This window comes from Dongia deserti, assembly GCF_003574735.1.
In the GTDB taxonomy this organism is placed as follows: Bacteria; Pseudomonadota; Alphaproteobacteria; order Dongiales; family Dongiaceae; genus Dongia_A; species Dongia_A deserti.
This window is the reverse complement of the sequence record NZ_QORW01000013.1, coordinates 1-56,891: the sequence shown is the minus strand read 5'-3', so window position 1 is coordinate 56,891 and position 56,891 is coordinate 1. Positions and strand designations below refer to the sequence as shown.

Annotated in this window: 51 protein-coding genes, 1 tRNA gene and 1 pseudogene (1 of these 53 running past the window's edge); 31 read left to right on the top strand and 22 right to left on the bottom strand. The window is 63.9% G+C overall.

Annotated elements, in window-relative coordinates; genetic code table 11:
• Positions 1-746, bottom strand: partial view of a bifunctional 2-C-methyl-D-erythritol 4-phosphate cytidylyltransferase/2-C-methyl-D-erythritol 2,4-cyclodiphosphate synthase gene (locus DTX69_RS20015; protein WP_119303327.1) — the 5' portion only. It extends 424 nt beyond the left edge of the window; the window shows 746 of its 1,170 coding nt (coding positions 1-746); it begins with the start codon at positions 744-746; its stop codon lies beyond the left edge, outside the window.
• 59 nt (positions 747-805) lie between these two features.
• Here DTX69_RS20015 and ccsA point away from each other — a divergent pair, with 59 nt between their 5' ends.
• The 18 genes from ccsA to DTX69_RS19925 all read left to right on the top strand — a co-directional run bounded on the left by ccsA (position 806) and on the right by DTX69_RS19925 (position 18,503).
• Positions 806-1,612: a cytochrome c biogenesis protein CcsA gene (ccsA, locus tag DTX69_RS20010; RefSeq protein WP_162917385.1), complete on the top strand. Its 807-nt coding sequence runs from the start codon at positions 806-808 to the stop codon at positions 1,610-1,612.
• 97 nt (positions 1,613-1,709) lie between these two features.
• A complete protein-coding gene (dusB, locus tag DTX69_RS20005; protein WP_162917384.1) occupies positions 1,710-2,696 on the top strand; it encodes a tRNA dihydrouridine synthase DusB in 987 nt (328 codons plus the stop codon).
• A 7-nt stretch (positions 2,697-2,703) separates the two neighbouring features.
• Entirely contained in the window at positions 2,704-3,852 is a 1,149-nt protein-coding gene (locus tag DTX69_RS20000; RefSeq protein WP_119303324.1) for a two-component system sensor histidine kinase NtrB, read from the top strand.
• Entirely contained in the window at positions 3,849-5,297 is a 1,449-nt protein-coding gene (gene ntrC, locus DTX69_RS19995) for a nitrogen regulation protein NR(I) (RefSeq protein WP_119303323.1), read from the top strand. Before DTX69_RS20000 ends, ntrC begins: the two co-directional genes overlap by 4 nt.
• Positions 5,294-7,570: a sensor histidine kinase NtrY-like gene (locus DTX69_RS19990; RefSeq protein WP_119303322.1), complete on the top strand. Its 2,277-nt coding sequence runs from the start codon at positions 5,294-5,296 to the stop codon at positions 7,568-7,570. The genes ntrC and DTX69_RS19990 overlap by 4 nt, the downstream gene beginning before the upstream one ends.
• A gap of 25 nt (positions 7,571-7,595) precedes the next feature.
• Positions 7,596-8,999: a nitrogen assimilation response regulator NtrX gene (gene ntrX / locus DTX69_RS19985; RefSeq protein ID WP_119303321.1), complete on the top strand. Its 1,404-nt coding sequence runs from the start codon at positions 7,596-7,598 to the stop codon at positions 8,997-8,999.
• Positions 9,000-9,047: 48 nt separating this feature from the next.
• Positions 9,048-10,424, top strand: a complete 1,377-nt coding sequence (trkA, locus tag DTX69_RS19980; RefSeq protein ID WP_119303320.1) for a Trk system potassium transporter TrkA — start codon at positions 9,048-9,050, stop codon at positions 10,422-10,424.
• 6 nt (positions 10,425-10,430) lie between these two features.
• Positions 10,431-11,279 carry a D-amino-acid transaminase gene (locus tag DTX69_RS19975; protein ID WP_119303319.1) on the top strand — a complete coding sequence of 283 codons (849 nt, stop codon included), beginning with the start codon at positions 10,431-10,433 and terminating at the stop codon, positions 11,277-11,279.
• Complete coding sequence (locus tag DTX69_RS19970; protein WP_119303318.1) at positions 11,276-11,941, top strand: HAD family hydrolase; 666 nt, start codon at positions 11,276-11,278, stop codon at positions 11,939-11,941. Before DTX69_RS19975 ends, DTX69_RS19970 begins: the two co-directional genes overlap by 4 nt.
• A gap of 107 nt (positions 11,942-12,048) precedes the next feature.
• On the top strand, positions 12,049-12,300 hold the full coding sequence (gene hfq / locus DTX69_RS19965; protein ID WP_119303317.1) for an RNA chaperone Hfq: 252 nt from the start codon (positions 12,049-12,051) through the stop codon (positions 12,298-12,300).
• A 119-nt stretch (positions 12,301-12,419) separates the two neighbouring features.
• Positions 12,420-13,688, top strand: a complete 1,269-nt coding sequence (gene hflX / locus DTX69_RS19960) for a GTPase HflX (protein ID WP_119303425.1) — start codon at positions 12,420-12,422, stop codon at positions 13,686-13,688.
• Positions 13,685-14,524 (top strand): inositol monophosphatase family protein, encoded by an 840-nt coding sequence (locus DTX69_RS19955; RefSeq protein WP_119303316.1) that lies wholly within the window; start codon positions 13,685-13,687, stop codon positions 14,522-14,524. The genes hflX and DTX69_RS19955 overlap by 4 nt, the downstream gene beginning before the upstream one ends.
• On the top strand, positions 14,521-15,387 hold the full coding sequence (locus tag DTX69_RS19950) for an NAD(P)-dependent oxidoreductase (RefSeq protein ID WP_119303315.1): 867 nt from the start codon (positions 14,521-14,523) through the stop codon (positions 15,385-15,387). The genes DTX69_RS19955 and DTX69_RS19950 overlap by 4 nt, the downstream gene beginning before the upstream one ends.
• 116 nt (positions 15,388-15,503) lie before the next feature.
• On the top strand, positions 15,504-16,391 hold the full coding sequence (locus DTX69_RS19945; protein ID WP_162917383.1) for an arginase family protein: 888 nt from the start codon (positions 15,504-15,506) through the stop codon (positions 16,389-16,391).
• A complete protein-coding gene (locus tag DTX69_RS19940) occupies positions 16,388-16,894 on the top strand; it encodes a MarR family winged helix-turn-helix transcriptional regulator (protein ID WP_284735940.1) in 507 nt (168 codons plus the stop codon). The genes DTX69_RS19945 and DTX69_RS19940 overlap by 4 nt, the downstream gene beginning before the upstream one ends.
• Positions 16,887-17,477, top strand: coding sequence for an NUDIX hydrolase (locus DTX69_RS19935; protein ID WP_322090906.1), 591 nt, complete (start codon positions 16,887-16,889; stop codon positions 17,475-17,477). The genes DTX69_RS19940 and DTX69_RS19935 overlap by 8 nt, the downstream gene beginning before the upstream one ends.
• A gap of 51 nt (positions 17,478-17,528) precedes the next feature.
• Positions 17,529-17,960, top strand: coding sequence for a VOC family protein (locus tag DTX69_RS19930; RefSeq protein ID WP_119303313.1), 432 nt, complete (start codon positions 17,529-17,531; stop codon positions 17,958-17,960).
• 159 nt (positions 17,961-18,119) lie between these two features.
• The gene (locus DTX69_RS19925; RefSeq protein ID WP_162917382.1) at positions 18,120-18,503 is read left to right on the top strand and encodes a hypothetical protein; all 384 of its coding nucleotides are present in this window, start codon (positions 18,120-18,122) and stop codon (positions 18,501-18,503) included.
• Between the two features lie 22 nt (positions 18,504-18,525).
• On the opposite strand, the gene DTX69_RS19920 is transcribed toward DTX69_RS19925, so the two are convergent.
• From DTX69_RS19920 to mazG, 3 genes are read right to left on the bottom strand one after another with little or no spacing between them, the layout of a single operon-like run.
• The gene (locus DTX69_RS19920; protein ID WP_119303311.1) at positions 18,526-19,251 is read right to left on the bottom strand and encodes a haloacid dehalogenase type II; all 726 of its coding nucleotides are present in this window, start codon (positions 19,249-19,251) and stop codon (positions 18,526-18,528) included.
• Positions 19,248-20,066, bottom strand: coding sequence for a class I SAM-dependent methyltransferase (locus tag DTX69_RS19915; RefSeq protein WP_284735939.1), 819 nt, complete (start codon positions 20,064-20,066; stop codon positions 19,248-19,250). Before DTX69_RS19915 ends, DTX69_RS19920 begins: the two co-directional genes overlap by 4 nt.
• 11 nt (positions 20,067-20,077) lie before the next feature.
• A complete protein-coding gene (mazG, locus tag DTX69_RS19910) occupies positions 20,078-20,905 on the bottom strand; it encodes a nucleoside triphosphate pyrophosphohydrolase (RefSeq protein ID WP_162917381.1) in 828 nt (275 codons plus the stop codon).
• 179 nt (positions 20,906-21,084) lie between these two features.
• Between mazG and DTX69_RS19905 the strand changes: the two genes are divergently transcribed.
• Positions 21,085-21,588 (top strand): GNAT family N-acetyltransferase, encoded by a 504-nt coding sequence (locus DTX69_RS19905; protein ID WP_119303309.1) that lies wholly within the window; start codon positions 21,085-21,087, stop codon positions 21,586-21,588.
• Here DTX69_RS19905 and DTX69_RS19900 read toward each other — a convergent pair.
• From DTX69_RS19900 to DTX69_RS19860, 9 genes are all read right to left on the bottom strand, one after another.
• Entirely contained in the window at positions 21,583-22,662 is a 1,080-nt protein-coding gene (locus DTX69_RS19900) for a magnesium transporter CorA family protein (RefSeq protein ID WP_119303308.1), read from the bottom strand. The genes DTX69_RS19905 and DTX69_RS19900 overlap by 6 nt on opposite strands.
• Positions 22,663-22,938: 276 nt before the next feature.
• Complete coding sequence (locus DTX69_RS19895; protein ID WP_162917380.1) at positions 22,939-24,801, bottom strand: sugar-transfer associated ATP-grasp domain-containing protein; 1,863 nt, start codon at positions 24,799-24,801, stop codon at positions 22,939-22,941.
• Positions 24,802-24,883: 82 nt separating this feature from the next.
• Complete coding sequence (locus DTX69_RS19890; RefSeq protein ID WP_119303306.1) at positions 24,884-25,666, bottom strand: MBL fold metallo-hydrolase; 783 nt, start codon at positions 25,664-25,666, stop codon at positions 24,884-24,886.
• The gene (locus DTX69_RS19885; RefSeq protein ID WP_284735938.1) at positions 25,663-26,472 is read right to left on the bottom strand and encodes a TatD family hydrolase; all 810 of its coding nucleotides are present in this window, start codon (positions 26,470-26,472) and stop codon (positions 25,663-25,665) included. Before DTX69_RS19885 ends, DTX69_RS19890 begins: the two co-directional genes overlap by 4 nt.
• A 100-nt stretch (positions 26,473-26,572) precedes the next feature.
• The gene (gene metG / locus DTX69_RS19880; protein ID WP_119303305.1) at positions 26,573-28,123 is read right to left on the bottom strand and encodes a methionine--tRNA ligase; all 1,551 of its coding nucleotides are present in this window, start codon (positions 28,121-28,123) and stop codon (positions 26,573-26,575) included.
• A gap of 43 nt (positions 28,124-28,166) precedes the next feature.
• Entirely contained in the window at positions 28,167-29,288 is a 1,122-nt protein-coding gene (locus DTX69_RS19875) for a DNA polymerase III subunit delta' (protein WP_119303304.1), read from the bottom strand.
• Positions 29,288-29,926: a dTMP kinase gene (gene tmk, locus DTX69_RS19870; RefSeq protein WP_119303303.1), complete on the bottom strand. Its 639-nt coding sequence runs from the start codon at positions 29,924-29,926 to the stop codon at positions 29,288-29,290. The genes DTX69_RS19875 and tmk overlap by 1 nt, the downstream gene beginning before the upstream one ends.
• A gap of 10 nt (positions 29,927-29,936) precedes the next feature.
• Positions 29,937-31,082 (bottom strand): D-alanyl-D-alanine carboxypeptidase family protein, encoded by a 1,146-nt coding sequence (locus DTX69_RS19865; protein ID WP_119303420.1) that lies wholly within the window; start codon positions 31,080-31,082, stop codon positions 29,937-29,939.
• Between the two features lie 78 nt (positions 31,083-31,160).
• Positions 31,161-32,123, bottom strand: a complete 963-nt coding sequence (locus DTX69_RS19860; protein ID WP_284735937.1) for a septal ring lytic transglycosylase RlpA family protein — start codon at positions 32,121-32,123, stop codon at positions 31,161-31,163.
• A 381-nt stretch (positions 32,124-32,504) separates the two neighbouring features.
• Between DTX69_RS19860 and DTX69_RS19855 the strand changes: the two genes are divergently transcribed.
• A tRNA-Ser gene (locus DTX69_RS19855) sits at positions 32,505-32,594 on the top strand.
• 10 nt (positions 32,595-32,604) lie between these two features.
• Here DTX69_RS19855 and DTX69_RS31065 read toward each other — a convergent pair.
• Positions 32,605-32,697 (bottom strand): annotated as a pseudogene (locus tag DTX69_RS31065) (DUF4411 family protein); the annotation flags it as partial.
• 848 nt (positions 32,698-33,545) lie between these two features.
• On the opposite strand from DTX69_RS31065, the gene DTX69_RS30260 reads away from it, so the two are divergent.
• The 3 genes from DTX69_RS30260 (at position 33,546) to DTX69_RS19840 (ending at position 35,322) form a co-directional block, all read left to right on the top strand.
• Positions 33,546-33,752: a hypothetical protein gene (locus DTX69_RS30260; RefSeq protein ID WP_162917379.1), complete on the top strand. Its 207-nt coding sequence runs from the start codon at positions 33,546-33,548 to the stop codon at positions 33,750-33,752.
• A gap of 505 nt (positions 33,753-34,257) precedes the next feature.
• Positions 34,258-34,647 (top strand): hypothetical protein, encoded by a 390-nt coding sequence (locus DTX69_RS19845; protein WP_162917378.1) that lies wholly within the window; start codon positions 34,258-34,260, stop codon positions 34,645-34,647.
• 366 nt (positions 34,648-35,013) lie between these two features.
• Positions 35,014-35,322, top strand: coding sequence for a hypothetical protein (locus tag DTX69_RS19840; protein WP_119303300.1), 309 nt, complete (start codon positions 35,014-35,016; stop codon positions 35,320-35,322).
• Positions 35,323-35,689: 367 nt separating this feature from the next.
• On the opposite strand, the gene DTX69_RS19835 is transcribed toward DTX69_RS19840, so the two are convergent.
• Positions 35,690-36,463 (bottom strand): sulfite exporter TauE/SafE family protein, encoded by a 774-nt coding sequence (locus DTX69_RS19835; protein WP_119303419.1) that lies wholly within the window; start codon positions 36,461-36,463, stop codon positions 35,690-35,692.
• Positions 36,464-36,894: 431 nt separating this feature from the next.
• Between DTX69_RS19835 and DTX69_RS19830 the strand changes: the two genes are divergently transcribed.
• Positions 36,895-39,027, top strand: a complete 2,133-nt coding sequence (locus DTX69_RS19830) for an MASE4 domain-containing protein (protein WP_119303299.1) — start codon at positions 36,895-36,897, stop codon at positions 39,025-39,027.
• 13 nt (positions 39,028-39,040) lie between these two features.
• Here DTX69_RS19830 and DTX69_RS19825 read toward each other — a convergent pair whose 3' ends face one another.
• Positions 39,041-39,844: a hypothetical protein gene (locus tag DTX69_RS19825; protein ID WP_119303298.1), complete on the bottom strand. Its 804-nt coding sequence runs from the start codon at positions 39,842-39,844 to the stop codon at positions 39,041-39,043.
• Between the two features lie 131 nt (positions 39,845-39,975).
• Entirely contained in the window at positions 39,976-40,869 is an 894-nt protein-coding gene (ku, locus tag DTX69_RS19820) for a non-homologous end joining protein Ku (protein WP_119303297.1), read from the bottom strand.
• 222 nt (positions 40,870-41,091) lie between these two features.
• Between ku and DTX69_RS19815 the strand changes: the two genes are divergently transcribed.
• Genes DTX69_RS19815 through DTX69_RS19800 form a run of 4 tightly spaced genes read left to right on the top strand, consistent with a single transcriptional unit; the run spans position 41,092 to position 45,452 of the window.
• On the top strand, positions 41,092-42,771 hold the full coding sequence (locus tag DTX69_RS19815) for a cation:proton antiporter domain-containing protein (RefSeq protein WP_119303296.1): 1,680 nt from the start codon (positions 41,092-41,094) through the stop codon (positions 42,769-42,771).
• A 9-nt stretch (positions 42,772-42,780) separates the two neighbouring features.
• The gene (locus tag DTX69_RS19810) at positions 42,781-43,428 is read left to right on the top strand and encodes a DsbA family oxidoreductase (RefSeq protein WP_119303295.1); all 648 of its coding nucleotides are present in this window, start codon (positions 42,781-42,783) and stop codon (positions 43,426-43,428) included.
• 7 nt (positions 43,429-43,435) lie between these two features.
• Positions 43,436-44,257 carry a Stf0 family sulfotransferase gene (locus DTX69_RS19805; RefSeq protein WP_119303294.1) on the top strand — a complete coding sequence of 274 codons (822 nt, stop codon included), beginning with the start codon at positions 43,436-43,438 and terminating at the stop codon, positions 44,255-44,257.
• 22 nt (positions 44,258-44,279) lie between these two features.
• Positions 44,280-45,452, top strand: coding sequence for a hypothetical protein (locus tag DTX69_RS19800; protein ID WP_162917377.1), 1,173 nt, complete (start codon positions 44,280-44,282; stop codon positions 45,450-45,452).
• 33 nt (positions 45,453-45,485) lie between these two features.
• Here DTX69_RS19800 and mfd read toward each other — a convergent pair whose 3' ends face one another.
• Complete coding sequence (mfd, locus tag DTX69_RS19795) at positions 45,486-48,959, bottom strand: transcription-repair coupling factor (protein ID WP_284735936.1); 3,474 nt, start codon at positions 48,957-48,959, stop codon at positions 45,486-45,488.
• Positions 48,956-49,234 carry an FAD assembly factor SdhE gene (locus tag DTX69_RS19790; protein WP_119303292.1) on the bottom strand — a complete coding sequence of 93 codons (279 nt, stop codon included), beginning with the start codon at positions 49,232-49,234 and terminating at the stop codon, positions 48,956-48,958. The genes mfd and DTX69_RS19790 overlap by 4 nt, the downstream gene beginning before the upstream one ends.
• Before the next feature lie 441 nt (positions 49,235-49,675).
• Here DTX69_RS19790 and recG point away from each other — a divergent pair, with 441 nt between their 5' ends.
• Entirely contained in the window at positions 49,676-51,754 is a 2,079-nt protein-coding gene (recG, locus tag DTX69_RS19780) for an ATP-dependent DNA helicase RecG (protein ID WP_119303290.1), read from the top strand.
• Here the strand turns inward: recG and DTX69_RS19775 are convergent.
• Complete coding sequence (locus tag DTX69_RS19775) at positions 51,732-52,424, bottom strand: DUF502 domain-containing protein (RefSeq protein WP_119303289.1); 693 nt, start codon at positions 52,422-52,424, stop codon at positions 51,732-51,734. The two genes, recG and DTX69_RS19775, sit on opposite strands and share 23 nt — an antisense overlap.
• A gap of 93 nt (positions 52,425-52,517) precedes the next feature.
• Between DTX69_RS19775 and DTX69_RS19770 the strand changes: the two genes are divergently transcribed.
• Complete coding sequence (locus tag DTX69_RS19770; protein WP_119303288.1) at positions 52,518-53,030, top strand: PAS domain-containing protein; 513 nt, start codon at positions 52,518-52,520, stop codon at positions 53,028-53,030.
• Positions 53,031-53,042: 12 nt separating this feature from the next.
• Here the strand turns inward: DTX69_RS19770 and DTX69_RS19765 are convergent, their stop codons facing one another.
• Both DTX69_RS19765 and DTX69_RS19760 read right to left on the bottom strand, forming a co-directional pair.
• A complete protein-coding gene (locus DTX69_RS19765) occupies positions 53,043-53,663 on the bottom strand; it encodes a CC0125/CC1285 family lipoprotein (RefSeq protein WP_162917376.1) in 621 nt (206 codons plus the stop codon).
• Positions 53,664-53,738: 75 nt separating this feature from the next.
• Positions 53,739-54,977, bottom strand: coding sequence for a D-alanyl-D-alanine carboxypeptidase family protein (locus DTX69_RS19760; RefSeq protein ID WP_162917375.1), 1,239 nt, complete (start codon positions 54,975-54,977; stop codon positions 53,739-53,741).
• Positions 54,978-55,190: 213 nt separating this feature from the next.
• On the opposite strand from DTX69_RS19760, the gene DTX69_RS19755 reads away from it, so the two are divergent.
• A complete protein-coding gene (locus DTX69_RS19755; RefSeq protein WP_162917374.1) occupies positions 55,191-56,732 on the top strand; it encodes a tetratricopeptide repeat protein in 1,542 nt (513 codons plus the stop codon).
• The last annotated feature ends 159 nt before the right edge of the window (positions 56,733-56,891 follow it).

The window sequence follows — 56,891 nt, the reverse complement described above, 5'->3', positions numbered from 1 at the left end:
CACATCGTGACTCCGTCGCCGGCAGTAATCTTGTGGACGTCGAACCCGTTGCCGGTGCGGAATTCCATCTGGCTGCCGATCATGTGTTCCGCCCGTTCCATGTCATCTTGCGTCGTCACTTTGAAGTTGCGCTCCGACCCCATCACGAACGTGACGGGAATGCCCGCCGCTTCCGCCACCGCCGCGTCATCCGTCAGCTCGCCGCCTGCCACTTTGCGATGCGCCTCCAGGATAGCCTGGAAATGGAAGCCCTGCGGTGTCTGCGCGCGCCAGAGGTCGCGCCGATCGACGGTATCGCCCACGCGGTCGCCGGCGCCGCGCTTGATGGTGTCCACCACCGGCACTGCAACCAGGATTGCCGGATGATGGGCCAGCGCGTCGATTGTGCGGGTGATCGTCCCGGCATCGATCAAGGGTCGCGCGGCATCGTGGATCAGCACGTAATCCGGCCGGTCCGCCGCGAGCCGCTCCAGGCCGTTCAGCACCGAGCCCTGCCGCGTCGCGCCGCCTTGGACCGGCGCAAGCAGCTTCGCGATGCCGGAGGCCGCTGCATCGTAGAGATCGCGCTGCGCCGGATGGATCGCGACCAAGGTCCCGGCGATGCCGCGATGAGCGGCGAAGGTTTCCAGGCTGTGCCGCAGCATCGGTTTGCCGGCCAGCAATTGGTACTGCTTCGGGAGCTCGCCGCCAAAGCGCTGGCCGCTGCCGGCGGCGACGACAAGAACGAACGTGCGAGGTGAGGGCATTTCCAGAAAGAGGTGAGGCGTGTTTGCCAAGGCCCGGCAGTTTAACGATAATGCGCGCCATGTCGACCTTTCCGATTGCCGCCATCGCGGCCATTTTCGCCCTCCTTCCGATTTCCATCCTCGCCGGCCGTGGCAGCCTGGAGCGCAACGCGCTCGGCTGGTTGCTGCTCGCGGCCGCCTTGATCGGCGGCTCGCTGCCCGCAGTATTCGAGCTCCAATCGGGCTGGCGGGCCGGTCTTGCAGCCAGCCTGCATGTGACGACAGCAGCGACCCTCGTCGTGTTCACGGCCGCCGCGGTGCTGAACGCGCCCGCCTTGCGACTTGCGGCACTGGTCGGGCCCTATGCGATCCTGCTGGTCGTGCTCGGCTGGGTCGCTTCCGCCTTCCAGATCGAGGAGACTGTTGCCGTGGCGCCGGGGGCCTGGTTTGCAGGGCACGTGCTGCTGGCGATCGCAGCCTATGCGGCCCTCACCCTGTCGGCCCTGGCTGCCTGTGGCGTGTTGCTGGAGGAGCGGGCTTTCAAGGCGCGGACGGATAGCTGGTCGACCCGCGTGCTGCCCCCTCTGGCGGAGACCGAGGCGCTCCAGAATGCGCTGCTCAAGCTCGCGGCCATCCTGCTGCTTCTGGCTCTGGCGACCGGGGCCGCCAACGAGTTTTTCGTGGCCGGCCAGGCGCTCATCCTGACCCACAAGATTCTGTTATCTTTCCTGGGTTTTGCGGTCGTTCTGATCCTTCTCATCCTGCATCATCGGACGGGTCTGCGCGGGCGCAAGGCGGCGCGGTGGCTCTTGACCGGATACCTGTTGCTGACCCTGGCCTATCCGGGAGTCAAATTCGTCCGGGAAATCCTGATCGGACAGGGCTAGCCGTTGGTCGAAGGCGCCGATTTTTTGCTTTGCAGCATCTGTCTGTCGGCCTATAACTCTGCTCAGTTTTTGGGCAAGAGTGAAGAGTGACCAAAAAGTGAGCATTGTGATCGGTCCCGTGAAACTCGAGGATCCGGTGATCCTGGCACCGATGTCAGGCGTCACCGATCTGCCGTTCCGCCGCTTGGTGAAGCGCAGCGGGGCAGGGCTCGTAGTCTCGGAGATGATCGCGAGCGAGGCGATGATCCGCCAGAACCGCCAGTCGCTGCGCATGGCCGAGAACGTGCCCGAGGAAGCGCCGATGGCAGTCCAGCTTGCCGGCTGCGAGCCGCATGTCATGGCGGAAGCGGCCAAGCTCAATGAGGATCGCGGCGCCGCGATCATCGACATCAATTTCGGCTGCCCCGTGAAGAAGGTCGTCAATGGCGACGCCGGCTCCGCGCTCATGCGCGACGAGGTGAAGGCCGCCAAGATCCTGGAAGCGACGGTGAAGGCCGTGAGGCTCCCGGTCACGCTCAAGATGCGCAAGGGCTGGGACGATGCCAACCAGAACGCACCGCGCCTGGCCAAGATCGCGGAGGAGAGCGGGATCAAGATGATCACCGTGCATGGCCGGACCCGCTGCCAGTTCTATAACGGCAGCGCCGACTGGCAGTTCATCCGCCAGGTTAAGGAAACCGTGAAGCTGCCAGTCGTCGTCAATGGCGACATCAACAGCCTCGACGACGCGCGCACTGCCCTCGATCAATCGGGTGCCGACGGCGTGATGGTCGGACGCGGCGCCTATGGCAAGCCATGGTTCCTGAAGCAGGTCATGGCGTTCCTGCGCACCGGCGAGCGGCTGCCCAATCCGTCGCTGAAGGATCAGCTCCACACGGTCCTGGAGCACTATCAGGCCATGCTGAGCCACTACGGCGTCGAGGCGGGCCTCCGGATCGCGCGCAAGCATCTCGGCTGGTACTCGAAGGGTCTCCCAGGTTCGGCTGAATTCCGAACGCGTGTGAACCAGATCGACGAGCCGAACGCGGTCATGGCCCTGGTGCGCGAATTCTACCAGCCGCAGATCGACCAGCTGGCAGCGTGAGGCAACGATGACCGGCGCCGCGATCCCCCTCCGACCGACCGACGAAACGGCGGAGTCCGAGGTGTGGGAGGCGTTGGTCCTTCCCAACATGCTGATCGAGGCCTTGCCTTCGGCCATTGTCGTAGTCGATCGAGAGGGCGTCTGCTGTCTGCTCAACGCCGCCGCGGAAGACCTGCTGCATGTTGGCCGCAGGACCCTGCTGGGCCGTCGATTGTCGGAGGTGATCCCGGAGGATTCTCCGCTGTTCAGCCTGATCGAACAGTGCCGGCTCAGCCGCTCCGCAGTGAGTGACTCGGAGATGCTGATCGACGGCCCGCGGCTGCGACTGGAACATATATCCGTGGAGGTGGCGCCGCTGGGCGATCCCAGCAGCTCCGTCGTGCTGTCAATGCGCGATCGCAGCCTGGAGCATCGCATGGCGCGGCAGGGCGCAGCGGCGGAGGCCGCGCAGTCGGTGCGTTCCATGGCCGGCATGCTGGCGCACGAGATCAAGAATCCGCTCGCCGGCATTCGCGGTGCGGCGCAGCTGCTCGAATCCAAGGTGGGGCCTGGAGAAGCGGCACTCGCCGCGCTGATCCGCGAAGAGTCGGATCGCATTGTCGGCCTGGTGAATGGAGTCGAGATCTTTGCCGATGATCGCGCGCCGGTTCTTTCGAAGGTCAACGTGCATGAGGCGCTGGACCATGTGTGCAAGGTGGCACGGGTCTCATTCGCGCGTCACGTGACCTTGCGCGAGCACTATGATCCGTCGCTGCCGCCGTTGCGTGGCAACCGCGATCTGTTGATCCAGATCTTCCTCAATCTGGTGAAGAATGCGGCCGAGGCCTCTGACGGCAACAAGGGCGAGATCGTGGTGACGACTGCTTATCAAGCGGGGTTCCGCATCGGTGAGCGCAACAAGGCGCACCGCCAGCCGCGCCGCATTGCGGTTACGATCGCCGACAATGGGCCAGGTGTCCCCGAGGCGCTGCTGGGCAACTTGTTCGATCCCTTCGTCACCAGCAAGCCGGGCGGCCGCGGCCTCGGCCTTGCGCTCGTGGCGAAGCTGGTGCGCGCCCAGGATGGCGTGATCGAGTTCTCGAGCAAGCCGGGCGCGACACGCTTCACCGTGCTGCTGCCAATCTCCGATAGCCAGTCAGAAGAAGGCGGGTCATGAACGCAACCATCCTGGTCGCAGACGACGATCGCTCCATTCGTCTGGTCGTGAGCCAAGCGCTGGCGCAGCGCGGCCATGCGGTGCGGGCTGCCTCGGATGCCCGCACGCTCTGGCAATGGGTCGATGCGGGCGAAGGCGACCTGGTCGTGACCGATGTGCTGATGCCCGATGGCAATGGCCTCGATCTCGTCCCGCGCATCAAGGAGCGGCGGCCTGACTTGCCCATCATCGTGATGAGCGCGCAGAACACCATCCTGACCGCGATCCGCGCGAACGAGCGCGGTGCCTTCGAATATCTGCCGAAACCCTTCGACCTCGATGTCCTGGTGGCGGCGGTCGATCGGGCCCTGACCCAAACCCAGCCGGAGGCGCCGCCGCCCGGCAATGGCGCGGAAGAGGCGCTGCCCATCGTCGGCCGCTCGCCGGCGATGCAGGAGGTGTTCCGGGTCATCGGCCGCCTAGTCAACACCGACATGACGGCGCTGATCAACGGCGAGTCCGGCACCGGCAAAGAGCTGGTGGCGCGTGCCCTGCACGATTTCGGCCGGCGGAAAGACAGGCCCTTCGTCGCCGTCAACATGGCGGCGATTCCGCGCGAGCTCATCGAAAGCGAGCTGTTCGGCCACGAGAAGGGCGCCTTCACCGGCGCGATCGCGCGCGGCGTCGGCAAGTTCGAGCTGGCGCAAGGCGGCACCCTGTTCCTGGACGAGATCGGCGACATGCCGATGGAGGCGCAGACGCGGCTCCTGCGCGTGCTGCAGACCGGCGAATTCACTAGCGTGGGCGGCCGCACGGCGCAAAAAGCGGACGTACGCATCATCGCCGCGACCCACCGCGACCTGCGGCAGCTGATCGTGCAGGGGCGGTTCCGCGAGGACCTGTTCTATCGCCTCAACGTCGTGCCCATCCACCTGCCGGCCCTGCGCGAGCGGCGCGGCGATATTGCCGATCTGGCGCGCCACTTCCTCACCAAGGCGGCCCTGGATGGATTGGCGTCCAAGACGCTGTCGACGGCCGCGATTGAGGAGCTGCAGCGCTACGACTGGCCGGGCAATGTGCGCGAGCTTGAGAACCTGATGCGCCGCATCGCGGTGCTGTACAGCGAGGCCGTGATCGACGCGCGCATGGTCGCAGAATCGGTGGCCGCCGGTGCAACCGGCCGGGACGGCAAGGGCGGCGGGCGGCATGCGGATGAGACCCTGAGCCAGTCGGTCGACCGGCACTTGCGCGCCTATTTCGCGGCGCACCAGGGCAGGCTGCCGGCACATGGGCTGTACGACCGCATCCTGCAGGAGATCGAGCGGCCGCTGCTCAACATCTGCCTTGAGGCCACCCGCGGCAACCAGATCAAGGCGGCCGAGCTGCTCGGTCTCAACCGCAATACCTTGCGCAAGAAACTGCGCGAGCTCGACATCCGTGCGAGGCGACCCGGAACGGCTGAATGATCGAAGTCGCCCTCAATAACGGCAAGAAGCCCGGCTTGGGCCGTCGCATCTTCAATTGGTCGCGCCGGATCAACATGGAGCGCCGCATCGCCATCGCTTTCCTGATCGTGGGCGCCGCGTCGGGTTTGATGACCTATCTGGTCTTGACCGATACGTGGCAGACCCAGAATCCTGCGCGCGCGATCACCTGGCTGCTGCTCATCGACTTTATTGTCGTGCTGTCGCTCGGCACCATGATCGCGCGGCGGTTTGTCGTGCTGTGGATCGAGCGTCGCCGCGGCATGGTGGGAGCCAAGCTGCATTCCAGGCTGGTGCTGCTGTTCGGCCTGATCGCGCTCATCCCGGCGATCACGGTCTCCGTCTTCTCCACGACGTTCCTGAACTACGGTCTCGACATCTGGTTCGGCGACAAGATCAAGTCCGCGATCGAAAGCTCCTTCAACGTCTCGCAATCCTATCTGCAGGATCATCAGCAGCGGGTGGCCAACGATACGCTCTCCATTGCGAACGAGATCCGCGATCAGATCCGGGGCGGCTATGTCGACCTATCGCGCCTGGCTGCGTTCCTCGATCGCCAGGTCGATTTGCGCGATCTTTCGGAAGCAGTGGTGATCGATCGTCGTCGGCAGATCCTGGCCAGCGGCGGCTTCGCGCTCATGATGGAGTTCGACCTCGACCTGCCGGAGAACGCGCTCGTTCGAGCGGACGCCGGCGAGACGGTCGTTCTGGCCTCCGATACCGGCGACAGGATCCGGGCGCTGGTCGCGATTGACGCGCATGAAGGCGTCTATCTCTATGCCGGCCGTGTGATTGAGGATCAGGTGCTGACCGCCATCCGCGGGAACGAGAACGCGGTCAATCTTTACCGCCAGCTGGAAGGCGACCGGTCGCAATGGCAGATCACGGTCGGCCTGATCTTTGCCGTCCTTGCGCTGCTGCTCCTCATGGCGGCGATCTGGGTGGCGATCATTTCGGCGACCAACCTCGTGAAGCCGATTCTGCGCCTGGTAGAAGCGGCCCAACGACTGGGCGGCGGCGATCTTTCCACGCGCGTCAAGACCGGCAAACGCGACGACGAGCTGGGGGAACTCAGCCGCACCTTCAACACCATGGCGCTGCGGCTTCAGACCCAGCAGGTCGAACTGGTCGCGACCAACCAGCAGCTCGACGACCGGCGGCGCTTCACCGAGCTGGTGCTGGCCGGCGTATCGGCAGGCGTGATCGGCCTCAATGACAAGGGAGAGATCGAACTGCCCAACCGTTCGGCCTCCGAGCTGCTGGGGCGCAACATGATGCAGCATGTCGGCAAGCGTCTTGGCGATCTGCTGCCGGAGATGGGCGAGCTGGTCGCGCTGGCGCAGAGCCGTCAAAGCGGCAGCGCCGATGGCCAGATCAACCTGTCCCACGGCCCCGTGACGAGAACGCTGCATGTGCGTGTCGTGTCGGAACGGGCCGATGGAGACAACACCAGGATCGTGGTCACCTTCGACGACGTGACCGAGCTGCTCGCTGCACAGCGCAAGGCGGCCTGGTCCGACATCGCCCGACGCATCGCGCACGAGATCAAGAATCCCCTGACGCCCATCCAGCTGTCCGCCGAGCGGTTGAAGCGGAAGTACCTGAAGGAGATCATCAACGACCCCGAGACTTTCGCAGTCTGTACCGATACGATCGTGCGCCAGGTAGGCGACATCGGGCGATTGGTGGACGAATTCTCGTCCTTCGCTCGGATGCCGGCGCCGGTCCTCCGGGCGGAGGATCTCGTGGAGCTGGCACGCCAGGCAGCCTTCTTGCAGCAGAGCGCCAACTCCGCCATCGTCTATGATCTGGACCTGCCGGTGGAGCCGATTTGGGCCAATTGCGATTCATCGCAGGTGGCGCGTGCCCTGACGAATCTGCTGCAGAATGCCGCGGATGCCATTGAGGCGCGCCTGGAAATGGAACGGGCCGGGGCAGATGGCGAGGGACAGAATCGCTTGACGCCGGGTCGCATCCATCTATGGATTCGGCGCGACGGCGACGAGGTGGTCCTCGGAGTCGATGACAATGGCCGGGGATTGCCGCCGCAAGGGCGTGAAAGACTGACCGATCCCTATGTGACAACGCGCGTCAAGGGCACTGGACTGGGACTGGCGATCGTCAAGAAGATCATGGAAGATCACGGCGGAAAGCTACAATTGCTGGATGGGGAAATGGGCGGCGCGTCGGTACGCCTGATTTTCCCGGCGGAGATCGTCCTTGCCGACCCGGCATTGAAATCGGTACAGGCATGACTAGTCTGAGTGTTCGAGGCAAGGCATGGCGCGCGATATCCTGATCGTCGATGACGAAGCCGACATCCGGATGCTGATTGCCGGCGTGCTGGGCGACGAGGGGTTCACGACGCGTGAGGCAGCCAACAGCGACGAGGCGCTGAACCTGCTGCGCCACCGCTGCCCCAGCCTGATCATCCTGGATATCTGGCTGCAGAACAGCACGCTCGACGGTATGCAGCTTCTGGACGTGATCCAGGAGACCTGGCCGGACGTGCCGGTCGTCATGATCAGCGGTCACGGCAATATCGAGACCGCGGTCAATGCCATCAAGCGCGGCGCGTTCGACTTCATCGAGAAGCCGTTCAAGGCCGACCGCCTGCTGGTGACGATCGAGCGCGCGCTGGAGAATGCGCGCCTCAGGCGCGAGAACGAGGAGTTGCGCTTGCGGGCCGGCACTCCCGCGGACCTGATCGGCCGTTCCGCCGCCATGACCCAGCTCCGCCAGGCGATCGAGCGGGTAGCGCCGACCGGCAGCCGCGTGCTGTTCTCCGGCGCGCCAGGCAGCGGCAAGGAGGTGGCCGCGCGCCTGCTGCATCGCAGGTCCAAGCGGGCAGACCTGCCCTTTGTCGTGCTCAACTGCGCGACCATGCATCCCGACCGGCTGGAGATCGAGCTGTTCGGCACGGAACGCAATGGCGACGGGCGCGAGGGCGTTTCCAAGGTCGGCTTCCTGGAACAGGCCCACAGCGGCACGCTGCTGCTGGACGAGGTCGCCGACATGCCGCTGGAGACCCAGGGCAAGATCGTGCGCGTCCTACAGGAGCAGACCTTCGAGCGCGTCGGGGGCAAGACCAAGGTCGATGTCGACGTGCGCGTCATAGCCGCCACCAGCCGGGATCTGCAGTCAGAGATGGCGGCTGGCCGCTTCCGGCAGGATCTGTTCTATCGCCTGAACGTGGTGCCGATGCGCGTGCCGGCCCTGCGCGAGCGGCGCGACGACATCCCGGAACTGCTCGACCACTTCATGCGGGTCGCATCGGAGCAGACCGGGTTGCCCTCGCGCAACTTTGGAGACGACACGCTGGCGCTGCTGCAAGCCTATGACTGGCCGGGGAACGTCAGGCAACTGCGCAATGTCGTGGATTGGCTGCTGATCATGGCCCCGGGCGAGCCGGGCGAACCGATCCGCGCCGAGATGCTGCCGCCCGACATCGGCGCAGCCAATGCGGCCGGCGTTGCCGCCGCGGACGGGACGGAGGTGCTGTCGCTGCCACTGCGCGAGGCGCGCGAAATCTTCGAACGCAAGTATCTGGAGTCCCAGGTGTCGCGGTTCGGCGGTAACATCTCACGCACCGCCAGTTTCGTGGGCATGGAGCGCTCGGCCTTGCACCGCAAGCTGCGCTCGCTGGGCATCACCGGTTCGGAACGCGGGGACAAGATCGAGTAGCGAGCGGCCCGCCCCTGGCCGCTCTTCATCTGAAATGGAACAACGATCATGAAGGTCGTGATCTGCGGTGCCGGTCAGGTTGGCGCCAATATCGCGAAGTATCTCGCTCACGAAGGGAACGACGTCACGATCGTGGACCTCGATCCGCATCTCGTGCGCGACATTACCGACCAGCTGGATGTGCAGGGGATTTCCGGTTATGCCTCGCATCCGAACGTGCTGGAGCAGGCGGGCCTGCGCGACGCCGACCTGCTGATCGCCGTGACGCATTCCGATGAAGTGAACATGACGGCGTGTCTGGTGGCGCACGCGATCTTCGACGTGCCGACCAAGATCGCGCGCGTGCGCGAACAGTCCTACCTCGATTCCAAATGGTCCAGCATCTTCGGCTCCGACCATCTCGGCATCGACGCGGTCATCTCGCCGGAGGTCGAGGTGGCGGAGGCCATTCATCGCCGCCTGGAAGTGCCCGGCGCGTTCGAGGCCGTTGCGCTTGCCAACGATCTGGTGACCCTGGTTGGCGTCCGCTGCGGACCCAGCTGCCCGGTAATCAACACGCCGCTCAGGCACTTGACCACGCTCTTTCCGGACCTGCATGTCACCGTCGTCGGCATCGTGCGCGGCGACCAGAAGATCGTGCCTGACGACTCCGACAGCATGTTGGCGGGCGACGACGTGTATTTCATCGCCGAGACCGCGCACCTGAAGCGTGCGCTGAGCGCTTTCGGCCATGAAGAGCTGGAGGCGCGCCACGTGATCGTGGTCGGCGGCGGCAATATCGGCCTCGGTCTCAGCGAGCTGATCGCCGAGCGCAACCCCGGCATCGACGTGAAGCTGATTGAGCTGGATCGCCGCCGGGCCGCACTGGCAGCCGCACGGCTGCCCAACTGGGTCGTCATCCAGGGTGACGCCCTCGACCCGCGCATCCTGGAGGAAGCGAACGTTCGGGGCACCGAGACCATCATTGCCGTCACCAACGATGACGAGGTCAACATCCTGGCCTCGCTCCTCGCCAAGCGCGCCGGCTGCCAGCGCACCATCACCTTGGTCAATTCGACCAACTACGCGCCGCTGATCGGCTCGCTCGGCATCGACGCTGTGGTCAGCCCGCGTGCGACCACGGTGTCCAACATCCTGCAGCATGTGCGGCGCGGGCGCGTGCGGGCCGTCCATTCGCTGGGCGATGATTTCGGCGAGGTGATGGAGATCGAAGTGCTAGAGACCGCTCGCCTGGTTGGCACGCCCATCCGCGAAGCGAAACTGCCGGACGAGGTCATCGTCGGCGCCGTGGTCCGTGACGGCAAGGTGATCATTGCGACCGGCGACACGGTGGTCGAGCAAGACGATCATGTCGTGCTCTTCTCGGCGAGCCGCGTGGTGCGCGAAGTCGAGCGGCTGTTCTCCGTGCGTCTCGAGTATTTCTGATCGGCCATGGCTCGCATCGCCTACATCAACGGACGATATGTGCCGCAATCACGCGCCCAGGTAGCGGTGGAGGATCGCGGCTATCTATTTTCCGACGGTGCCTATGACGCGATCCCCGTCCATAATGGGCACCTGTCTTTCGCCGATCGCCATCTTGACCGGCTCGATCGCTCGCTCTCGGAGCTGAGAATTGCGCGGCCGATGTCGCGTGCCGCCTTGCTTCAGGTCGCGCATGAGCTTATCCGCCGCAACGGTGTCCGCAATGGCGGCCTCTACATCCAGGTGACGCGTGGCGTCGCGCCGCGAGACCACAAGTTTCCGAAAGGCGTGAAGCCGTCGCTGCTCATGATGGCGAGGAAATGGAAGGCACCGGCTCCGGACTTGCTGTCCAGGGGCGCGACAGTCGTGACGATGCCGGACCAGCGCTGGGCGCGCCGTGATATCAAGAGCATCAGCCTGATCGCCAACGTGCTCGCCAAGCAGGCCGCGGCGGAGCAGGGCGCGTTCGAAGCCTGGCTGATCGACGATGGCGGCATGGTGACAGAGGGCTCTTCCACCAGCGCATGGATCGTGACCGCGACTGGCGAATTGGTGACGCGACCCGATGGCACGGAGATTCTCCCGGGCATCACGCGCTCGGTGGTCGCGGAGGTTGCGCGCGACCTCGGCCTCACGCTGCAACTGCGTCCGTTCTCGCGTGAGGAGGCATATGCGGCGCGTGAAGCATTCCTGACCAGCACCAGCAACTTCGTTCTGGCGATCACGCGCATCGACGGCAAGCCGGTCGGCAATGGCAAGCCAGGCCCGATCGTCGCGCGGCTGCGCGAAGCCTATCTCTCGGTGGCGCGCGCATGACGCAGCAGCCAGCACGAGAGCGCACGCTGCCGCGAGCGATCCTGTTCGACTGGGACAATACTCTGGTCGAAAGCTGGGGCGTGATCCACGAGGCCATGAACCTGACCTTGGCGGCGATGGGTCACATCCATTGGACGCGCGAGGAGACAGAGCGGCGCGTGCGCGCATCCTTGCGCGATTCGTTCCCCATCCTGTTCGGCGATCGCTGGCGCGAGGCGGAGCAGATCTTCTACAACAGCTTCTCCGCCATCCATTTGGAGCACCTGCGCGCGCTGCCGGGCGCGGGCGAGATGTTGGCGCACCTGGCCGGAACGGGGCTCTATCTCGGGGTCATCAGCAACAAGCGCGGTGTATATCTGCGGCGCGAAGCCGATCACCTGGGCTGGACCGGCCATTTCCGGGCATTGGCCGGCGCAGGCGATGCCGTGCGCGACAAGCCCGCGATCGAACATGTGCAACTCGCACTCGGCAACCTGGCGCTGGGCGAGGATGTCTGGCTGGTGGGCGATGCCGACATCGACCTCAAATGCGCCACGAATGCCGGCTGCACGCCGGTTCTGCTGCGGCCCGCGGCGCCGGGCGCGGGCGAGTTTCCAGGGCATGAACCTGCCCTCTATTTTCCTGATTGCGCTGGGCTTTTGGCTTATTTGCGACAAGCTTAGTTTTCTTGTCCGCCGTCCTATGTTAATCCTGAGGAGCGCCGTGCTCCTATCCCCGAGGGCACGTGCCTGGCGGGCTGGCGCAGCCCCAAGAACAAAGGACGAAACACATGGCTAACGAAAAATCGCAGAGCGTCCAGGACGTTTTTTTGAACAACATTCGCAAGAGCAAGATGCCGGTCACGGTGTTCTTGGTGAATGGTGTTAAGCTGCAGGGCATCATTACCTGGTTTGACAATTTCTCGGTCCTTTTGCGCCGCGACCAGCATTCGCAGCTGGTCTACAAGCATGCGATCTCGACGATCATGCCGGCCGGACCGCTGCAGTTGTTCGAAGGTTCGAAAGAGGGCGAGGAAGCGTGACGCTCCGCCGCCGGCGAACCGGTATTTGACGAGGATGACGCTTGGATAAGGCAACCCCGGTCGACCGGCGCGAGGCGCGGGTCGACATAGACGGTGTACGTCACGGCGACCGCGCGCTGGTGATCCATCCGGATCTGCATCGGCGGGCGCGGCCTGCTGCCGGCCTGCATTACCGTACGCCGGCATCACGCCTGGACGAGGCCTGCGGTCTTGCGCTCGCAATCGACCTGGAGATCGTGGGAGCGGAGGTCGTGCGCGTGTCCGAGCCGCGCCCGGCGACCCTGATCGGGCAGGGGGCCGTGGATCGCCTCAAGGAGCTGATCGAAGAGCAAGCCGTCGCCCTGGTCGTGGTTGATGCCGCAATCTCCCCCGTGCAGCAGCGCAACCTGGAGCAGGCCTGGAAGGCCAAGGTCATCGACCGCACCGGCCTGATCCTCGAGATCTTCGGTGAGCGTGCCCGGACCAAGGAAGGCCAGCTGCAGGTGGAACTGGCGGCCTTGTCCTATCAGCGCTCGCGCCTGGTGCGATCCTGGACCCACTTGGAGCGGCAGCGCGGCGGATTCGGCTTCATCGGCGGCCCCGGTGAATCACAGATCGAAATCGACCGCCGCCTGATCGACGAGCGCATCGTGCGGATCAAGCGCGACCTGGAGGATGTGAAGCGTACCCGCGCCCTGCATCGCCGGGCGCGCAAGCGGGTGCCATATCCGGTGGTCGCGCTAGTTGGCTACACCAATGCCGGAAAGTCGACGCTGTTCAATCGACTGACTCGGTCCGACGTGATGGCGAAGGATCTGCTGTTCGCCACGCTCGACCCGACGATGCGCCGTGTGCGCCTGCCGAATGGGCGCGACATCATTCTGTCCGATACCGTTGGATTCATTTCCGACCTGCCGACCGAGCTGGTCGCCGCGTTTCGCGCCACGCTTGAAGAGGTTCTGGAAGCGGACCTCATCCTGCACGTGCGCGACATTGCCCATCCGGAGACGGATGCGCAGAAGGCGGACGTCGAGGCGGTGCTGGAGGGATTGGGCCTGGAGCACCAGATCGTCCACAGCATGATCGAGGTTCTGAACAAGGTCGATGTCCTGCCGGCGGAGGATGCCCAGCAGATCACCGACCTGGCGCGACGCGATCATCAGGTCGCCGCTGTCTCGGCGCTGACCGGCGCCGGCACCGATCGTCTGCTCGAGGAGATCGAGCAACGCCTGGCGCGCGGTCGGCAGGTCGCGACCTACCGCATTGGTCATGATCGCGGCGGCGACATCGCCTGGCTCTATCAACATGGCGAAGTGCTGGAGCGGCACGATGACGAGGGCGGCGCCAGCCTCACCGTCCGCCTGTCGGCCGACGACCGGCGACGGTTCGAGCAGGGCCGCCCCGCATGAAGGCACTCGACGTCGATGCCGTCGCGGCCTTGATCGCGGAGGTCGCGGCAACCGAGATCCAGCCGCGCTTCCGCAATCTGGCCATCCATGAGTGGCGTGAGAAGGCGCCCGGCGACATCGTGACCATCGCGGACGAGCAGGCCGAGGCTGCGCTGACGCCCCTCCTCAAGAATCAGGTGCCGCATTCCATCGTGATCGGCGAGGAAGCGGCCGCCAAGAACCCGGACCTAGTCCACAGTCTCTCTGCCGATCAGATCGCCTGGATCGTCGACCCTGTCGACGGCACGGCCAATTTTGCCGAGGGCAAGGCCGACTTCTGCAGCATGGTCGCCCTGGTCCGCGGCGACGAACTGATCGCAAGCTGGCTTCACCTCCCGACAACCGGGCAGACGGCAATCGCCGAGCGCGGCGCCGGCGCGACCTTCGACGGCGTGCGCATTCCGAAGCTGTCGCCGGATGCGGAGCATCCTGCCGGCGTCGTGGGTGTCGGAAAGTTGAGCGCTCCCAAACTCCATCCGAAAGCGGACGCGCTGCGGCGCGAGGTGAGGCAGATCAGATCGCTGCGGTGTGCGGGCCTTGATTACCTGCGGCTGGCGCGCGGAGAGCTCGATTTCGTCTTGTTTGGACGCGCCTGGCCCTGGGATCATGCGCCCGGCGTCCTGCTCGTGGCGGAGGCAGGCGGGGTCGGCAGCCATGGTGATGGATCGCCGTATCGGCCGAGCGAGACACTGACCGCGCCGGGCGCCCTGACCGCCCGCAGCCCGCGGGTCTGGCGCTGGCTTTTGGAGCGGCTGTATCCGGAGCATTCGACTGAGCAGAGGAGGGAGTATCCATGAAAACGGCATTTGTGGGTCTGGGAGTCATGGGCTTCCCGATGGCCGGGCATCTGAGGAAGGGCGGGCATGACGTCACGGTCTATAACCGCACCGCTGCCAAGGCGCAGAAATGGGCCGAGACCCACGGCGGGCGCGCCGCTGCGACGCCGGCCGAGGCGGCCAAGGGTGCCGACATCATCTTCTCCTGCGTCGGCAACGACGACGATCTGCGCAGCATCGCTCTGAGCGAGGAGGGCGTCTTTGCCGGCATGACTAAAGGAGCCTTGTACGTCGACCACACCACGGCCTCGGCCAATGTCGCCCGCGAGCTCGGTCAGATCGCCAAAGAGAAGGGCGTGCACTTCCTCGATGCGCCGGTCTCCGGCGGGCAGGCGGGAGCGGAGAACGGCAAGCTCACCGTCATGGTCGGCGGCGACCAGGCTGACTTCGACCGGGCCAAGCCGGTGATCGATTGCTATGCGCGGGCCTGCGTCCTGCTGGGGCCGGTCGGCAGCGGCCAGCTCGCCAAGATGGTGAACCAGATCTGCATCGCCGGGCTGGTCCAGGGCCTGGCGGAGGGGATGAACTTCGCAGTCAAGGCCGGCCTGGATCCTGCCAAGCTGGTGGAGACGATCTCGAAGGGCGCAGCCCAATCCTGGCAGATGGACAACCGCGCCATGACCATGGTGCAGGACAAGTTCGAGTTCGGCTTCGCCGTCGACTGGATGCGCAAGGACCTCGGCATCTGCCTGGAGGAGGCGAAGCGCAATGGCGCACGGCTGCCGGTCACGGCCCTGGTGGATCAGTTCTACGCCCAGATCCAGCAGCGCGGCGGGAAGCGCTGGGATACTTCGAGCCTGATCCATCTGCTGGCTCATCCATAACTTTACGATCGCCCTATAATCTGTTGTGAATAAATATTATATGTTTGTATAAATGCGTGGGTTTGATAATTGCATGCGGCATGCATATAATGCGCTTGCCGAAAGGAAGGACGCATATGCTGTGGAATCTGGCCGGGGTCTCGATCGACAGCGCAGGGGTGGTTGGCGGCACCGAACTGGCACCGTCTGCGCTGCGTCGTTACAGCCGCCTGCAGCAACTCGTGACGACCGATCTTGGCGACGTGGCGGCGCCGGTTCACGATCGGCCCCGCGATCCGCGGAGCGGGCTGGTCGGACATCGGGAACTCGTTGCGGCAACGGAGGCGGTCCGCAAAGCCTTCGGTTCATGGCTCGATCCTAACCGCCGCCTTGCCGTCATTGGCGGCTGCTGCACCCTCATGATCGGTCTGGGTGCTGCCACGCGGGACCGGCTCGGGCGGTTCGGCATCGCCTATATCGACGGTCACCTGGATCTCTATGACGGGCAGTCATCGCCCTGGGGCGAGGGGGCGGACGTGCCGGTTGCGACCATGCTGGGCCACGGCGATCCCGAGATCCTGGAGGCCGCCGGCGGATGCTCCCTGGCGCCGGAGCATGTCTATCTGCTGGGCTACCGGGACGGGTTTCAAGCCGGAGGCCACGGCTCGCTGATGCCGGAGGATTTCAGCGCTGACTTCCGCCACGTGGATACCGCTGGAATCCGGGCCAAGGGGCCGATCAACGTGGGCGAGGCGGCGCGCGCGCACTTCGAACCGCTTGGGCTGCCCTTCTGGCTGTTCCTGGACGTTGACGCGCTCGATCCAGTGGTTTTTCCGGCGACCGACGCTCCAATCGGCGATGGGTTGGATTGGGACGAGATCGAAGCCTTGGCCGGTCCGCTGGCGCGCTCGCCGCGGCTGCTGGGCGTAGTCACCACCTGCTACAACCCCGAGAAGGATCCGGACGGCGCTTGCGGCCGCCGCCTCGGGCAGTTCTTGGAGGGCGTCGTGGAGGGCAATCCATGAAACCCGGGGAGTTGCGGGACCTCAACATCATTGGCGCCTTCGCTTTGGCCCTGGCCGATGACTTCAAGGCAGCGATGGAGGATCTGGCCGAAGGCAATGAGAGCGCCTGCGCGGCCCTGATCGTGATCGGGCAGGAGAGCGGCCTCTCCGTCGATCGCCTGTCCAAGATCCTGCGCCTGTCGCAGCCCGGCACGGTCCGACTGGTCGACCGCTTGGCGGCCGCCAAGCTGGTCGAGCGGAAGACCGGCACCGATCGCCGTGCCGTCGCCCTGCGCCTGACCGACAGCGGCAGGCGCCAAGTGAAATCGCTGTTTATCGGCCGGCAACATGCCCTGGGGCAGGCGTTGCGCGGCCTCGACGATTGGGAGCGCTCGACCCTCGCCGCGATCGCCACCAAGGTGCTACGCGGTCTCGATCACAGCCAGGTCGAGAGCGACCGCCGCTGCCGCCTATGCGATGACGAGTCCTGCCCTGACGAAACCTGCCCGATGGTGGTTGTATGACGCTGGCGCGAAGGCAGAGGGCGAGGATGACGTGAAGAACGACAGGGATATCGAGACGCTCAGCACGCGGCTAGTGTACGAGAATCGATGGATGCGTGTTCGCGAGGACGTGATCCGTCGCCGCGATGGGGCCGACGGCATCTATGGAGTGGTCGAGAAACCGGATTTCGTGGTGATCGTCCCTGTCGAGCAAGGCGGCCGCGTGCATCTCGTGCAGCAGTTCCGCTATCCAGTGGGGGCTCGCTATTGGGAGTTTCCCCAGGGCTCTTGGGAACTGTCACCGGAGGCGGATCCTCTGGAGGTGGCTCGGGCCGAGCTGCGCGAGGAAACCGGTCTCGACGCAGCGGAGATTGTTCATGCCGGTCATCTGTTTCAAGGCTATGGCTACGCCACACAGGGCTATCACATTTATCTGGCCAAGGATCTGCGCCGGAATGAGGCGGCGCGCGAACTGGAAGAGCAGGACCTCGTAACGCGCGCTTTCGACTTGGCAGAGGCTGAGGACATGATCTGTCAAGGCGTGATCAAGGATGCGACGACGGTAGCGGCGGTCGGCCTGCTACGGCTCAAGGCTTTGCTCTAACTGGCTGGCAAGTTCTATTTTTTCGCCACCGCGGTTCTCGGGAGTTGTGTCATGGAACAGCGTCTCAGCCTCGTCACTCTCGGTGTTCGAGACCTTGCGGTGTCGCGCGCGTTCTACACGCGGCTCGGCTGGAAGGAATCCGCGCCGAGCAATGACAGCGTGGCGTTCTTCCAGTGCGGCGGCGTGATCTTCGGGCTATGGAGCCGTGATTCCCTGGTGGAGGATGCCGGCATCAAGGCGCCCGGGAGCGGATTTTCCAACGTCACCATCGCGCATAACGTACGTCGCAAGGAAGAGGTCGACACCACGCTCCAGGAAGCTGAGCAGGCCGGCGCCACCATCCTGAAGCCCGCGAGCGAAACCTTCTGGGGCGGCTATACCGGCTATTTCGCGGATCCGGACGGTTTCGCCTGGGAGGTGGCCTGGAACCCCGGTTTCACGATCTTGGACGACGGCAGCATCAAGTTGCCTGGCCAAGGCTGACGCTCGGCGCCGACACACTGCTGTCTATACCAAAAGCTGCAATTTGAGCCGTTTGCCGTGCGATTCCTCGATGCGGCCGTAAATCTTGATGGCCAACTGCCGCAGAGAGGTTCATGATCATCGCTGGGGGGAGGGCCGCCTGCTCGAAGGAGTGTGGCCATGGAAGGTATCAACCCGACCCTGACATTCTTGGCCCTGATTCTCGGCCTTTCCGGCAATGCGCGCGATGCGGCCGATAACCAGGTCGCCGAGATCGAGCGCCATACCAGCTGCCCGCTTCCAATGATCGTTGCCGCTCCGAGCAAGCACGAGGCGTGGGGCGATGCATTCTGGAAAGACGCGGCCAGCGCTTCGGTGCTTCCAGACGTGATCGAACCGAAATGGGCGGACTCCGCCGATCCCCAGATCACTGCCGACGAAGCGGCCGGCGATGTACCGACGCTCGATCAAGGATCCGATTCAATCAGGCGGCGGACGGTTCCCACGAGCACGGACACGCTGGCCCTGGCGGCCGAACCCGTTCCCTGCGCGCCAGAGCGTTAGCGCACGCACACCAGTCCTACCGCTAACCCTGCGCCAGCTCCGCCTGGTGAGCCTTCGCCATGTCTATCAAGCTGGTGAAGCGGAACTGGTATTTCGGCATCTGCCCCGGGGCCATGGTCGCGCCGAAGCCGGTATCGGCATGCCGGCGATAGATCCAGCATGAGGTGAGGCCGGCGCGGTTGGCCGGCTCGTGATCGTGGAACAGGCTTTCCGCGGTGTGCAGGATCTGCTCCTTGCCATAGCCCATGCCGCCCAGTGTTTCGACCATGTAGCGGAAGTTCCGGTCGTCCGGCTTGTAGGAGCCGATATCCTCCGCGGTCAGGACCGCGTCGAACGTCACCTGCAGTTTCTTGTTGCTGGCGGCAAAACTCTCATTGTCGACGTTCGACAGGATCACCAGCTTGTAGTGCTTCTTCAGGTACTGCAGCGCTTCGGCGGAATCCGGAAAGGCCGGCCAATTGCCGACCGATCGTCCATAGGCCTGGCACTCCTCCCAGGAGGCCGCGACGCCCCATTCCTCTGCGAGGCGCTTGTACACGACGGCGAGCAGATCGCGGTACTTCCGCATCGGCGTCCAGCGTTCCTGCGCCGCCTCGTGCCGCCCGTGCGCTTCCAGGATCTGGTTGCGGGTGAGGGACGGCGTCACGCGGCTGGTCAGCGGCTTCAGCGCCTCGACCATGCCGCTCTCCCAGTCGATCAGCGTGCCATAGCAATCGAAGGTGAGCACTTTGAATTGGCTGAGTTTCATGGTTGGCTTCCTGGTTTCTCTGCTGCGAAATAGATGAAGATCGGGATGTGCCGGCGCAGCCGCGCCAGCCATGGATGTGCTTGCGCCATCTCCTCGGTTGGCCTCGGTTCCTGGATGCCGGTGATCCGGAAGCCGGCATTGCAGAGCCCGTTCACGTAGGATTCCAACCGGTGCGGAAAGCGCGGAATCGCGAACGGGCCGCCTTCGTCCGCCAGCTTGAATCGCCAGCGATCAATATGGATGTCGTCGCTGAAGTAATCCCCGACGCGGAACGCGATCTCTTCGCCTTGATCGTTCTTCAACCACTTCTGCGCCGGCGTGATGAAGCAGGGATGCAGGACGCTGAAATAGAAGCCGCCGCCGGGCCGCAGCACGCGATAGGCCTCGCATGCGGTACCTTTGAAATCCGGGCCGTCCATCAGCGCCATGGTCGAGACAGCGAGGTCGAAGCTGCCGTCACGACAGCTTTCCAGGCGTGAAAACGATTCGGCGCGATAGGAAATGCCGAGCGGCTCCTTGGCTTCCTCCGCGATCGCTGCTTCAATCATCCTGGCCGACACGTCGATGCCCGTCATCTTTGCGCCGCGACGGGCAAGCTCGCGGGTGTTGTGCCCTTCGCCGCAGCCGAGATCGATGATGTCGCGACCGCTCAGATCGGGCAGGAAGGCGAAGAACATCGGGTTATTGAAGACTTCGCGATAGCGGTCCATGCCGGCCCGGACCTGGCGGATCCACTCGTCGGCATTCTCATCCCAGGCACGCGCCACTTCTGCGTCGGTCTGCATGGCGCCGTCCGGCGCGCGTTCAATAGGCATGATCGCACCTATCAGCGTTCTTCGCTTTTCGCCTGGATCCAGGCCGCTTCCATTTCCTCCAGCGTGCTGCCGGCCGGTTCCTTGCCTTGAGCGGCCAGCAGTTCCTCGACCCGGCGGAAGCGGCGCTCGAACTTGCGGTTGGCGGCACGCAAAGCGGTCTCGCTGTCCACCTCGAGATGCCGCGCCAGGTTCACGACCGCGAACAGGAGATCGCCGATCTCCTCGGCGATCGCTTCCTTCGGCGCCTTCTGTTCGAGCTCCGTCCGGATCTCGGTGACCTCCTCGGCGATCTTGTCCAGCACCTGCGCCGGCTCCGGCCAATCGAAGCCAACCCGCGCCGCGCGGTTCTGCAGCTTCAAGGCGCGGGTGAGGGCAGGAAGGCCGCCGGTCACGCCGTCCAGGGCGCTCGGCTTCCGGCCCTCGGCGGCGGCAGCGGCGGCGCGCTCCTCGGCCTTCTGGCGCTCCCAGGCGTGGGTCTGCTCGGCGGCATCGGCCACCGCCGCATCGCCGAAGACGTGCGGGTGGCGCGTGATCATCTTGGCGTTCAGCGCTTCGAGCACATCCGCCATGGTGAAGGTGCCGGCCTCCCGCGCCATCTGGGCATAGAACACGGCCTGGAAGAGGAGGTCGCCCAGCTCGCCCTTGAGGCCCTCCATGTTGTCCTGCTCGATCGCGTCCGCCACCTCGTAGGCCTCTTCGATCGTGTGCGGCACGATGGTGCGGAAGCTCTGCTCGAGATCCCACGGGCAGCCGCCATTGGGGTCGCGGAGCTTCGCCATGATGGCCAGGAGCTTCGAGAACGCAGCGGAAGCGGCGTCTGTCGCCTTGGGTTCAAGCATTTGATAGGCCTTCGTTTCTGGATTCTCGATTCGCATAATGTATATTATGGAAAATTACAGATTAGAATCGTGAAGTTGATCTTCCGACTCATCTTCGCGGTCGCACTGGCACTCGCACTTTGCCTTATCACAACACCAGCGCTTTGACAGCGCACGGACGCCATGCTCTGACAGCCGCCATGGACTTTGTTATCCGCCCATACACGCCGGCAGACCGTGACTGGGTACTGGAATGCGAGGTCGCGCTGCAGGAGCATGAGCGCGCCATCCACGATACGCGCTTGCCGGGTCTGCCGCACAGCCGCGACTACCTCGCGCTGCTCTGGGACGTCCTGGCCGAGAACAACGGGATCATGCTGATCGCAGAGACGGCCGAGGGCGAACGTGTTGGCCTGGTTGCCGGTCATGTCGTCGACGAGCCCTGGCCGGTGGAAACCCGGGATTCGACGCGGTACGGCTACGTCTCCGATATCTACATAAGGCCCGAAGCGCGCAGCGCCGGATTGGCGAAGGCCTTGCTCGACGCGAGCGCGGCGCATCTCCACCAGTCCGATCCGACGCTCACCCGGCTCCGCGTCAATGTGCTGGCGGTCAACACGATCGCGTGCCGGGCGTACGAAAAGGCCGGGTTCACGCCCTATGAGGTGATGTACGAACGGCGACTAGGGCCGATACGGTCATAGCCAGCCTCGGCGGCGGAAATACCACATCGGCAGAACAGCGGAGAGCACCATCAGCCCGACGGCGAACAGGTAGCCGAACTCCCAGTGCAGCTCCGGCATGAAATCGAAATTCATGCCATAGACGCTCGCGATCAAGGTCGGCGGCAGGAACGCAACGGCCGCCACGGTGAAGATCTTGATGATGGCGTTCTGCTCGATATTGATCAGGCCGAGGGTCGCATCGAGCAGGAAGTTCACCTTGCCCGCCAGGAAGTTGGCGTGGTCGGTGATGGAGCCGAGGTCCCGCGCCAGCGTCTTGATCCGCGCCTTGCTGTCCTTCTTCATCTCGCCTTGCGCGTTCAGGAACACGGCAATGCGGTTAAGGCCGAGCAGCGAATCGCGCGCCTTGCTGGCGAGGTCTCCTACCCGCCCGATCCGCCGCAGCATGTCTTGCAGGTCCGGCGCCTTGCGGCGCGCTTCCCGGCTCTCTCCACCTTTCCCGAGGGCAGCCGCGCGCTTGGCAAAGATATCGCGCGACACCTGCTCCATGTCGGCCTGCGCGAGTTCCAGCACGTCGGCCAAGCGGTCGGTGATGCCCTCCAGCAGGCCCAGCAGGATCGATTGGGCATTCGCCGCCAGGCCCGGATTACGCTCCGCCCGGCGGGCGAAGACCGCAAAAGGCAGCGGGTCGACGAACCGCACCGTCACCAGCGTCTCCGCCAGCAGGATGAAGGTAATGACGGCGCTCTCCGGGATCTCGGCGGTCGCGCGATGCAGGACCGGCGCGGTCATCACCAGGGCGCCGTTCTCGGTATAGAGCCGGCTCGACGCTTCGATCTCACCCATCTCTTCGCGGGTCGGGATCTCCATACGGAATGCCCGCTCGACCGACGCGATCTCCGACGGGGTCGGATTGCACAGATCCACCCAGACAACCTCCGGCGATAGAACGTCGGCAGCGTGCTCGGCCACGGCCTGTCTGTGGCTCGGCAGATTGTCGACCGGCGGCAGCGCTTCGGCGACGGCAAGGTTCGCTGTCCCGGACAGAATGCTCTTGGTCAGCGAACCGTCACGGAAGACAAAGGCAGTGATCATCTCGCCTCCTCTCGGTCGATTCTGGTTTTCAACCCGGAGGCGGCAATCGGCGGAAGGGATCGGCCGTCAGTTCCGCGTGCTGCGCACCGGGTCAACGTGGGTCGAGCAGCCATAGGCGCTACAGCGTCTACTATGAGGCTCGACCGCGCTGGACTGGGTCCCGGTCATGATTTGTCCTGATCGCAACATCGCCCAAAGTCGGAGCGACGTGGGCTAGGTAGGCCGGGCGCTGCGGGGTGTCAATTGCAAAGTCGCCTCAGGAAAGTCGACCTGCGTCTACCGGCGGTGCTCCAGGTTGTAGGCCAGCAGCTCGCCGAACCGGCCATTGCCGATCGGACCTTTGCCGGTCCGCTGCAGAATGTCGATGTCTGGCCCGCGATTGCCCTCAACCAAAGCCGGACCATCCTCCAGAAACGCGACATCCCAGCCGACCAGAACGTAATCGTCGAACGCCTGGTGGGCACGTTCGACCAGGTCGATGGCATCCTTCCACATGGGCAGGCGCCGGCCGGCGATCTGTGCGTCGGTGAACGGGTGGCGCTCATGCCAGCGCGACCGCTCGGTGCCCAGGTCGGTTGCGGGGCCGAGCTCTCCCGTCCGGATGTCGACGGCCGACGCGACGCCGCCAGCATGGAAGTTATCGACCGCCGACGTGGCATTGCTCGGCATGCGAAAGGCGGCGTTGGTCGCCTCATAGTCGCCGGTTTCGGTGCGGCAGGTCAGAATGCGTGCGGTACACAAGGCACCGGCGGTCAGATCAGAGAGAGCGGCGTGATTGCGGAGCGCCGGCTGTACCAGATACGGCCCGCGCAGGGAGAGCGCCCGGACGTGCGCGAACAGCGCGCGGCCATCAGTCTCCTCACCCTTGGGATTGCGGTAGCGTCCTTGCCCGAGGCTGTGCCATCGCTCCGCGCCGTTGCCGCCCTTCCCTGCCATCGGCTTAAGGAACAGATCGACATCGGGCAGCGTGTCGTCCCCGCTGTCGATGCGGCTGCCATCCTCGAACACGGCAAGCGTGGGAACATGCCTCAGCCCGTGCTTGTGACAATGGCGCGCAAATCCGAGCTTGTTCTTCAGAGGCGGCGGAGTGTAGCTGTCGGTCTCGACCGGATAGAGCAGACGGTAGGCGATCTCCTTGGTCTCGTATCGCCACAAGTACTGCGCCGTGAGGCGCTGCTGTTCTGGCCGATAGAGATCGTAGCGATAGTAGTAGACCGGGGGCACGCGATAACGGACCGCCAGCCGGACCATTTGGGCAAACTGCCGCCATCTGGAAACGCCGGTCACACGCTGCAACGTAGCGCCTCTGCGGCGAACCTCCTTGACCGCCCTGACTGAGGCGATCACGGGCCATAACGTGATCAGTATCAGATTGCGCGCCCCGGAGATCACGTCACCAGCGGGCCAAAGAGCCTGATTGCAGATTCGATGCACCCGTCCTGCCGGCGTGCCTGCCCCAGGCAAATGCAGACCCAGAATGAACGGCGGCGGATAAAGTCCGTCCCGGATCGAGCGGCCGTTGTATGGCGAGGCCGCGGCGACGGCGACGCGGGGCTTCGCAGGCAGGACACCCAGGGCGCGTCCCGTATCAAAGACGATCCAGAACATCGCGATGAGATAGAGCGACACCGACAGGAACTCGGCGAAGTCCGTCAGCAATGACCAGAGAGTCGACGAGCCGGCCACTTCCCCTTCCTCAAAGCTGAAGTCCAGCAAGATAGAGACAAGCTGCACGGCGAAGCCGAGCCACACGGCGCGGCGCGCACGGACAAGAGCCGGATTGAAATAGCTGATGACGGACAGGATGACCGGCGCGACGGCAAGCGTGAGACAATCGTCGATATCGTCCATTCCAAACAGGGCACCCAGCCGCTCGCTGGCTGGGTCGAAGAAGTTCGCGATGCATACCAGGACGAGCAACGTGACGACGAGTTGCCACAAGCGCGTCGACCGTGTGTCGATTGCCGCCTGCGCCAATTGAGAGCAAGCCGCCAGCGCGGTGACCGTCGCAACAAGCGCGGTCAGCGGATCCAGGAACCAGTTGTCGCCAACCGCAGGGCTGATTAGCACATACAGCGCCATCGCCGATGTCGACGCCAGGAAAAGGGGAATGTCCCACCGATATGCAGTCGTACTCATCAATATGCCCCGCCAGCGAATGAGTGAGCTTAGTTCGTCGCGCACAAAACACAACGCTCGATGCGAGCTCGATCTGTCGCCATCAAGCGTCTGGCACCTCGATCTCCAGCCCGTCATATCCTGGCTCCACGCTCGGCGGGCACTTGGACTTGATGACGTCGTAGTCGACCAGATGATTCATGTGAGTCAGCACGGTGTGCTTCGGCTCGAGCTGCGCGGCCCAGGCGAGCGCCTGATCGAAATGCGCGTGCGTGGGGTGCGCCTCGTAGCGCAGGCAGTCGACGACGAACAAGTCGAGGCCGCGGAGCTTTGCGAGCGCTTCGTCGGAGAGCCGCGCGACATCGGTGCAATAGGCGACGTTGCCGATGCGATAGCCGGTGCTGGTCGAGCCGAAGCCGTGATCCTGCTCGAACGCCACCACCGGAATGCCGTCGATCTCAAAGGGCCCGGCCAGCTCGATCACGCGCAAAAACGGCTTGTAGAGATGGCCGGATCCTTCGGTGTTCTGCTGGAAGATGTATTGGAACCGCTCGGCCAGGACTTTCAGCGTCGCCGACGTGCCGTAGACGGGGATCGTCGCCTGCCCGGCCGGCTTCTTGAGGAACCGTGCATCGTCGATGCCCTGCGTATGGTCGGCGTGGTCATGCGTATAGAGGATCGCGCTTACCTGCGAGATGCCGGCATCGAGGCACTGCGCGCGCAGGTCCGGCGATGTGTCGACCAGGATCGTGGTGCCGCCCTGCCGCAACGCGATCGAGACGCGGCGGCGCCGGTTCTTCGGATTGTCGGGATTGCACTCGCCCCAATGCGGCCCCAGCAAGGGCACGCCACCCGAACCGCCGCAGCCGAGAATCGTGACCTTCACGTCGCCGCCTTCTGGACCGTCTTGTCGAACAGCCGCTCGAAATTGGCGGTGGTGCGCTGGGCCAGCTCAGCGAACGGAACGCCTAGCATGTCGGCAACATAAATCGCGGTGTGGCGCATGAAGCTCGGCTCGTTGCGCTTGCCGCGCAACGGCATGGGCGCGAGATAGGGCGCGTCCGTCTCCACCAGCAGCCGGTCGAGCGGCACGGTCTTCGCCACCTGGCGCAATGATTCGGCGTTCTTGAACGTCACGATGCCGGAGAGCGAGATGAAGAAGCCTAGCTCCAATGCGGCATCCGCCAGATACTGTGTCGCGGTGAAGCAGTGGATGACACCTTTCAGGTCGCCCTTCTCTGCGCCTTCGCGCAGCAGCGCCACTGTATCTTCATCCGCATCGCGACTGTGGACGATCAGCGGCAGGCCTGTCTGGCACGCGGCTTCGATGTGCAGGCGGAAGACCTCTTGCTGCTTATCGCGCGGGCTCTTGTCGTAATAGTAATCGAGCCCCGCCTCGCCGATCCCCACCACCTTCGGATGCTTGGCGAGCGTGACGATGCGATCGAGCGCAATGTCCGTCTCGTGCGCGGCCTCATGCGGATGAACACCGACCGAACAGAACATCCGATCGAACCGCTCCGCAACGCCCAGCACGTCGTTGAACTTACTCAGCCGCGTGCAGATGGTGAGCAGCCGACCTACCCCCGCCTCGCGCGCGCGGGCAACGACAGCGTCGAGCTCCGCAGCAAATTCCGGGAAGTCGAGATGGCAATGGGAGTCGACGAGTTCGGGAGACGGAGGCGTCATCATCGACACTCAAACGCCGGAAGCCGAACCACAGTTCCCCCTCCCCCATTTTGGGGGAGGGGATTAGAGCGATAGGAAAGGGAGTCCGCGCACATAGCACTCACTACGCCGCCTCGTCGACGTAGCGCGGGAACACGCCTTCCGGCTTGGGCAGCTTGGTGCCGGGCTTCAGCGTGCCGCCGTCGCCCAGTGCTGAAAAGGTACGCGCGTCGTCGGGCACCGCGAGCTGGTCCAGCATCTTCGCCATCGAGTGCGGCATCACGGGCTGCACGAGGATCGCGACGTGCCGCACGGTCTCAGCCAGCACATAGAGCACGGTCGCCATGCGCGCCGGATCGGTCTTCTTGAGCGCCCATGGCGCCTGCTCGTCGACATAGCGGTTGCCGTCGCCCACCACCTGCCAGATCGCCTCGAGCGTGCGGTGGAACGCCTGCTCCGCCATCAGCGGGCGCACCTTGGCCAGCAGCCCGTGCGCCGAGCTCAGCAGCTTCTTGTCGGCATCGGTGAAGGCGCCGGGCTGCGGCACCTGCTCGCCGCAGTTCTTGTTGATCATCGACAGCACGCGCTGCGCCAGGTTGCCGAGATCGTTGGCGAGGTCGCCGTTCATCCGATGCACCATTGAGCGGTGCGAGAAGTCGCCGTCATTGCCGAATGGGATCTCGCGCAGCAGGAAGTAGCGCACCTGATCGAGGCCGTATTTAGCGACCATCGCGTGCGGCTCCAGCGCGTTGCCCAGCGACTTGGACATCTTCTGCCCTTCGTTGGTCCACCAGCCATGGGCGAACACGCGGCGCGGCGGCTCGAGGCCCGCGGCCATCAGGAAGGCCGGCCAATAGACCATATGGAAACGCGCGATGTCCTTGCCGACCATGTGCAGATCGGCCGGCCAGAATTTCCTGTAGCTGGGCGCGTTGTCGTCCGGGAAGCCGACCGCCGTGATGTAGTTGGTGAGCGCGTCAAGCCAGACATACATCACATGGTCCGGATCATCCGGCACCGGCACGCCCCAATTGAAGGTCGTGCGCGACACCGACAGGTCGCGCAGACCGGACTTCACGAAGCTGATGATCTCGTTCCGGCGTGACTCCGGCGCGAGGAACTGCGGATTGTCCTCGTAGAACTTCAGCAGCTTGTCGCCCCATTGCGACAGCTTGAAGAAATAGCTCGGCTCCTCCACCCATTCCACTTCGGCGCCGGAGGGCGCGATGCGCTTGCCGTTGGGCGCGAGGGTCAGTTCCTCCTCGCCATAATAGGCCTCGTCGCGCACGGCGTACCAGCCGGCATAGGAGCCGAGATAGACCTCACCCCGCTCCTTCAGCCGCCGCCACAGCTCCTGGCACGACTTCTTGTGCCGCTCCTCGGTGGTGCGAATGAAATCGTCGTTGGAGAAGTTCATCGCCTTGGCGAGCTCACGGAAATTCTGCGACACCTTGTCGGTGAAGTCCTTAGGCGACATGCCAGCCGCAGCAGCGGATTTCGCGACTTTCTGGCCGTGCTCGTCCGTGCCGGTCAAGAAATGCACCGAGCGCCCGTCCAGCCGCATGAACCGGGCCAGCGCATCGCAGGCCAGCGTTGTGTACGCATGCCCGATATGCGGCGCATCGTTCACGTAATAGATCGGCGTGGTCACGTAGTAGCGTTCGGCCTCGGCCATCGGCTCTCAACTCCGCTTTTGCTCGGTAATGGCGGCCGAGGTCTTAGCGTCCCATGCCTTCGATGGCGAGGAAACCTGCGACCCAGGCCTGCTTTCGGTCCAGGTTCACAGAGCGCACCCGGTCGAACAGACGGCTGACCTTTTCCCATAGAGCCAGCCAGCGATCAAGGCTGGCGGCCGCTTGCATGCGGCTGATCAGGGCCATTTCCCCTTCAAAAAGCTGGATTTCCGGCCGTTCGCCGGTAGCAGCTATGCGTGCCATGCGGGCGAACCACCAGCCCAGCAGCTCGACCGCCAGATCGAACTGCGCGTCCTGGTCGCGCCCGCCGAGCTTGTCGCCCAGCTTGTGCAGCAGCCCGGCATCGAGCTTCGGCCAACTTGCCAGCAGTGCGCCGATCTCGCGCAGCAGGCCAACGCCGTCGCGCTCGATGATGCGGATCGCCTGGCCCAGGCTGCCGCCGGCGGTCGCGACCGCCAGCTCCCGGTCCTGCGCTTTGATCTCCGGATAGCGCGCGGCCAGCTCAGCCGCGGCAAGATCGCGCGGCAGCGGCTGCAACACCAGCTTGCGGCAGCGCGACCGGATGGTCGGCAGCAAGGCCTGCGGTGCATGGCTCAGGAGCAGAAGCACGGTGTTGCTGGACGGTTCTTCGAGCACTTTCAGCAGCGCATTGGCGGCGTTGCGGTTGAGATCGTCAGCGCTGTCGACGATCACCACGCGCCACGGGCTCGCGGCTGCTTTCAGATGCAGGAAGTCGATGATGCCGCGCACATCGTCGATGATGATCTCGCTGCGCATCCGGCCAGTCTTCGGGTTCGGCGTGCGTTCGAGCAGCCGGAAATCGGGATGGGCTTGCTGCCCCACCTGGCGGAAGACGCGATGCTCGCGTGGCATGTCGAGCGTTGTCGACACCACCGGCGCCTCGGCACCGAACAGTCCGCCCGCCTCCCCCTGCATCGGCTGCGCCAGCAGGAAGCGCGCGATCCGATAGGCAAACGTTGCCTTACCCACGCCTCGCGGGCCGGAAATCAGCCAAGCATGCGGCAGCCGCCCGGCTGCGAACGCCTTGAGGAAGGTCTGCTCCGCCGCATCGTGGCCGATCAGCCGCTCGACCCAGGCCGGGCCGGTCTCGACCGGCGGCTCGATGACCTTGGCTCTGGGCGGCATCAGGCTTTCAGCCCATAGGTGACGGCAACGGCCTCGAACACCTCACGCGCGACAGCATCGGCCTCCTTGCCGGCATCGATCTCCACGCGCTTGCGGCCATCCTTCGCCCGCGCGATCTCCTGGAAGGCGGCGCGCAGCGTCTCGTGGAATGTGTTGCCCATCTTCTCGTAGCGCTGGCTGGCGATAGCACGGCCTAGCCCGACCGCGACCGGCAGATCGAAAACCAAGGTCAGGCCGGGCTCCGTCTCCCCGACCACGCGTTTGCGCAGCAGCTCCAGCCAGGCGCGATCGAGCCCCATGCCGTAACCCTGATAAGCCATCGTCGAATCAGCGAAGCGATCGCAGATCACCCACTGTCCCTTCGCCAGCGCCGGCCGGATGGCGCGGTCGAGATGATCGGCGCGCGCCGCGTTGATCAGCAGCGCCTCCGCTTCGGGCGACCAGCGCTCCGCCTCGCCCGAAACCAGCAGGGCGCGGATCGCTTCCGCACCCGGCGAGCCGCCGGGCTCGCGCGTCGTCACCACATCCGCGCCACGTGCACGCAAAGCCTCGGCCAGACGCTGCACTTGGGTCGACTTGCCGGCGCCCTCCCCGCCCTCGAAGACGATGAAGCGCTTCGGCCTAGCGACCCTGGTCATGCCGCTCGACTCATTGCGGTGCGCCGAACACCAGGCGATTGAGGTTGGTGAAAATGCGCCCGCCGAACCCCATCTCGGGCACATCCTGCGCGGCGACCAGCGGATAGGTGGCCTCCGGCATGTTCGGAACCGTCACCACCAGCTTGCCCAACTCCTGACCGGCGGCGAGGGGCGCCATGACCGGTGTCGCCACGACGGCTTTGGCGTTCAACTTCTCGCGCTCGCTGCGCGGCAAGGTCAGGACAAGGTCCTGCGAGACCGTCAGCGGGACAGTCTTGCTGCCGCCATATTCCACCGGCGCCTCGGCCAGCACCGAGCCCTTGGACGCGACTGTGTAGTTGCCGGTCTCGCGGAAGGCCCAATCGAGCAGCTGGCCGGCTTCATCGGCGCGCTGCTGCATCCCGGTCAGTCCGTGCACCACCATGGTGATGCGACGTCCGTCGCGCACGGCGGAGACCGAAATTCCGAAGCCTGCTTCTTCCGTGTGACCGGTCTTCAAGCCGTCGACGCCGGAACCGGCACGATAGAGCAGCGGATTGCGGTTGCCCTGCTTGATGCCGTGCCAGGTGAATTCCGTCTCGGCGAAGTAGGTGTAATACTTGGGGAAGTCGACGATGAGCCGCTCCGACAGGGTCGCGATATCCTTCGCCGTCATGTAGTGGTTCGGGTCCGGCCAGCCGGTCGAGTTGGTGAAATTGCTGTTAGTGAGGCCGATCTCCTTGGCCTTCTTGTTCATGCGCTCGGCAAAGGCCTCTTCGGTGCCGGCCAGCCCCTCCGCCACCACGATGCACGCATCGTTGCCCGACTGGATGATCATCCCACGAATCAGATCCTCGACCGGCACATCGGAATCGATATCGACGAACATCTTCGAGCCCTGCATGGCCCAGGCCTTCTTGCTGACATGGAACGTGTCGGTCAGCTTGACGTCGCCGCGCTTCAGGGCGTCGAACAGCATGTAGACCGTCATCAGCTTGCTCATCGAAGCGGGGCCGAGCCGCTCGTCGGCCATCTTGTCGTAGAGCACGGAGCCGGTCTGGAAATCCTTGATGTAGACATGCTGCGCGTTGGTCGCGATCGGTTCGGCCACGGCCGCCGGCGACAGCAGCGGCGCAGCCAGAAGGACAAGGGCAGCTATCGTTCGACGCAGAGACATCGCATTCACCATCAAAGTACGGCACCTGCCGCGGAAAGTCCGTCAATTCAACCTGAGCGTCAAGCGCGACGCGCGCCTCTAATCCACCACGATGCGCGATTCTGGATGGCCGTCCGCGATCATGCGTTTCAGGGTGAGGTCCGCGTCCTCGACCGAGGCGATCGGCCCGACGCGGACGCGATAAAACTGCTGCCGCTCCACGGTCACCGGAGCGACATTGACAGGCCCGTATTTCCGGAGCTGCGTGCTCAGCTGGTTGGCATTGATCTGACGCAGGAAGGCGCCGGCCTGGATGTAGATGCTGGTCGGCTTGACCGGCACCTGAATCACGCGGCCGTCAGGCTGCGGCGGCGGGACCGGGACGATGTTGGTGCCGGGCTGCGCGACCGGTGCAGGCGCGGGCGCCTGAACGCCAGGCTGGGGCTTGCCCGGCGAGACCTTGGCTCCCGCAATCGGGGGCAATCCGCCCGCAATCACCTCCCCCGCCGGCGCGGCCTTGGGCGGCGGCGGCAGCTGATCCCCGCCCTGGCGCGACGCGAGCGCAGCCAGCTGCTGGCTCTCCTCCGGCATGATGTCCACGCGGACGCGGGCTGTGCCGCGATCGATGAAGCCGAGCAGCTGCGCGCCGCGGCGCGTCATGTCGATGATGCGCCCTGCCGCGAACGGGCCGCGATCATTTACCCGAACCTGGATCGACCGGCCGTTCTCGAGATTGGTGACCCGCACCATGGAAGGCAGCGGCAAGGTCCTGTGCGCGGCGGTCAGACCATTCTCGTCATAGATCTCGCCGTTTGCGGTGTATTTGCCGTGGAAGCCGGGTCCATACCAGGACGCGATGCCGGTCTCGCTGTACTTGTAGTCGACCTTCGGATAGTACCAGATTCCGTTCACCTGATAGGGCTTGCCGATCTTGTAGGGCGCGGGCTTGGCCGGGCCGGGATTGGTGATCACCTTGGCGGTATCCACCACCACCTTGGATTCGGTGCAGCCAGCGAGCATCGCCGCGCAGGCCAGCAGGATCGGCAGAATATGGCGTTGCATCGTCCACATGGTGTCGGTCGGCCGGTTCAGAAGTCGAAAAGGTCGGGGGTCCCCCACGGAAGCCGGGGGCAAGCTAAAGCCGGTCCCGGCGCCGCGCAACTCACGCGGCCTTGACCCTCGAAAAGCCGCGAAATCCAACGGATTCATGCCGGCCAATTGTGGCGAAATTGGACAAAACCGAGACAACGGCGCGACTCGGAGGCCGGCAGGTTGCTTGACCGGCCTCGGCCCCTGCCCTATCTCACCCGCCAAGGATCGGTGGTCGAGCGGTTTAAGGCACCGGTCTTGAAAACTAGCGGTCTTTTGCCGCTAAGCGATTCTAATTACGTGGGTCTTGCTGGGCGACAATTGCCCGTAAGCGCAGAGTAGGCCCCAGCCTGGGGAAGAGTGGCCGAGTGGTTGAAGGCACTGGTCTTGAAAACCAGCAACGGTGCAAGCCGTTCGTGGGTTCGAATCCCACCTCTTCCGCCAAGCCTGTGAACTAGAACTTCCAGCCCTCTCGCTCCATGAACCTTTCGAGCGATAGGCAACCAATTCCGAAGTGCTGGCAAATGTTCGGAATCTTGGCCCCCCGGTTTTTGTTGCTCCAATGTGACTACCGCCCTGCCTTCCACACCAGCCTTGGCGATAATGAAAGAGTCAGCAACCCGAGCACCTTGGCTGCTCAATGTCTTGCTGAAAGTGAACGACACCGTAAATCGAAAGCGCCCTCGGCGGCATTCGGGATGTGAAAGAAGTTGCCTTGTTCCATCGCCCAAATCCGAACAGCATCAACACGGCCATCAACGACCTCGCGCATTACCTCTCTACTCTCCACGATCTGTCCATCGGCGACGAAGCTTATCGAATTTTTCCCACAGGGACGGAAAACGACTTCGATAAAAGTTTTTGAACAGGCTGACCAAGGGGGAGGTATCGAGGGCGTCCCCGCGCAAAGCACTCCTCAAGCGTTCCGACGTGCTCACAGCGAGGGATACATAATCGCGCCCGAGGTAGGCTAGCTTAGTCCAGTTCGCGCCGCACGCCACCATCATTCGCCCAGGCTTGCGGTATCACGAAGCCATATTGGTTGCCCTTCCGCTTCTCGGGCCCTGGGTCCTGGTGGCACCTTGAGGCTGAGGTTGTCGCTGAGGCTGCGGTTGCGGTTGATCGCATGCCGGTCACTCTTGAGCCGGACACTTGGGATCTGCGGCTGAAGAGCGAGCCGGATGTTGCCGCGGTGTTCGTGGTGCCGGCGGGCGAGGACATAACGCGGCGGAGCTGCTGGCGTAACAGAGGCTTTTCTGACCTAGTCGAGAGTAGGTTAACCGCCGTTCCCCACCACCCATCTTGGTGTCATCCTCCTACTTAGGCCCAATTTCCAGCCAAGAATTGCTCGCGACCTTGCAACAGGCCCTGCCACCTCCTGTTCAGGAACTAAAGATGGCGAGGCTTGCAATGCCGTCCGCAGCAGTACATCGCAGGAGGGCCAGGGAATTTCTCGATCGAGCGGTGCGCGCACCCGCGCGTAATCGCAAGCTGAAATATCTGCGGCTCGCCGTAAGCAATAGCGTTCGGGCGCAGAACATGGAGGGCGAAGGCGCGTCGGCAACCGCCGAACGATCGACGTTCAAGAAGGTGGCGGAGTAGATAGATCGTTGCGGCTGCGATGACGGACTACAGGGGAACTCGCGCACCTGGAGCAGGAAGAATACAATGAGGCGGGCGCGGTTCTGCCTCGAGTTTGCGGCTGCCCTGGCAATGCAAATCTCAAGGCCTCGTTTATAGGAATGGCGGCAATGTGGAGGCGACTTGCCGAAGACGCCAAGGGGCGTAGCCGCACATGAAGGTTGCGGCGGCGCATCAGCGAGCCGCATGTCCATTGCTGCAATCGACGTCTCAATCGCACTGCCGTTTGGTGCTAGGGCTCGTGCTTGATGGTTCCCTTCCCGTAATTTCTCGATGTCCCCAATGCGGCTATTTCAACCCTACAAGAGCGCTTGTTTGCGATGGGCGACGTTCGCGATTCGCTGGCGCAGGAAGGTTCGAATGCGACTAAGCATTCGTGTTCACGCTTTCTCGAACCACCTTAGGAACTTCGCTGTTTGAATGTCGTTGTACTTGGTGTTGAGTGGCAACCCTCCTCGGAGGGCTCATGCATAAGCTGCAGCACGCGCTAGATAGAATTTTTGGTCAACCAGAGGCCGAGCGCGCTGCGCAGCAGCCCACAGATGCGTTTTTGGACCGCGAGCGGGCATTTGCAGATACGGCAAAGAAGATCGAGGCCCTTCGACAGAAGCGTGTTTCAAACCCCGGGCTGCGGCCGCTCCCGGAGACAGTGTTCGAGGTCGTGCGACACCGCGGCTCTTGGAGAATACTCCATCGTAGCAAGTACTCCGCGCCGTTCGCCGACCAGGCCGCCGCAATCGCGGCTGCCAAGGAACTCGGCAGGTCCAAACGAGCTTTGGGATATCCCGTCAAGATCCTCTTGCGGCGCTACGATGGCGAGATCGTGCCTCAGGTGCTCGATCACGATGGCTCATGACCGATCCGTCGATCACGATGGCTCATGACCGATCCTTCGCTGAAGAACCTGTGGCGCTCCGACTGTCACTGTCGGAGGCCGCTTTGAGGGGCACGGCGCTTGGGAACGTTCGAGTAGCGCGGCGGTTGATTTGCTACAGGACCCTGAGTAGTTGGCGGCGCCCTGTCCCCTGGGTGCCGCCTGCTCCCGGTGGCGGCGATGGGGCGCGTTTGTTAGCAGTATGTCCTCCCCTTTCGCCGCCATCAATTTTCCTCCTCAGCTGGGAGGCGACCAGTGTCTGCGTCCTGCCATAGATCTCGCCGCTCAGGATACCGATCAACCGGCCTAACCAAAGCCGACTCCTTACTTTCTTGATGATTGATCGCTATGAGCAATGACCTGATCGGAGAGCTGACAGCCCAAATCTACGACGACATGGGTATGCGCGCTGCGGATGCCACGGTGCTCGTTGCAATGCTTTACGAGTTCCAGATCCAACAGGGCTTGGTTTCGCGGAAAGATGTACATGATCACCTGAAGGCCCGAGCCGAAGCGATGGCTGGATCAGACCGCTTTGTCCGTCTTCATAGACAGCTTGAAGCTATGGCTGATTTGTTCCGCGATGATGCTCCACAAGACCTGAGAGCTCGCCTGCATCTGATTCAAGGCGGGCTTACCGAAACACGTGGCCACTAGATCAGCGGTTTGCGCGATCAGCTGCGTCGTCTACGACCACTCGCTGAATAGGTAGCCCCACGGATGCATGCCCCGGCATTCGCATGCACTATTGGGACAATAAGAAATGGAAGCCATCATGGGCTGTTTAAGGCAAATGATGAAGACTGCAGTGCTTGTCCTGTCATTGGCCGTTGCTGTTTCAAGCTGTTCCAGCAGCCGCGCCAGGACCACCCAGATGTTTCCAGACTGCACTCAGGCGAGTGCGGAACAACAGCGTCAAGGCAAATGCATAAATCGCCCAGACCCGCCCGGGGAAATGTCGCCGTAAGCAGGAGAGACCGGACCCCGTTGTACTACTCTCCACGTGAAATTGTGCTTGGTTGACTCAGACCAGCGCCAGCTGCTCCACCGTCTGCCACCCTGCGACGAGTATAATCAGAATGCCTACGAGCCGGAGGAGCCTCCTCTCCGTCAGTCTCTTGACGAACAAGCCGGCGAGCGGCGCAGCGAACACACCGCCGGCGACTAACCCTGCGACAGCCGCGAAGTGCCTCGCGAGCTCAGCATCCGCCCAACGTCCGGTCACGAGCGCAAGAACGAATGTAACTGAGACTGAGAACGTGATGAGGAATTCGCTCGCGTTGACGGTGCCGATCACGTACCGCGGCGTGCCGCCGAATCCCAGCAGGCCGGTGGTGACGATCGGTCCCCAACCGCCTCCGCCCGCTGCATCCAAGAAGCCTCCGGTAGCACCGAGCGGCGCAACAATCCTCGTGGCCACTGGCTTGCTCGGGAACTTTCGAAAGGATCGCACAACGAGCCATCCGCCGACCAGCGCGAGATAGGCGGTCACCATCGGCTTCATGACCTCCGCGTCCATGCCGGTCAGCACATAGGCCCCGGCGCAGCCGCCGAGAATGCCGAAAGGAGCTAACCGTGAGAACAGCCTCCAATCTATGTTGTGGTGATAAAGGTGCGAGGACCCCGAAGCGGCTGTCGTGAAAACCTCAGCCGCATGCACGGCAGCCGATGCGTGGGCTGGCGGAACGCCGAACGCGAGCAACGTTGTGGAGGAAATGGCGCCGTAAGCCATGCCGAGAGCGCCGTCGACTGCTTGGGCAACGAAGCCGACCAGCAGAAACAGGATGAAATCTTCCATTTGCGTCTCCGCGGGCCGGGTGACCCGCCACACCCGCAACTCCGCATTCGTTGTTGCCCTCCAACAAGAAGGGCAACAAGGCGAGACCTCCGCAAAAAAGCGCCCCACGTAGATATATGCGGAGGCGCCTTACCGCGTGGTCTCTCGTCCAAGTTGCTCGCCCAGTCGACCAACAAAACGCCTTGCCGGTCGAAGGTTCCGGAACACATCGTCTCCAGAGCGGGAATTCTGGCCGTCGTTGCGGCGCTCTACTTCTTCCTGGCCCATGACCGTTGACGCACGCCCTGGGCTGAAGCAGGCGGCGCTGCCTGCCAGCATCTCGACATGGATTTTCGCGGAAAAATATCTTAAGTATTCCCTCATAGGCTGTCGGAGTCGCCCGCTGCCAGGGGAGGTCTTCCGGCCGATTTTGCGGCGGGCCAAGAGGGCACATGGAATATCGCCCAGCGGATCAGCAGCGGGTCTTCCTGTCCACCCTACCCGCCCAGCGCGCGGAGCGTCGGGCCGCGCTAGGTGTGGTGCTGGCCTGTTTGGCGATATCCCTCACCGCCGCGCCGTTCGCGAAAGTGCAGCTGCCGCGGGTCGAAGCGTTCATTCCGATCTATGAATCGGCACTAACCTTCAACGATCTCATCACTGCGGTCCTGCTGTTTGGACAGTTCAGCATCCTGCGCTCCAGGGGCATTCTCCTGTTGGCGTGCGCGTACCTCTTCACCGGCCTGATGGTCGTCGCCCACATGCTGAGCTTTCCGGGCCTGTTTGCGGAAAGCGGGCTGCTCAGCGGTGGGCCACAGACCACGGCCTGGCTCTATATGTTCTGGCACTCCGTCTTCCCGCTCCTGGTGGTGTTCTACGCGTTGCAGCCGAGAGCGGACGGCGGAGGCGAAATGCAGACCCTGCCGCGGACGGCCATCGCCGGCGGCATACTATTGACGTTCGGAGCCGTGGGCGCATTCGTGGCATTGACGACCATCGGCCATGATCTTCTTCCGCCGGTCATGGCCGGCAACCGTATGACGCCGGCCATCACCGTGGTCATGACGGCCGTGTGGTTGTGCAGCTTGGCGGCCGTCGGTCTGCTCTGGCGCCGCAAGCCGCATTCGGTGCTCGATCTGTGGCTCATGGTCGTGCTGTGTGCCTGGCTGTGCGAGGTTGCACTGGCCGTGATTCTGAACGCCGGGCGTTTCGATCTTGGCTTTTATGCCGGCCGCATCTTTGGTTTCGCCGCGACCGGCGTCGTGCTGGTGGTGCTGCTGCTGGAGACGCGCGCGCTCTACGCGCGGCTCGCGCAGTCCCTTGAGGCGGAGCGCACGCTCCTGCAGCGCGCCAACCAGGAGCTGGAAGCGCGCGTTGCTGAGCGCACGCGTCAGTTGGAAGCGGAGATCGTCGAACGCGAGAAGGCGCAGGAGACGCTGCGCGAGGCGCAGAAGCTGGAAGCGATCGGCCGCATGGCGGGCGGCATTGCCCACGACTTCAACAATTTGTTGACCGTCATCCAGGGCAATGCCGAAATCCTGCAGGACAGCCGGCTGAGCGAGGATGACGTGCACTGCGTCAAGGCGATCGATCGCGCGGCGGAGCGCGGCTCGCGCCTAGTGCGGCAGATCCTGACCTTTTCCCGCCGTCAGCCGTTGAAGGTCGATGTGGTCGATCTGCGCCAGCGCTCTGACGAACTATCCGAGATGCTGGGTCGCGCCGTCCGCGGCGATATCCGGCTGATCGTCTCGATGGCCGAGGATCTCTGGCCCATCGCGTGCGATGTGGCGGAGCTCGAAATCGCCCTCATGAACCTGTGTGTCAATGCGCGCGACGCGATGCCCAAGGGTGGGTTGGTGCGGGTCGAGGGGCACAACTGCACGTTGGAAGCGGCGAGTGGCCATCCGGCCGCGCTGGCCGGCGACTTCGTCGCCGTGAGCGTCGCCGATGGCGGGACGGGGATCGCACCCGAGGACATCAAGAAGGCGTTCGAGCCGTTCTTCACCACCAAGGAAATCGGCAAGGGCACCGGCCTTGGGCTGAGCCAGGTCTATGGCTTTGCCCAGCAGAGCGGCGGCATCGCCACCATTGACAGCAAGGTGGGCGAAGGCACGACGGTGACGGTCTATCTGCCGCGAGCCAAGAGCGAAGCGGTCGCTGAGCAAGCGCCCGACCGGCAGGCGGTCTCGCGCGCGAGCGGAACCGCCCTGCTGGTTGAGGATGACGAGGATGTTGCCGACGTTGCCAAGAATATCCTGAAGCTGATCGGCTATCGCGCCGACCATGTGCGGGACGGCGCCACTGCGCTCGCTTTGCTGTTGAGCGGGCAGAAGTTCGACCTGCTGTTCTCCGATATCATTATGCCGGGCGGGATGAGCGGCCTGGATCTCGCGCGCAAGGTGCGCCAGCACTTCCCCGGCCTGCCCATCCTGCTCTGCAGCGGCTATGCGCGCGCGACCGGCGAAGTCTTCCGCGAAGGCTTCGAGATCATCGCCAAGCCGTATACGGCCGACTCACTGGCCGAGGCGGTGCGCCGCACACTTACGAAGGCCGAGCAGAATCAGAGAGTGACACGCGATCGCGCGTAGCTCCCGCTGCCTCTCAGTCCCCCTGCTCCGCCGCGATCGCCTGGCCAACCGACAGCAATGTCCGATGCGAGAGGGTCACGCGGTGGCAGCGGTCGATGCGACTCCAGGCGTTCAGCCTCTGGGCGTTCCGCGCATTGGCGATGAAACGCGCGGGCAAGCCGAAGTCCGCGCGGAGCAGCGGCGACGGATCACCGTCCGGCCGGGTGCCAAACTCGATTCGGGCGCGGGGCAGCGGCCGTTCGACACTGATCGTCAGGTAGACCACTGACTGATCGATCAGGGCCTGGACATGCGTTGCCATCCTGGCCGCGAACTCGGCCGTCACGTCCGGTTTTTTGCCGCGCGGCGCGCGGCGGATTGCCTCGGCGCCGGCGCGCAAAAGGTCGCGATCGACGAACTCCCCCGAATAGGCCATGAGGAGCGTATAGAGGTCGCCGCTGGCCGCCATATCGACGAGCGCGCTCAAGACCCCGCCGAACTGCACGCCCTTCCGCGTGGCGAACAGCAACTCCTTCGGAGCGTCGTGGTCGGGCGCGCCGCGCGTCCTCAGTCTTCCGCGAGGTTGCCGGGTAGCAGTGACCTCGAGATTGGCGAAGGTCGAAACCGCACTTGCCACGTCGGCGACTTGATCCGAGGCGCAGGCCGCGATGATCATGTTGGCGACGTGCCGGGGTTCCTGCCGGGCTCCGCCGCGCCCGCGCCCCCCGCTCGCCACCAGCCGCGCCTGCCGCAGATTGCGCGCGATCAGCTGCATCGTCTCCGGCCGCTCACCATACAACAGCGCGATAAGGTTGGCGAGGTGACTGAGCGTCAGCATCGATCAATCGGACCTGAAATTTCTTTTGATACGGGAATTATATCGGTATTAAAGACCGATTCATAGGCAAAAAATACTGGAGGCGACCGCCTTGTGCGCCGCCTCCAGGTACGATCGGATTGCGCGTCGTGCTAGGCCGCGCGTTTGCCGCGCTTACCGGTGGTTTTCGTGCGCGCCGTGCGCTTCTTCTGTGTGCCCTTTCCATTGCCGCGCGCATTGACATTGGCGGCCTTGGCGGTGCCCCGGAGGCTGGCACGCAGGGCCTCGGTGATATCCACGACGTTGCTTTCGCGCTCCGGCTCCTCGGCGTAGACGACCTTCTTGCCCTTCTGCTTCGCGGTGACCAGCTTCTGCAGGGCTTCCTGATAGCGGTCCTCGAACATGTCGAGATCGAACTTGCTGGTCAGACGCTCGATCAGCGTCTCCGCCATCTGCAGGTTTTCTTTGTTGACCTTCACGTCGTCGATATCGTCAAAAGCTTCCTCCGGCTTGCGGATCTCGTCCGGGTCCCGCAGCGTCGTCAGCATCATGCCCTTACCGCGCGGCTGGATCATGACCGGCCGCTCGCGCCGGCCGATCACCGCGTGGCCGAGCGCCGCCACTTTCCTCGTCTTCAGCGCGTCGCGGATGGTTGCGAAGATGTCGACCGTGCTCTTGGCTCCCTTGCCGCGCGCGTCCGGCTCGATGAGATAGGGCTTCTCCCAGAACAGCCAATCGATGTCCGCGATCGGCACCACGCGCTCGATATCGATCACGTCGGAGCTTTCGATCTTCAGCTTGTCGAGCTCTTCCTGTTCGACGGTGACGTATTTACCCTTCTCGAACTCGTAGCCCATCACGGTCTGCTCGCGATCAACCACGTCCTGGGTCTCGGAATCGATCATCTGCATGCGCAGCCGGTTGCCGGTTTCGCGGTTCAGCTTGTGAAACCGGATCTTGTCGCGCTCGGTAGTCGCGGGTGTCAGGTTGATCGGGCAGGTCACTAGGGCCAGCCGAAGCTGACCGCGCCAAAACGGGCGAGCCATCTTAAAGCCTCTGACTAATTGCTTGACTTTACGGGAAACACGGTATCGCGCGCGGCGTTCCGAGTCGAGCCGGCCGCCGAACCTCAGTACGCCAAGTCTTGTGTGCCGGCCCGCAAGAGCCACTAGAGCCGTACGAATTTCCGGCTGCGGGCGCCAAATCCATTCCGTATAAAGATTCCATAGAGATTTTGCGCGTGCGCGCGGGATGACGCTCGGGGGCGGATGGACGGGGCATATCTCGGTATTTTCATCGATACGCTCGTCATCCTGACGGCGGCCGTGATCGGGGCATCGCTTGCCGAGCGGCTGAAATTCGGGGCCATCATCGGCTATCTGGCGGCGGGCCTGATCATCGGTCCCGCCTTTCTTAATCTCATCCGAGATGTGCAGGCGCCGCAGGCCTTGGCGGAGCTCGGTATCGTCTTCCTGCTCTTCACGGTGGGGCTCGAGCTGCCGATGGAGCGGCTGCGACAATTGCCGCGCGGCATGTTCGTGCTGGGCGCGGCGCAGGTGCTTGCAACGACCGTGCTGCTGTCCGGCATCTGCCTGCTGCTGGGGCTGGACTTTCCCGCCTCCATCGCGATCGGTTCGGCTTTGTCGTTGTCCTCTACGGCCATCGTCCTGCGTCTGCTGTCGGAGCGGCGGGAACTGCATTCCCGGTTCGGGCGCGGTGCGCTCGGCATCCTGATGACCCAGGATCTCGCCGTCGGGCCGCTGCTGGTGCTGATCCCCGCGTTGCGCGGCATGCCGCTGGAGATGGCAGGGGCGGCCGGCCTCAGCGTGCTCAAGGCCGCGGCGGTCACGATGCTCATTCTCGGCATCGGGCGCATCGCGTTGCGTCCGTTGATGAATGCCATCGCGGCCACCCACAGTCCCGAGATCTTCGCGGCCCTCACGCTGCTGATCGTCCTGACCGCGGCAGGCGTCACGCACACCGCTGGCCTGTCGATGGCGTTCGGCGCCTTGCTGGCCGGCATGCTGCTCGCCGACACCGCCTATCGCCACCAGGTCGCTGCCGAGATTCAGCCGTTCCGCGGCCTGCTGCTCGGCCTCTTTTTCATGACGGTTGGCATGCTGCTCGATACCGAGCTGCTGCCGCGCCATGGGCTCGAGATCCTGCTGCTGCTGGCCGGGCTGCTGCTCCTCAAGGGCGTAGTGATCTTCCTGCTCTGCTGGCGGCTCTTCATGGCGCTTGCGGGCTCCGTGCGCCTCGGGTTGCTGCTGGCACAGGGCGGCGAGTTCGCCTTCGTGCTGTTCGCGCTCGCGGGCCGGGAACAGGTGCTCTCTCCCCTGCTGCAGCAGGAGCTGACCATCGTCGTGGTGCTGTCCATGATGCTGACGCCGTTGCTGGCGGTGGCAGGGGAACGCCTGGCGCCGCGCATCGCCCGCCGCACCGAGGTCTCCGACGATGCGTTGCCGCGCGTTCCGCAGGGCATCGAGAACCACGTGATCATCGCCGGCTTTGGGCGGATCGGCGCCGCGGTGGCGGATCGCATGAGCAAGGCCGGTATTCCCTGGGTTGCGACCGACACCGACCCCAACAACGTCAATCGCGCGCGCCGCGCCGGCCTGCCTGTCTATTACGGCGATGCGGCGCGGGTCGAGGTGATGGAAGCCCTCGGCCTTGCCGAGGCGAAAGCGATGGTGATCGCGATCAACGACGCCGAGATCGCCATCCAGCTAGTCGCGCTGGTCCACTACGTGCTGCCGGAGACGCTCATCCTGAGCCGCGCGTTCGATGAGGAACATGCCAAGGAACTGCGGAAGGCCGGCGCCGCTCTCACTGTGCCGGAGCCGAGCTCGATCGGCGACACGATGGCGGATTCCCTGCTGGCAGCGCTGGTTCCCGCGGCGCAGGCTGAGCAAACGCCACCGCTGGCGCGCCGGCCGGAATCGCCCTAGACTTCCGCCATGCTATTGGAAATCTTCTCCGACACGGTCTGTCCCTGGTGCTACATCGGCAAGCGCCGGCTGGAGCGCGCCCTGCATCTGCGTCCGCAGCCCGGCCTCGTCCGCCGGTGGCGAGCGTTCCAGCTCAATCCCGGTCTGCCCACCTCTGGCATGGACCGGCGGCAATACATGATCGCCAAGTTCGGCAGCCTGGAGCGCGCCCAGCGCCTCTATGAGGCGGTGTCGCGCGTCGGCGCGCAGGAAGGGATCAAGTTCGATTTCGACCGGATCACGCGCACGCCCAACACCGTGCGCTCGCACCGCCTGCTCTACGCCGCCGCCGAAGAGGACAAGCAGCCGGAACTGCTGGAGCTCATCTTCAAGTCCTATTTCACCGAAGGGCGCGACATCGGCGATCCCGATGTCCTGACCGAGCTCGGCGGCGAAGCCGGACTTTCCGATGCGGCCATCGCCGACGCGCTGGTGGAAGGCGGCCGGCTGGACTCCGCGATGACCGAGGATCTGCAGTCGCGGCGGATCGGCATCAACGGCGTGCCGTTCTTCGTGTTCAACGGTCGGTTCGGCCTGTCCGGCGCGCAGGAGCCGGAGGCATTGCTCAACATGATCGACCTTGCTCGCGAGGAAGACGCCCAGAAGGGCGTGGCGTGATGCTGTAATGAGCGCGGCAATGGGAGGCGAGAAGCCGGCGCGCCGTTTTCAGCCGTTCCGTCGAATTCGCAAAGCGGCGATAGGTTGGCGCCACCGCATAGGTTTTCGCCTGGAAGTCTTGCGGCGGATGCCGGCAGATCGTGGCTACATGATTTGCGCAACCTCCAGGAGCGGCAGCAGCTATCTCTGCCAGCTTCTCGCTAGCACCCGCATGCTCGGCACTCCGCGCGAATACTTCAATACTGGAGGCCAGCGCAGACGTACCGATCCCAATTATCCGGCCGACCCACAGCGGCAGCTCGATATCATCAGAACCGTGGGCGCCACGCGCAACGGTATCTATGGCGTGAAGGTCATTGGCCCCCAATTGGGGCGTATTGGCGGGGCGATCGATCCCTTTCGTGATCTTCCCAAGCTGTCCGTGATCCGCTTCCGGCGGGGCGACCTGCTGGGGCAGGCCATCTCCCTCGCACGCGCCCGGCAGACCAAGCAATTCCTCTCCATCGATCCGCAAAGGATGGAACCTGTCTACAGCGTTGACTTCATACGTCACTGCATGCAGTCCGTGCGCGAGCAGGAATCGATCTGGGATGCGGTCATGATGCGGCTGGGTGTCCAGCCGCTTACCATCACCTATGAAGAGGTCTTGAAAGATCCGCAGCGCGTGGTCGACCAGATCGCATCCTTGATGGGGTTGTCTTCGCCCGCAGCGATCGAACAGCCATTCATAACGCTTGGCGTTCAACGCGACGCCCGCAGCGTCGAATGGCGCGAGCGGTTTCTGGCAGAAACAGGCGACGAGTTCCGCAGCCTCTGCCGGCTCCGCTGACACAGACGCATCAGAGGTGTGAATGCAACCACGGACAGAAGTAATCCGCATCAAGGTTACCAGGTCTGACGGTTCGATATTGTTGTCCAACAACGCCCAGTCGATTCAGGTTTGGACGGATAGCCGCCATAGCGCAAACGAAGTACGGAACGACTTCGCGGCCTGGTTCTTTCTGCCAATAGCGATGAGGACCGGGAAAGACCTGCATGTAGAAGGAGAAGGGGCGGAAGAGACGGCGAAAAATGCCCGACGCCTGTCGGAAATCTGGGAGTCATGGCTGCCCCACCACTTCAGCTCGGTGAATATATCGTTCGACACGCACTCGCCCAGTCGCCCCAGGAAAAGCGAGAAGAGCCTTTGCTTCTATTCCGGTGGAATCGACAGCACCCATGCGCTGCTGACACGGCATCGCGCAGGGCAAAGGCAGAGTCTCCTGACAGTGCACGGACTGGAGTACAAGCTGGAGGACGAAAGCAAATTTCAGGCCTTCAAGAGCAAGGTATCCCCGTTTTCCAGCCTTGTGGGAACCGAACACATATTTGTCAGGACAGACGCCTACGCCACGTACAACAAGTGCAGGGTCAATCTGCCGGCCGCTCATTTCAGCCATATCTTTGCTCTTGCAGGCTCAGCTTTCTTATACACTGAGAATTACGGCGATATCTTCATTGCGGCGGACTATCGTCGCGATCAGCAATTCATCACGCACCCGTGGGGATCGAACTCCGCCACGAACGTCTACTTTGACGATGGCTGCACCCGGCTAGTCACACTCGACGATCACCTTACTCGAACCGAGAAGATGCCCTTGATCCTGTCCTCGAAGGAAGCATTGGCCTCGGTCACGTTCTGCACCAACAATCGGTCACGCCCCAACAATTGCGGGAGATGCCAGAAATGCACGAGAACCAAGTTGATGTTCTTCGTGGCGTCCGGAACCGTACCCGAAATCTTCGCCGATCCATCCATTCCGTCGGATTGGTACAGCAGATTTGATCTTCATAAGAGCTACCAGCGAGCATTCCTGCTGGACATAGTGACTTCCGCTAAGCGGAACTCCCTATTCGCGCACTTGCCAAGCGCAGACATCGTCTACGCAATGTTGAAGAAACCAAATTCCGCCAGCACCAGGAACGATGATGTGCGAAGAGGCTTTCTTGATACCTTGAGCCACCTAATGAAGAGAGTACGGTAGGTCTTTCGGCTCGCTTATACGCAGTACTGATGATCAGGCTGCCATCGTCGAGAGATTCTGCATGAGCTTCTTGACGCCGCTCATGCGGGCCTTGGTGTCGGCCCAGTCCTGGCGATAGACCAGGCGATGATCGGTACGAAGCGTCACGATATTCTGCCGCTTGGTGATGAACTCGACGAGCTTTTCCGGGCGTGCGAAGCGGTTGTCCTTGAAGGCTATCACCGCGCCCTTCGGCCCGATTTCCAGCCGTTCAACGCCGGACGACCGGCAGAGCTGTTTCAGCGCCACGACCTGCAGCAGATTCTCCGCTTCCACCGGCAGCGGCCCGAACCGGTCGATCAGCTCCGCCGCGAACGCATCGATCTCCTGCTCGGTGGTCAGATCCGCGAGCCGGCGGTACAGGCCGAGGCGCACATTGAGGTCCTGCACGTAGCTCTCGGGGATGAGCACCGCCATGCCGATATTGATCTGCGGCGTCCAGTCCTGTGCTGCCACCTTCTCCGTTCCGCGCGCCTCGCGCACCGCCTCTTCCAGCAGATGCTGGTAGAGTTCGACGCCCACCTCACGCACATGTCCGGATTGCTCGTCGCCCAGCAGGTTGCCGGCGCCGCGGATGTCAAGATCGTGGCTGGCCAGCGTGAAGCCCGCGCCCAACTGGTCCAGGGTCTGCATGACCTCGAGGCGGCGTTGTGCGGTCTCGGTCAGCGCCTTGCCCGGCGGGGTCGTCAGATAGGCGTAGCCGCGCAGCTTCGAACGCCCGATGCGCCCGCGCAGCTGATAGAGCTGCGCCAGGCCGAACATGTCGGCGCGGTGGATGATCATGGTGTTGGCGGTCGGGATGTCGAGGCCGGACTCGATGATGTTGGTCGCCAGCAGCAATTCGTAGCTGCCGTCGTAGAAGGCGTTCATCGCCTTCTCGAGCTGGGTCGCCGGCATGCGGCCGTGGGCCATCACGAACTTGATCTCCGGCACCAGGCTCCGGAGGCGCGCCGCCACCGTGTCGAGATCCTCGATGCGCGGGCAGACATAGAAGATCTGCCCACCGCGGAAATGTTCGCGCATGATGGCCTCGCGCACGATCACCGGATCGTATGGCAGCACGAAAGTACGCACAGCCAGCCGGTCGATCGGCGGAGTGGTGATGAGGCTCATTTCCCGGATATTGGAGAGAGCCAGCTGCAACGTGCGGGGGATCGGCGTCGCGGTGAGCGTCAGCACGTGGACGTCGCCGCGCATGTCCTTGAGACGCTCCTTCTGCACAACGCCGAAGTGCTGCTCCTCGTCCACGATCAGCAGGCCGAGCCGGGCGAATTCGATGCCTTTCGCGAGCAAAGCGTGGGTACCGATGACGATGTCGACCCGACCCGCTTTGAGCATTTCCTTTGTCTCCGCCATCTCCTTCGACGTGACCAGGCGGGACATCTGACGGATCGTCACCGGAAAACCTTGGAGGCGCTCGGCGAAGGTCTTGAAATGCTGCCGGCATAGCAGGGTCGTCGGCGTAACGACGGCGACCTGCTTGCCGGACATCGCAGCCACGAACGCTGCGCGCAAAGCCACCTCGGTCTTGCCAAAGCCGACATCGCCGCACACCAGCCGGTCCATCGGTCTGCCGTTGGCAAGATCGGCGATCACCTCTGCGATCGCGCGCTGCTGGTCCTCGGTCTCGGCATAGGGAAAGCGCGCGCAGAACTCGTCGAACATGCCTTCGGCGGGCTGTAGCACATCCGCCGACTTGATCTGGCGTAGGGCGGCTGTCTTCATGAGTTGTTCGGCGATGTCGCGGATGCGCTGTTTGACCCGCGCCTTGCGCGCCTGCCAGGCGGCGCCGCCGAGCTTGTCGAGCGCGACGATCGCCTCTTCGCCGCCATAGCGGCTCAGCACGTCGATGTTCTCGACCGGCACGAACAGCTTGTCGCCACCGTCGTAGATGACGCGCAGGCAATCATGCGGTGCGCCGCCGACGTCGAGTGCGACCAGCCCTTCGTAGCGCCCGATGCCGTGGTCGACATGCACGACGTAGTCGCCGGCATGGAAGTTGGCGAGCTCCGTCAGGAACGCGTCGACTTTCTTCTTCTTTGCAACCGTGCGGATCAGACGATCGCCCAATATGTCCTGTTCGGTCAGGACCGTGACGCCGTCCGCAATGAAGCCGTTCGACAGCGACAGAACGGCACGGCCGAGCGTGGCGGCAGGAAGCGTGAGCACGTCGTCCCACTTCTCCACCGTTTCCTGCCGGCTCACGCCGTTCTCGGCAAGCAGGTGACCGATGCGTTCCAGGGCGCCGGTGGACGCGGCCGCCAGCAGGACGCGCCGGCCCTGTTGCTGCTCGTTGCGGGTGAAACCGGCGACCGCGTGGTAGAGGTTCACATCCGGATTGGCGCGCGCCTCCGCAAAGTTCTTGCCGAAGCGGCCGAAACCGTTCAGCCAACCGCCTTCATCCGGCGCCTGGAACGGATGCAGTGCAAAGGTGACGCGCTTCTCGGTGAATTCGCGCCAGGCGTTCTCGCCAATATAGAGCCGGCTCACAGGCAGCGGGCGATAGACCGGCGCCCCGCTTTCGCGCTCGGTGGCCTGCAGGTCGCGCCGCGCCTGGAAGAAATCCTGGATCATCTCCAGGCGCGCCTTGATCGCCTCATCCATCTGATGGTCGAGCGTGACAATGGCGCGCGGCAGGTAGGATTCGAACGGCACCAGCTCCGTCCCGAACAAGGGCAGCCAGTGCTCCATGCCCGGATATTGCCGCCCGGCGCTGATCGCCTCGTAGAGCGGATCGTCGGCGCCGGACGTGCCGAACTCGCTGCGATAATTGGTGCGGAAATGCTCGATTGCTTGCGGTGCCAGCTGCAGTTCGTTGATCGGCTTCAACGCGAAGTCATCGATCTTGCCCAGGCTGCGCTGAGACAAGGGATCGAACAGGCGCAGATCCTCGATCTCGTCGCCGAAGAAATCGACGCGGATCGGCATGTTGGTGCCGGGCGGGAACAGGTCGACGATGCCGCCACGCACCGCGAACTCGCCCGGCTCGCCCACGGTGCCGGTGCGCGCATAGCCCTTGCCGACCAGGTAGTCGACCAGTTCACCCTGATCGAGCCGGCCACCGCGGGTCAGCTGCCGCGCGGCAGTCTTGAATTCCGCCGGTGCCGGCACCCGCTGCAGGATGGCGGCCACGGTCGTGACGACCACCAGCCCGGCGCGCGCTCTGTCGTCCATCGCCCCCAGGCGGGTCAGGGCATCGATGCGGCGCGCCAGGATGTCGCGGTGAGGCGACGCACGGTCGTAGGGCAGGCAGTCCCAGGCCGGAAACGAGATGACGGTCAGGTCCGGGGCCATGAAGCCCAGCATCTCGACCGTGCGCGACATGCGCAGATCGTCCTGCGCGACATGCAGCACGCCGCCGGGCGCAATGCCGGCGAGGCGCGCAATCAGCAGCGCATCGGCGCCGTCTGGCGCACCGCCGACCTGATGCCGGCCCAGTGCTGGAATGACGAAGGGAAGATCGCTCACGATGAAATACTGCTATGGAACTCCGTCAGCGCCGCGACGATCGGGCGCAATTCGCCTTCAGGGCATTCTCCGCGGCCGCAGACCCAGTCGTATATATCCGGGTCGGCCTCTTCCAGCAACGCGGCATAGGCCCGCAAAGCGCGGCCGTCAAATGCGTCCAGGCGCTGGTCCGCAAACCGCCCGAGCAGCAGATCCATTTCCCGCGTCCCGCGATGCCAGGAGCGGAATCTCAGGCGCTTGCGCTCGATGTTTAGCTGATCCGGCAAGTCATGCACACCCGGTCGCTAGGCTCCCCAAGCCAGCACAAAAGTCAAAAACCCCCAACCCAACCACATAGTCCCCGTCAAGAAATAGCCGACAATTCGAACAATTCGCCGCCTATGTATCATAAGCGGAACGCACGAAATCACGAGGGCGGACCCAATGAGGTAAGAGACGACTGAGGCCAAATCCAGTGACCAATCGCGAACAGCATCGAAGGGCAGGGCCAACGGTCCGAGCGCGATCCAGGCGATTGAATAGGGCCACCCGCCAGGCGGCAACGGTATTCCCTCCAGTATGAAACCGGCGACCACGGCCAGGAGAGAAGCCATGGCATAGGCGCCCACGATATGGCGAACAGTCACGACATGCCCTCATCCGCCGCCCTTCCCCGCCACGGCGCGGCGCGCTAGCTTGGCCGCCCCAGCTCATCGCCAAAGCCCGAGTCCGAGACGGTGCGACCCAACATCCTCAATCCTTTGTTCGCGCCAATAACCGTTTTGCCGGGCATCGGTCAACGGCTGGCGAAACTGGCGGAAAAGCTGGCCGGGCCGCTGGTGGTTGATCTGATCGGCCATCTGCCCAGCGGGCTGATCGACCGGCGGCATCAGCCGCATCTCTCGACCGCGGAAGGCGGCATTGCCACCATCGTCGTTCGGGTTGAGCGCCATATGAAGTCGCACAACCCACGCCAGCCCTACAAGGTGCGCTGCTCGGATTCGACCGGCTTCATCGATCTCGTCTTCTTCAATGCGCGCGAGGATTATCTGTTGCGCGCGCTGCCGCTCGGCCAGATGCGGGCGGTCAGCGGCCGCATCGATCGCTTCGGCGGCGAGCTCAACATGGTCCATCCCGACCACATCGTGCCGGCGGATGAGCTCGCCAAGATCCAGATCATGGAGCCGGTCTATCCGCTGACCGCCGGCCTCGCACCCAAGATCTTGCGCAAGGCGATCGAGGCGGCGCTCGAACGCGTGCCCAAAGTGCCCGAGTGGATCGGCGCGGCCGTCGTTAAGCAGCGGCAATGGACCGGCTGGCGCGAGTCCTTGCTGGCAGCACAGCATCCGCAGAGCGAGGGCGATCTCTCCGCGTTGTCTCCGGCGCGGATGCGGCTTGCCTATGACGAGTTGCTGAGCAACCAGCTCGCGCTCGCCTTGGTGCGTTTGCGCAACAAGCGCAAGGCAGGCCGGCCGAACAAGGGCAACGGCGCGCTGCGCCGGCGCGTCGTTGGCGCCCTGCCCTACAAGCTCACTCACTCGCAGGAGCAGGCCGTGTCGGAGATCATCGCCGATATGGCGGAGTCGACCCGCATGCTGCGCCTGCTACAGGGCGATGTCGGCAGCGGCAAGACGGTGGTTGCGCTGCTGGCGATGGCGAATGCGGTAGAAGCCGGCGGCCAGGCGGCCTTGCTTGCGCCGACCGACATCCTGGCACGCCAGCACTTCGCGACCCTGGAGCCCTTGTGCAAACAGGTCGGCCTGGAGATCGCGCTGCTGACCGGTCGCGACAAGGGCAAGGCACGCGACGCGACCTTGGCGCACCTCGCCTCCGGCGACCTGAAGCTGATCGTGGGCACCCACGCCTTGATGCAGGAGGACGTCGCCTTTTCCGATCTGCGCCTAGCCATCGTGGACGAGCAGCACCGCTTCGGCGTCGAGCAGCGGATGGCGCTCGCGGACAAGGGCGCCGGGGTCGACCTGCTGGTCATGACCGCGACGCCCATCCCGCGCACCCTGATGATGACGGCCTATGGCGACATAGACGTGTCCCGTCTCACGGAAAAGCCGGCCGGACGGCAGCCGATCGACACCCGCACGGTTCCTTTGGAACGTCTTCACGAGGTTGCCGATGCCCTGAAACGCGCCATCGTCCAGGGCGCGCGGATCTATTGGGTCTGTCCCCTGGTGGATGAGTCCGAGGTCATCGACCTCGCTGCCGCCACCGAACGCCATCGCATGCTCCGCCAGATGTTCGGCGAGCGCGTGGGTCTGGTACACGGCAAGCAGAAATCCGCGGAGCGCGATGCCACCATGGCCGCGTTTGCGGCCGGCGACCTCGACATCCTGGTGGCGACTACGGTGATCGAGGTCGGCGTCAATGTGCCGGAGGCGACGGTGATGGTGGTGGAGCACGCCGAGCGCTTCGGCCTCGCCCAGCTGCATCAGTTGCGCGGCCGTGTGGGGCGCGGCCTCGCCAAGTCCAGCTGCGTTCTGCTCTATCAGGCGCCGCTCGGCGAAACCGCGAAGGCGCGTTTGCAGATTCTGCGTGAGACTGAAGACGGATTTCGCATCGCGGAGGAAGACCTGCGGCTGCGCGGCGGCGGCGAATTGCTTGGCACGCGCCAGAGCGGCATACCGGAATTCCACTACGCCGACCTGGCGGTCCACGGCGATCTGCTGGCCATGGCGCGCGATGATGCGCGGCTGCTTGTGGAGCGTGATCCGCTCCTGAAGTCCGAACGCGGCGAGGCGTTGCGAATGCTGCTCTATCTCTTCCGCCAGGATTCGGCGATCAAGACCTTGACGTCTGGCTGACGGGCTCCTTGGGAGGCAGTGCCGGCGCACTGGTGGGCGGCGTCACGATACCGCCGGAGACCACTAGCTTCAGTCCGTCCTCGATCGGCATCTGGAGTCGAATGATATCCTTCTCGGGCACGAATAGCAGGAAGCCGGAGGTCGGGTTCGGCGTTGTCGGCACGAAGACGTTGATCGTCTCCTCTGCTGTCCTTTCCTGCACCTCGCCTTTGGTCCTGCCGGTAATGAAGCCAAGTGTCCAGATGCCTCTGCGCGGATATTCGATCAGCACGCATTCGCGGAATGCTGCCGACTTGTTGGCCAGCACCGTTTCCATGATCTGCTTGATCGCGCCGTAGAGCGAGCGGATTACCGGCAACCGGTTGAGGATGCCTTCGAGCAGGAGATTGACGGCACGACCGAGAATGCCTGCCGTCAGCGCGCCGATCAACGTGAGGCCGATGATCGCCAACAACAATCCGATGCCGGGTATCGAGAACCGCAGATAGGTCTCGGGATGGTATTGCGGCGGCAGAAGACTGAATACCCGCTCATCAACAAACGTAATGAAGAGCCAAGCGAGGTAAATGGTAAGGCTCACTGGCGCCGTGATCAGAACGCCCGCAAAGAAATAGGCGCGCAGTCTGGCGCCGAGACTCATCTGGAATGCCCGCGGTTTCTTTTCGGTCATTGTCTGCTGCCCTTCTTTCCCCCTCTATTCAAGGGGGCTGTCTGTTCGTGCGCAAGTGCCTATACTCGCACCGGGACGGCAAGGCTTTTATCAATGGCGGAACGCGAGTGGATCCAGGGGCAGATCTGCTTCCTGGAGCGGCATGAGATCACCTCCGAGCTCATTGCCGGGCTGGAAGATCAGTGGAACGGCCTGCGTGGCGACCGTCCCATGCCGCGGCGCGACGAGATCGACCCGGTCGAGCTGGTGCCGTGGCTGCCCTATCTCTCGATCGTCGAGCTGCACTATGAGCCATTCCGCGTGCGGTATCGGATCGTGGGAACGGAGGTCGCTCGCATCGTCGGGGAGGACTTCTCCCGTCGCTGGCTTGAGGAGACCGGATGGGGCGAAGCGTCGGTCGCGCTCAATCGCCTGCTCTATGAGCGCGTGGCCGAAAGTCGCGCGCCGTCATTCGGTCTTTCCGTCATCGAGTGGCAAGGCCAGGCGGATCACGTCTTCCAGTGGGCGCTGTTTCCCGTGGGCACCGGCGAGATGGTCACCCATTGCCTCAGCCTCGATGATCTCAGCGTGATCTCGCCGCGCAGCTGGCTGCTGCCGTTGGGTTAGCTGACAGCCCGCTCAGTACACTGCGCCTGCTCGTTCCGATCTGAGGCGCGCCAGCGTATCGTTCACGGACAGCTGCGTCTCGTCGTTGGGGTCGTACTTCTCGAGCAGCTGCACCTTCAGCGTGATGACCGACTGGGCATGCGCGCGGCGCACCGAGTCATAATAGAAAGGATCGTCGTAGAACCAACCCGGCCCACGCCAATAGTACGGATGTCCCCAATGGGGACCCCAGTACGGCCTGTACGGCGCGATGCGCTGCACATATTGCCGCGTCACCTCCACATCCGTGTCGCGCGTCTCGTTCTCGATCCTCATGGCGGCGTAGCCGCGTTCATCAGCGATCTGCGCGGCGCGCCACAACGCGAGGTCATGAATCTTCGCCTGATCCGCTTTCACGCGTGGATCGTCGCTGCCCTTGCTGGACGAGACCCGAATGTCGGGCCCGGTATAAGTGACCTCGATCCGATCCGGCCCCAGGTCGCGCGCGCTGTATCCGAACTCACCGATCTGGCCGAGCGGCACCATTGCCGGCTTCGGCGGGGGTGGCGTCGTGCACGCGGCCACCAGTACAGCCGAAATGACAGCCGCGAAGAGCTTCACCGTCGATACACTGTTCGTGTGAGTTCTGTACATGACCATGCCACCGGTCTGCGCCCCACACAAGAAGGTGGGATGGCGCGATCACCCGCGCAAGTCACAAGTCCGCGCTCAGCGCCAGACAGAATCGGGGTTTGCCAGCACCTGCGGGCTCAGGGCCAGGCAATAGGCCTTGTGCTCCCACAGCGCCTTGCAGGCCCTGCCGGCCGTTTGCTGGTCCAGGCCGACCAGCATGGCGCTATACCGAGCGGTCCCTTCATAGGCCTTCTGCACGATTGCCGGTCGACCGCCCTTCGCGAGAGGCCCCAAGGAATCGCGCGCGCTCTTCAGCACCTGCTCGGCCTTGTCCCGCTCGGGATAGGCGCCGAATACGACGCCCCAGCCGCTGAGCCGCGCGGCCGAGGTAATGGTGCCGGCTTGCTCTCCTGCCAGTTGCGCGGCGCTGCACGAGCCGCCCGAGAGAATGGTAGGAGCAGGTCCGGTATCGGCGATGGTGATGACGTTGCCGAGCTGGGCCAGGGTCATGCCGGCCTTCTTTCCTGCTGCGAAGGCGCCATTCAGCAACCCGGTCATGTCGTGGACGCGTTGCCCGCGATTGGGACTGCCCAGGACGACGCCGATCAGCCGCCGCCCATCGCGTGTCGCCGAGGCAACGAGGTTGTAGCCGGACCCGCACGTGAAGCCGGTCTTGAATCCGTCCGCGCCGCTGTAGCTGCTCAGGATCGAATTGACGGTTCCGCGGCTGCGCTTGCCGATGGTGACGGCGCGCTGGTTGAACAGCGGATAGTGCTTCGGATAGTCGCGCAGCAGCCCGGTCGCCAGCACGGCGAGATCGCGCGCCGTCGTCACCTGCCCGTCATGTGGCAACCCTGAGGCGTTGCGAAACACGGTGCGGGCCATGCCCAGGGAACGCGCCATCGCGGTCATGCGCACGGCGAAAGCTTCCTCGCTCCCCGACACTTTTTCCGCCAGCGCGACCGCCGCGTCGTTCGCCGAGGCGACGATGGCGGCGTTGATCGCCTCGCGCACGGTGATGACCTGTCCGGCCTTGAGGCCGAACTTCACGGGGCTCTGGCCGGCGGCGTAGGACGAAACCTTGATCTTGTCGTCGAAGCTGAGCCGCCCCGCCTCGATCTCTGAGAGCGCGACATAGACCGTCATCATCTTGGTGAGAGAGGCGGGATACCACAGATGATTGGGTGCGTCGGCCGAAATGACCTGGCCGGTCTCGACGTCCACCACCAGGCTCGCCGCTTGCGCGGTCCCGTTTCCGGCCAGAATCAGGCCAGCGAGAACCACGACAAAGGCAAACACCGCGTGCGGCCCTCTGCACACGAGCGCTTTGACCATTTCTTCCCCGACGCCAGAATGCCTGATACAAACAGGCTTAAATTTGGCCGGCATCTTAGCATCAAGGGGCGAAAGGTGAAGCAGTTTGCTCGCACCACTGTGATACTTCTCACAATTATCACAATTGGCTTGGGCCTGACCCTAAGCGCACCTGCGAGATCGGATTACCAAGCGGGCGTAGAGGCTTATTCCAAAGGGGATTTCAAGACAGCGTTGGCCGAATGGTTGCCCTTGGCCGAGGAAGGCGACGCGGTGGCCCAGAACAGCGTCGGCGCGCTCTACGACCACGGGCTGGGCGTGGACGAGGACGACGGCATCGCGGTCTACTGGTACCAGCAGGCGGCGGACCAGAACCTGCCCCTCGCCATGCGCAATCTTGCCGCCAAGTATGCCAGCGGCCAGGGCGTGCCGTACGACGAGGCGATGGCCAACTCCTGGTACGAGAAGGCCGCCAAGATGGGCGACCCGGTGGCGATCAAGCGGATGGCCACATCGGCGCCCTCCAGTGAGTTTGCCGCCGCCACAACGGAACCGATCGCGGTCGCGCAAGACGACCAGGAACCCGCCCCCGCACCGTCGCCGCAGCCCATGAGCGTGGCCGGGGACCACGAACCCACCGAGCCCGCACCAGTGGCACCGGTTGCGCCGGAGCCGTCTGCCAAGGCGCCGGCCATGGCTGCCGCGGATGCCGACAGCAACGAGGCGCCGCAATATGGCGATACCGGCACGCAGGTGGCGCCAGCACCGGCAAAGACCCAGCAAGCCGCCGTCACAGCGCCGCCCGCCCCCGCCGCGGGCAACTGGTTGATCGGGATGTGGCAGGGCCCGTCGCTCGGCTGCCCGCCCGACGGCGGATTGGAGTTCACGGTGGACGAGACGCATTCCTACTATGCCGGTCAGATTGCCGTGCAGCTGAAGGCCAAATACAAGATCGCCGGCGATCGTATCGAGGTGACCACTACGGGCGTCGATGGCGTCGGTCATGCCTACGAGTACGAGCGCAAGGGAGCCGACAAGTTCGTCATCGCGGCGGTACCACCCGACATGCCGAGTTCCATGGTCGGTGTCGAGCATCGCCGCTGCGGCCCTGCGCCTGTAGCGGCCGCGACTGCGCCTGCGCCGACGCCGGCACCCGCCGCAGAGCCGAAGGCCGCCGCGCCTGCCCCGGCTGCGAAGCCCTTTGCCCCGGCCCCAGAGGGGCAAGCTGAGGTGCAGCCCGCACCGAAGGCCGCGCCGGTGAAGCCGGTGGCCGAAGCGGCTCAGCCGGAGCCGATCGCAGGCGCCCAGCAGGCAGTCGCTGTGCCGCAAGCAGCAAAATCAGTATCCGCCCAGGAAGGCTGGGACGCTTTCGGCCGCGGCGACTATGACGGCGCGCTGGCGGTCTGGCGCCCGCTTGCCGAGGGCGGGGATGTGACCATGCAGCTCCTCGTCGGCTCCATCTACGATTACGGCCAGGGCGTGCCGCAAGACGATGCCGAAGCTGTCAAATGGTATGAGCGCGCGGCCGCGCAAGGCTCAGCCAAGGGCCAGTATCAGGCCGGGGCCGTCTATGCCCGCAGCCCGCAGGTTAAGGACCCGGTGCAGGGCTACAAATGGCTGACCATCGCCGCACGCACGCTCCGCGACGGCCCGAAGGACGGCATCACCGCGGACCAGGCGTTGACCCTGCGCGCCTTGATCGAGCGTGAGATGAGCGAAGCCGACATCGCCAAGGCAAAACAGGAAGCGGACGCGTTCAAGCCGACGAAGGGATAGGCAGTCACCTCGCTGCATAGGTCGTCATGGTGCCCTTGGCGCGACCATCCATATGTGGACGGCCCTTTGCCTGCAAGGTTGATTGGATGGTTGAGCAGGTCCGATCGCTTGCGTCCATATGTCCGGCCTGTTGGTGCGATCGTGACTGATCGCGGGCCA

Bases quoted from the DNA above. Each gene is read 5' to 3' on its own strand.
- DTX69_RS19885 (WP_284735938.1), bottom strand. From the start codon at position 26,472: ATGATGACGCCTCCGTCTCCCGAACTCGTCGACTCCCATTGCCATCTC.
- ntrX (WP_119303321.1), top strand. From the start codon at position 7,596: ATGGCGCGCGATATCCTGATCGTCGATGACGAAGCCGACATCCGGATG.
- DTX69_RS19895 (WP_162917380.1), bottom strand. From the start codon at position 24,801: ATGAGTACGACTGCATATCGGTGGGACATTCCCCTTTTCCTGGCGTCG.
- DTX69_RS19930 (WP_119303313.1), top strand. From the start codon at position 17,529: ATGGAACAGCGTCTCAGCCTCGTCACTCTCGGTGTTCGAGACCTTGCG.
- DTX69_RS19760 (WP_162917375.1), bottom strand. From the start codon at position 54,977: ATGGTCAAAGCGCTCGTGTGCAGAGGGCCGCACGCGGTGTTTGCCTTT.
- DTX69_RS19970 (WP_119303318.1), top strand. From the start codon at position 11,276: ATGACGCAGCAGCCAGCACGAGAGCGCACGCTGCCGCGAGCGATCCTG.
- DTX69_RS19825 (WP_119303298.1), bottom strand. From the start codon at position 39,844: ATGCTGACGCTCAGTCACCTCGCCAACCTTATCGCGCTGTTGTATGGT.
- DTX69_RS19830 (WP_119303299.1), top strand. From the start codon at position 36,895: ATGGAATATCGCCCAGCGGATCAGCAGCGGGTCTTCCTGTCCACCCTA.
- DTX69_RS19815 (WP_119303296.1), top strand. From the start codon at position 41,092: ATGGACGGGGCATATCTCGGTATTTTCATCGATACGCTCGTCATCCTG.
- mazG (WP_162917381.1), bottom strand. From the start codon at position 20,905: ATGCTTGAACCCAAGGCGACAGACGCCGCTTCCGCTGCGTTCTCGAAG.
- metG (WP_119303305.1), bottom strand. From the start codon at position 28,123: ATGGCCGAGGCCGAACGCTACTACGTGACCACGCCGATCTATTACGTG.
- DTX69_RS19900 (WP_119303308.1), bottom strand. From the start codon at position 22,662: ATGATCACTGCCTTTGTCTTCCGTGACGGTTCGCTGACCAAGAGCATT.
- DTX69_RS19840 (WP_119303300.1), top strand. From the start codon at position 35,014: ATGAGCAATGACCTGATCGGAGAGCTGACAGCCCAAATCTACGACGAC.
- ntrC (WP_119303323.1), top strand. From the start codon at position 3,849: ATGAACGCAACCATCCTGGTCGCAGACGACGATCGCTCCATTCGTCTG.
- DTX69_RS19865 (WP_119303420.1), bottom strand. From the start codon at position 31,082: ATGTCTCTGCGTCGAACGATAGCTGCCCTTGTCCTTCTGGCTGCGCCG.
- DTX69_RS19765 (WP_162917376.1), bottom strand. From the start codon at position 53,663: ATGTACAGAACTCACACGAACAGTGTATCGACGGTGAAGCTCTTCGCG.
- DTX69_RS19915 (WP_284735939.1), bottom strand. From the start codon at position 20,066: ATGCCTATTGAACGCGCGCCGGACGGCGCCATGCAGACCGACGCAGAA.
- hfq (WP_119303317.1), top strand. From the start codon at position 12,049: ATGGCTAACGAAAAATCGCAGAGCGTCCAGGACGTTTTTTTGAACAAC.
- trkA (WP_119303320.1), top strand. From the start codon at position 9,048: ATGAAGGTCGTGATCTGCGGTGCCGGTCAGGTTGGCGCCAATATCGCG.
- DTX69_RS19835 (WP_119303419.1), bottom strand. From the start codon at position 36,463: ATGGAAGATTTCATCCTGTTTCTGCTGGTCGGCTTCGTTGCCCAAGCA.
- DTX69_RS19975 (WP_119303319.1), top strand. From the start codon at position 10,431: ATGGCTCGCATCGCCTACATCAACGGACGATATGTGCCGCAATCACGC.
- DTX69_RS19990 (WP_119303322.1), top strand. From the start codon at position 5,294: ATGATCGAAGTCGCCCTCAATAACGGCAAGAAGCCCGGCTTGGGCCGT.
- DTX69_RS19875 (WP_119303304.1), bottom strand. From the start codon at position 29,288: ATGCCGCCCAGAGCCAAGGTCATCGAGCCGCCGGTCGAGACCGGCCCG.
- ku (WP_119303297.1), bottom strand. From the start codon at position 40,869: ATGGCTCGCCCGTTTTGGCGCGGTCAGCTTCGGCTGGCCCTAGTGACC.
- DTX69_RS19775 (WP_119303289.1), bottom strand. From the start codon at position 52,424: ATGACCGAAAAGAAACCGCGGGCATTCCAGATGAGTCTCGGCGCCAGA.
- DTX69_RS19920 (WP_119303311.1), bottom strand. From the start codon at position 19,251: ATGAAACTCAGCCAATTCAAAGTGCTCACCTTCGATTGCTATGGCACG.
- DTX69_RS19845 (WP_162917378.1), top strand. From the start codon at position 34,258: ATGCATAAGCTGCAGCACGCGCTAGATAGAATTTTTGGTCAACCAGAG.
- DTX69_RS19905 (WP_119303309.1), top strand. From the start codon at position 21,085: ATGGACTTTGTTATCCGCCCATACACGCCGGCAGACCGTGACTGGGTA.
- DTX69_RS19800 (WP_162917377.1), top strand. From the start codon at position 44,280: ATGCAACCACGGACAGAAGTAATCCGCATCAAGGTTACCAGGTCTGAC.
- DTX69_RS19940 (WP_284735940.1), top strand. From the start codon at position 16,388: ATGAAACCCGGGGAGTTGCGGGACCTCAACATCATTGGCGCCTTCGCT.
- DTX69_RS19950 (WP_119303315.1), top strand. From the start codon at position 14,521: ATGAAAACGGCATTTGTGGGTCTGGGAGTCATGGGCTTCCCGATGGCC.
- DTX69_RS30260 (WP_162917379.1), top strand. From the start codon at position 33,546: ATGGCGAGGCTTGCAATGCCGTCCGCAGCAGTACATCGCAGGAGGGCC.
- DTX69_RS19770 (WP_119303288.1), top strand. From the start codon at position 52,518: ATGGCGGAACGCGAGTGGATCCAGGGGCAGATCTGCTTCCTGGAGCGG.
- DTX69_RS19810 (WP_119303295.1), top strand. From the start codon at position 42,781: ATGCTATTGGAAATCTTCTCCGACACGGTCTGTCCCTGGTGCTACATC.
- DTX69_RS19860 (WP_284735937.1), bottom strand. From the start codon at position 32,123: ATGCAACGCCATATTCTGCCGATCCTGCTGGCCTGCGCGGCGATGCTC.
- DTX69_RS19805 (WP_119303294.1), top strand. From the start codon at position 43,436: ATGAGCGCGGCAATGGGAGGCGAGAAGCCGGCGCGCCGTTTTCAGCCG.
- tmk (WP_119303303.1), bottom strand. From the start codon at position 29,926: ATGACCAGGGTCGCTAGGCCGAAGCGCTTCATCGTCTTCGAGGGCGGG.
- DTX69_RS19955 (WP_119303316.1), top strand. From the start codon at position 13,685: ATGAAGGCACTCGACGTCGATGCCGTCGCGGCCTTGATCGCGGAGGTC.
- DTX69_RS19945 (WP_162917383.1), top strand. From the start codon at position 15,504: ATGCTGTGGAATCTGGCCGGGGTCTCGATCGACAGCGCAGGGGTGGTT.
- DTX69_RS20000 (WP_119303324.1), top strand. From the start codon at position 2,704: ATGACCGGCGCCGCGATCCCCCTCCGACCGACCGACGAAACGGCGGAG.
- DTX69_RS19925 (WP_162917382.1), top strand. From the start codon at position 18,120: ATGGAAGGTATCAACCCGACCCTGACATTCTTGGCCCTGATTCTCGGC.
- ccsA (WP_162917385.1), top strand. From the start codon at position 806: ATGTCGACCTTTCCGATTGCCGCCATCGCGGCCATTTTCGCCCTCCTT.